This is a genomic window from Weissella cibaria, from assembly GCF_004521965.1.
Taxonomy (GTDB): Bacteria; Bacillota; Bacilli; order Lactobacillales; family Lactobacillaceae; genus Weissella; species Weissella cibaria_A.
In genome coordinates this window covers 1-57671 of the sequence record NZ_SDGK01000032.1, presented here as the reverse complement: position 1 = coordinate 57671, position 57671 = coordinate 1, and the positions used below count along the sequence as shown (strand labels likewise).

The window sequence follows — 57671 nt, the reverse complement described above, 5'->3', positions numbered from 1 at the left end:
AACTTATGCAACGCCCAGGCCGCGAGCAATACAATAGGCACATTGATAAAGAACATCTAACGCCATGACACATACTGGACGATCAAACCACCAATGATTGGCCCAGCCATCGGTCCCAGTGTTATCGGCAACCCAACAATTGACATCACACGGCCCATTTTATCGCCACCGAAGATATCGACAAGCAGCGTAAACATGACCGGCATTAATAGCCCAACCGCAAATCCTTGGACCAGAAATAAACTGACTTGCCTGAAAAACGATCAAGTAACCAACTTGAAAAATGGACCGTAGCGCCCATGGCCAGGATAAACCCTGTCACCGTCCATTGCACCAAGCACTAGTACCCACGATATCCGGATAGCCATGCGGGGGAGTTCTGTTGCATTTGTCATGTATAAAACCTCATTATAATAAATTCTTAAGTCATCGACCGAATTTTGTTTCCTTGTCAACAAAAAGAACATAAAAAATAAGTCACGGTCCTCATCAGAACCGTGACTCTTAATCCTTATCTTGTTGTAATCGTTCATCAAAGTGGTCTGTTAGCGTCTACGCAAAGGCCAACATTTGGTTTAATTCGGTGTCAGAAAGCGTTGCAAAAATGGCTTCATCCCGCGCATAAATATCATTATGCAAGGTTTCGTGACGCCGGTTAAGTTCCTCACCGGATTCCGTTAGGCGAAAATAGCGTTCTTTCTTATTAGCTGGCTTTTGAAACGCTGCCACCAAGTCCTTCTCAACTAGCTTGTTCATCAATTTTGTCACACCGCCACGCGTCATCCCCGTCGATTCCGCTAATTCCATTACATTGGCCTGATCCAATTGTCCAACCAACACCACGATTTCAACCTCAGCATGTTTATAATCTTGAAACTGCGTCGTTACCGCACGTCGATTCAATTGTATAAATTTTTTAACAACGTCCATATAGGCTGTCATAAATAACTCTTCTCGATTTGTCATCCCAATTACCTAAATCCCATTATACAAAATTGTTTCCGTCTAAACAAAAACTGCTCATCGCAATCATGCAATGAGCAGTTTTTATTTTTTATTACAACCCGAAGATGACCAACAAGATGGCGGCCATAACGAAGTTAACAACCATGAACAACTTCATAAACGTTACTGATGAATCTGGTTCGATTTGACGGAAGACACGATAACCAATCAAATTGGCCATTGACGCAACAACCGTTCCCAATCCACCGATATTAGAACCGATGAACAATTCACGTGCATGATCAGTAAACGTTGAAATCAAAATCGTCGATGGCACATTTGAGATAAATTGACTCAAGAAGAATGTGCCAAACAGTACGTGACTCTTCGTATCAAACAACGTCCCGATTAAGTTACGTACCGCTTCGATATGTGCCAAGTTATTCGTGGCAATAAAGAAGAATAAGAACGTTGCGAGTAGACCATAATCGACCAACTTTAACATATCATGACGGTAAATCAGAAAAGCAATCAAAATAAGCGGAATAACAACATTGAAGGGAGTCCAACCAAAGATGGTGGCAACCAAAATCAATCCCGTAATGCCCAAGAAAACCAATCGACCATTATCAACCTTATTCGCTGGTCGCAAATTGATATCCAACGGCGTGGCACGAACAAACCGTGTGATGATAAACATCAAAATCAATGAAACGATCGTCAAACTAGCCGACCACTTGAAGAATTCACCCACGGAAACGTGGTAGAACCCATACATGTACAAATTCTGAGACTTTCCAAATGGGAATAGGATGGCACCCGAGTTAGCTGCCATGATAATCAATGTTGATCCAATGACTTTCAATCTTGCTGATAAATCCTTGGCCAAACGTAGATAAATTGGCATCAATGTTAGAATCGCAATGTCGTTTGACAAAATCATCGCCCCGAAGAACGACAAGAATGTCACACTAGTCATCAACGTGCGGGCATGGTGGCTACGACTAACCAGCCAAACTGACACAGCGTGCAATACGCCAGCCCGTTCCAACAAGCCAACCCAAATCATCATCGTTGCCAAACTGAAAATGGTATGCCAATTAACAGCCCCAAAATCAGGTGTGTTAAAAAATGACGTGACGACCGCTAGCACCAGACTAGCCGTAAACATCACGTCCCCTTTCAAGTACGTAAAGATACGATTAATCATGCTTGCGGCTCTCTTCCTCTAAAACCTGTCCATTAGCGTTTGCTAGTCGAATAATTTCATAAGCTTTTGCAGCCATTAATGACGTCAACCCAGCGGAAAGAATCATCGCTGGGACGAGTGCGACTGCCATGCGTCCTGTCGTTAGTTGACTATCTGCATGTTCGTGATGTGTCATGACACAATCTCCTCCAAGTAAAAAACTCAACTTATCTATTATCAAGAAATTTTAACCATTTAGCAAACATTGAAATGTAACATAAACCCCCGTAAAACAATCGTTTTACGGGGGTAACAGTTTAAACTCGTACAAGTTCTTATTTAATTGGCTCTTCGTCCCCATACGAACGAACGTAATAACCTTTAAGTGCGTGAAACGTTCAGGATTTTAGCGTAACATTCTTTACAATTCAAATCGTTTTACTGACCTTAACTACCAACTATTCGCATTAACCAATCTGCACCATAGAGCATCGCTAAACTATATGCAAAAATTGACACTGGTTTACCAAGCACGATTATTAGTGTAAATTCACGCCACGTCATTTTCGTTAAACTCGTTAACAAAACTAGCGTATCGTCTGGCGCAATCGGTGAAAAAATCAATAACGCGAAAGTGATATGCCAACCTTTTGAATCTAATTTATGCATGTATTTTTGCAAGGTCTGCTCACTAACAAAAACATCAATAATCCGATGACCAAAGCGACGTCCAAGCCAGAATAACGCGAGTGATCCGAGCACAATTCCGATATAGTTGTATAAGAATCCCCACCATGGGCCAAACATCACCACCCCAGCGGCCAGCGAAACGCCACCTGGTAAAATCGGAATAACCACTTGGATAATTTGAATTAAGATAAAGATTAACGGCGCCCAAATGCCATATCCCTTTAACAAATTAATCAAGACTTTCGAATCGCTAAAAGCCCCCATTTGATAAAGTTTGAATACTGCCCATATCGTTAGTAATATCCCAAAAATTGAGACGCCTTTTAAAATCAGTTTGACATGATACAATTTCATTTCTGATTCCCCCAGACTTAAATTAAACCATGTTTTGGCGCATTTTTCACGGATTTACTAAAGCATTCGCCAATCACAAGATGTTTTCACATTATTTAATTTGAAATATGCGGTATACTGCTCACAAAGCTATTAATTACTATATGAAATGAAGCTTAATGGGGGAATAAATTATGTTAGCCGTCCTAAATTTTAAAAACTTAGTTGACTTTGAAGAACAGTTGCAATTTCTCGAAGATTTGAGCCATGCTGACGTCCAGGTCGATCTTAAAATTTCACCAACTTTGCCTGTGCCCAATGATTTTGAGGATTTTGAAATCATCAGTCAAAACTTGACCATTAAAGAGCGCACGGTCGGCGAAATATCGCCTAGCGTGCTCCACCACCTGCACATTTCAACCAGTTTCATCGGCCACTTGGAACGTCGTAAGTCTTTGAACGAAGGCCTTCTAATTGTACGCAAACGTCTGGAAAATGCGTTGGAAAATGATATCAAGCCAATTATTTCAGTTGGTCAATACAGTAATTTAGAATTGGTCACTGAAGAGCTTGATATCTTGTTGAAAGATCAACCAATTACGAAGCCAATTATTATTGCTTACGAATCACTTGCATCAACCGAAATGGGGCGTGCACTATACTCAATTGATGAAATTCGCGACGTTCACAATAAAATTCGTGAATTCATGACGACGCATTACCCAGCCATTGATTACCAATTAATTTTAGGTGGTCACATGGACGAATTTGGTTCACCAATTGCCAACGCGATTGGCTACGATGGTGTTTTGATTGGTGATCGTTACCACACACTCGCTTCGTTCCAACCCGTTTTGAATGTACTTAACAACTTAAGTCGGTGAACAAAATAAAAACAGGATGTCGTAGCATCCTGTTTTTATTTTTAGAGAGAGTATTGGGTAAGAAAAAGTCCCTAATGATTCAGCGTAGTCGTCTATTGCAGATAAACGACCGCAAATCGTCAAACACCCGCCTTGAGCATGTTACCCCAGATGATAACCATGGTTGTCCAAAACACCCCAAGTCGTTTTTTGTTCCCTATAAAGTGAAACGCGTTTGTGTTTAACGTTTTCCCGTCGTCAGACAACCACGCCGCTTCTCTTTCTCTTACACGTATTATTTCTATTACATTTATTATCATAAGAGCTAGTTACTTTTCGTGCATACAGTTTTTTACCCTTTTTAAAAAACAAACAAATGCTACCCAACAGCCTTCACAACGGTTAAACGTTTTAACATCACGCCATTTTACAATCATTTACTCATGCGCAGTACTGCACTAGCCACTGTTTTTCCTCGTTAAAATATACTAAAAATGCGGTGCGAGAACCTCGTCGCACCGCATTCTATTTTCTAATTTTTGGCTATCGCACTTCGTATCTTAATTTAATACCGCACGTCTTTTCAAACTTATCAGCTTTCACGATATTCATACGACGTCGTAATTGCTCAAATTCTAATGACATGGGCATTGACGTCCAAATAAAGGTGTTTTCAGCCGGAATCTTTGAATTATTAATATTCGAAATCAAAATATCCATATCATCATCAATGTATTCTGATATTTCAATATTCATAGCTCGCATTCCTAAAATCAAATCCGTCAAAATCGACTCCAACCCAATCTGATAGTTGATATCCAACGCCACCTTAATCTTTGGGAATACCTGATCCATATCAAAAATTGACGCAAAACCTGTATATAATACTTCAAAGAATGCGCCACGAGCTAACGTAATATCAAGATTACGCCGTTCAGCAACATCATCAATAACATCCAAAGCCAATTCTGCCATCAGTGGGAACTGCTCATACGCTGCATCAAATCGCACACGATTACGACTTTCATCCGGTGTTGGGCTTGTTACCGCCGCCATTAATTCAAAGAACACTTCAAAAAAAATCCTGTTCAAACGTGGTTAGATGCGTATTGAATAATTTATTATAATGCGTATCAACAATTTGAATAAACGCTGCCAGCATACTCATAAACAGCGACGTCATGTTTTCACGTCGCTTCATTTCAACACCGACACCAATACTGAAAAATCCCATAACAACATAGTGTCCCTCACGACGGGCATCTTCAGCCGTTAACGTCGGGAAATGTCGTTTCACCAGTTGTTCAACATACTGGGTCAACTGACGCTGTTGCTCATGCAATTGATCATTAGGCAACAAACAGGCATCTACATCATCATTCGAAATAACATGACCATGTTGCAATCGACCTAATCAAATCGCAATCGTAAACCGAATCGCAATGCGCTTGGTCTTACGTAAGCGCTCATTATCAGGTTTAATATAACGAATCACTTCATCCAAGATACGATTAATCAGTTGCTCATCACTGTTTTCAAATGGAAACGCGCGGTCTGCAAAATATAGTTGAAAAATGCGGAAATACATTGTGCGGACTTCCGATTCATTACCAGCCAACGTATAGTCAGGTGTAATCACAACACCATGTCCTGCGAAATAATCGTCTAGTTCAAGTTTTGCATTATGCGTTGTCGATACAGTTGTGAGATTACGCACTGCAAAATCATCATATGAATACATGGTTTCATCAAACAATTCTTTCATTAATAGCCATGGAATTAACTTTCGCAAATAATTAAGGCGGAACATCGTAGCATCATAATTGCGTTCACGGTTTAACACCAACCTCTTTTCATCGTCAGACAATGTCACGAACGGCTTAAGATCCGGATAAAAAGTTGCCAAATCCGCCACTAAGTCACGAATTGTCGTTAACGCAATATATTTTGAACAATCAAACGCCTCTTGGACCATCTTAATCGATAATCGTAACTCCGGTCGTTGCATCAAATATTCTAACAGTGCAACTTTTTGGCGGTCTTTTTTCTCAATCATCCACTGCATGTTCCAACACTCACTTTCTCACTACCGAGACTCCCCACTGTCTCATACTCAATTCTCATTACCATCATAATAACCGATTTTCCAAAAAATAACGTTGTCGTAACAGGAAAGCCACAGGTGTCCATTATATCGGCCAATAACAAAATGATACCGCGGGACCGACGTAAAATTGCGAAGAAAAACCCTCGTCGCAATATGCGATGAAGGCTATCTTTGTTTCACGTGAAACCTTATTAATGATTTGTTTGTAAGACGTAAACGAACCCAATGAATATTACCGCAAGGGCATACATGATTGGGTGAACCTTCTTACCACGGCCAGTTACCAACATCAAGAATGGGTAAACAATAAAGCCAATGGCGATTCCATCAGAAATTGAGTAAGCCAATGGCATCCCAATCACCGTCAAGAAGGCTGATGCTGCAATCGGGAAATCTTCCCAGTTAACAGCTGCAAGGTTAGCAGCCATCAACACACCAACAACGATCAACGCTGGTGCTGTCACGTGTGACGTCACCACGACTAGCAATGGTGAGAAGAACAACGCCAATAGGAAGAAAATCCCGGTAAATACTGACGTTAAGCCACTGCGTCCACCAACTGCGATTCCAGTTGACGATTCAACGAAAGCGGTTGTTGGTGATGTACCAAGCAAGGCACCACCCAACATACCAATTGAATCGGCCATCAACGCCTTACCAGCACGTGGCAATTCGTTGTTCACCAAGAATCCACCTGAGCGGGCAATTCCAACCAATGAACCGGCTGTATCAAAGAATGCAACCAACAAGAACGTTAGAATAACCGGCACCATTTGGAACGTAAAGACATCCTGCAAGCCAAAGATTGCTTGACCAAACGTTGGCTTCAAGCTTGGCACACCAGCTACCAATGCTGATGGGGCATGAATCAAGCCCGTTAACAAACCTGCCACTGACGTGATAGCAATTCCAATGAAAATTGCGCCAGGAATCTTACGTGCAAACAAAGCAAAACTGACCAAGACACCAAAAATCGTCAACATTACTTGCGGATTACTCCAGTCACCCCAACCAATGATTGTTGACTTGTTAGCAGAAATAATCCCACCATCAACCATACCAATCATCGCGATGAACAGACCAATTCCACCAGCAATCGCCGCCTTCAAATCTGCCGGAATGGCATTAATGATGGTTTCGCGAATTCGGAGTACCGTCAAAATCCAGAAAATAACACCAGCCACAAACACCCCAGCCAATGCCGTTTGCCATCTAACGCCCATTCCGATTACCACACTGTAAGCAAAGAAGGCGTTCACACCCAAACCAGGTGCAATGGCGAAAGGATAGCGCGCAACTGCGCCCATAAAGATCGTTGCAATCGCCGCAATCAATCCAGTTGCCGTGAAGACAGCCCCTTTATCCATCCCCGCTGCACCCAAAACAGATGGGTTAACGAATAAGATGTAGGACATCGAGACAAATGTCGTTAGGCCGGCCACAAATTCCGTCCGTAACGATGTCCCTAACTCAGACAACTTGAAGTAGCGTTCAATCATGAAGCATAACTCCTTTTTTATATGCAATTTTTCCTAAAAAACAACTTAACTATTATCGCACGTTAACCGGTTCAATACAAAGGTTTCATTAACATTAATAAAAAAGAGGCCAAAAACGACCACTAAAAACGAACATTATCTCGATTTTTCCGAACAATTAATTTTTAAATTGATCCGTTGGAATTAATGCAAAGATAAATCCAACAATATTAAATATGATGGCCAAGATTGCCCAAATAACCAGATGCTTTACCCCGGTATCGCGAACTCGGCGCACAATCAATGCCAAATCTGCAAGATAATTGCCAAACCAAATAGCACCACGAGAATCACGATTGGTGTTAATAATCGTTGAAATCCAGTAATCTGATCGGGTTGAACGCCCTGAAAAATAAACATAATTGTAACATTGTACAGCAGAAATCGGGTACTGAAAAATCCTCATTAGCATATATTTGTATATGGCATCTTGCTACAATGATATTAGAGGGTTATGACTATGTATAACGAAAATGGACAAAAACGAACTTTAACAAGCTGGGAAACGGCTCGTTTTTTTATCGTCGGGTTACTATTTAATGCGGTCGGCAACGGCTTAACCGTGGCTACAAACATGGGTTCAGCGCCATGGACCGCCTCCGCAGCCAATCTATCAAACGCCACAGGTTGGTCAATCAGCTTATTTTTATTCTCTTATGGTTTTATCGCGGCTATTTTAAGTTGTCTGCTCCTAAAATCTATCGATTGGCCTCGTGTGCTTGGTAACCTCACCTTTCTCTTGGCCTTTAGTGTCATTATTGGTCTGGTCTCATCATTCTTTACAGCGCACGGGGTTGGACAACTCCCAATGCTCTGGCGACTAATTATCGACATCATTGCCATTATTTTCGTTGGGTGTGGCGTTTCAATCACCCAACGTTTGCAGTTTATTTTGCATCCCCTCGATGATCTAACAAACCTAACTCGGTTCATGTTCTTTAAAGGGAACGCAGGCGTTGCACAAATCGTAAACTTCGCCATTCCCATGGTAATTTCCTTTGCCATGTGGGCCATTACTGGTAACATCGTTGCCATAAACATTGGAACTTTGGTCTCGTTTTTCTTCCAAGGCCTTGTTATTTCTATTGCCGACCAGCGCGTCATCGGGCACCTCGATCACAAACTATCATTGGCTAACCAGTGATTCACTTACAAATAATCATTGACACTATGGCATTTGGCCTTATGATTAGTATCAACAAATCAAACCGGCGATTTGTTTGACGACAAATTGCCGGTTTTCCTGACCCATCAGCTATGGAGAAAAATCTATGACACAACGATTTCGACTAAACACATCCAGCTTACAAGATTTCACATTAAACGTCTTAAACGGGAATAGCTTAGGTATTGTTATCGCGCTCATTCCCGCTGCTTTAACCAGTCAATTACTGACTTTCTTCGGTCAACATCCCTGGGTGACAACCGTTACGATGATGACCAACGTTGCCCAAAGCATGTTGCCTATTATCTCGGCCTTCGCCGTTGGCGCATTCTTACGACTCGGCACCCTGGAATCCGCCGCGATTGCGCTAGCCAGTGTCGTTTCCGGTGGCGTGGTTCATAGCAACAGCAACGGTCTCTATACATTAGCTGGTTCCGGCGCAATTCTAAACGTCATGTTGGTGACCTATCTATCAGCGGGCTTAGTACTATTACTCCAAGATAAACTGGGCCAGTTAAAATTAATTTTTTTGCCCACCATCGTGCTTTTAATTGGCGGGAGTATTGGCCTCGTTACCTTACCTTGGATGCTAACTATTCAAGGGTTTATCGGATCACTAACTGCCAGTGCGACACATTTTTCACCCCTTCCCATGGGTATCATCTTAGGGATGGCTTTCGCTGCCCTAATCGTGTCGCCCCTATCATCGGTTGGCATTGCCACGGCGATCAATCTTGCAGGCATCGGGGCTGGTGCCGCCAATGCAGGGATTGTTGCTGGTGCATTAACGTTAGCTTGGATGAGCGCTACAGTTAATCCAATTGGTGGTACCATCGCCCATGTGATTGGCTCACCCAAAATCCAAATGGCCAATCTCTTAAAGAAGCCATTGCTATTCGTTCCTGTCATCCTAGCTGCTGGTATTACTGGTGGCGTCGCAACACTGGCGCACATCCAAGGCACGCCCTTCTCCGCGGGTTTCGGGGCTTCAGGTTTAATCGGACCACTAACCGCTTGGCAAGTTTCCGGCCATGACGGTTTAATTTGGCGCATTAGCTTAACCTACTTGATAGCGCCCGTACTAACCGCCTGGCTAATGACCGTCATTTTTGTTAAAAAAACACGCCTGATTACACCAGCAACCGATTTAAAAATTCCGCTCTAATGCACCACAGTTAAAAACCGCAAATACGCTGATTCAAAGTTGCGTATTTGCGGTTTTTAAACGCGTTCCGAAAGGCTGCTCCCGATGATCACGTTGTTTATGCCCAAATCGGTTTAGGCCTTGGTACCAAGGTCCATGGCAGATACATCACCATCCACAGCACACCCAATAACATGATAATCACGCTAATATACAACGCCCCATGACCAAACATATGCTGCAATGGTTCAAGTGGCGAACCCGGTGCTGCTGTATTTAAAAAGAAAAAATTCGTCTGCAGACGCGCATTGACCCACAAAACAAACGGCATCCCAAATTGTCAAACTGTACAAAATGGCCTGGATTGTTTTATCTGGCTTGATAGCATCAATTGCAACCATCATCAACCCAAACTCACGTATATGAAATGGCAACAGATTAGGGTCCTACTGTCCGGTTGTGGCTAAATAAATATCCTTAAATAATTCCATCGTCCAAATCGCCAACGCAATCCCCCAACGTTGATGGCGCCGTCCGGCCAACGTCAAGCGTTGATAGCGATGCACCAAATGATAAATGTCAATCGCCAGTACGCCTAATACTGCGAGATGCGTTCCCGAAAATTGGCCAAATCCAATACCAGCTGGTACATCTGGCTGATACGTCAAATAATAGTTAAACATCCATAATTCCCCATGAATAAGTATGAGAATTGAATAATACCGTTCATGCTTAATTTACGCTATCATTAATAAATAACAATTGAGATTCGGGGAAGAAAACATGAAGACCTATGCAATCGTTGGCAATCAGTTCGAAGGCCTTTACACCAAGCCTTGGTCTGAGGTACAACGCTATACACATACCAAACCAACACCAAAGTATAAGGGATTTGCCACGCGTGCCGAGGCACAAGCGTGGTTTGATGATCAAACCGGGGCGTCGGGCAATACGGCGCGCCAATACGTAACCGCCTATGATGGTCAGTTCAACGCCGAGCCAAGTCGTTACTACATCTTTACCGATGGCGGTAGTCGGAATACTGGTAACGTAGCGGGTGGTCACGTCCGTCCCACCGACAAGGCAGCCTGGGCCATCGCAATTTATCGTGGTGATGATATGCAAACGCCGGTATTTACTGACAGCGGTGCCTTTTTCGGGCGAACAAACAACGAGATGGAAATTCTTGGTTTGATTAACGCCTTACTTCAAATGACCAAGGTCAGCGAGCCGGTAACTATTGTGAGTGATTCAAAGTACGTTTTAGATACGGTAACCGACTGGATGTACAACTGGCAATCAAACGGTTGGCGCAAATCTAGCGGTGAAATCGCAAACCTAACTGCTTGGCAACAAGTCTACGAATTGGTTCAGCAAGTTCAAGACCGCTTGGCATTTATTTGGGTTAAGGGGCACGCAACGAGTGCGGGAAACATCCGCGTCGATCAGTTGCTGAATGACGCCATGGATCAGCTGAAAAAGTAATCAAAAACAACCTGTCTGACTAAAAGCAGACCGGTTGTTTTTTGATTTAAAACGCTGGAAACCCTTGTTATTACTGTTTTGTGATTTTATTTACTAGTATCTTTAGAAAATTCAAACCTTTTGTAGTGAATGTTCTCACAATACGGAATAACGCCCCCTAAAAGGCTGCTAACGTTCGCTGCGCAAGTTCGGTCTCATCCCCACATGCCATCACCAACACCGGTAACTGTAACGTCATTTTGAGATCTTCTGCCACCACATCCTGCTCGTTACCCAGCGATACGCCAATGCCAGTTAATGCGTACAATGCGCCATATAGGCGGGTCATACGCTGCATTCGTAAAAGTAACGCATCCTTAGTTTCAGGCACCTCAAACACCCCATGTTCGCGACAACCGCCTTCTTCATAAACCGCACAGATGACTGAATCTGGTGCCACATTAAACGTTAAAACTGCCATATATGCCCCCAATCTTAACTTTCATATGCGAACAAAATGTAAATCTTACTAACATCATCTTAACATTTATGTATAACCAGTTTGTGAAGTTCACAAACTCAGCCTATGAAACTTATGGTACGAATTAACACTATATACAAAAATGCGTTTCAATATGCATATGGGTGCGCTGCCAAAGCTAATATTTCCGCATCATTTAGTCCGTCACCAAACACGACCAACAATTGATCAGCGGTAACGTCGTAATAATCTGCCAGCACTTTAATACCATTGGCTCTATTCACATCTGGTGCCACCATATCAACCGACCCATAACCAGACGTTGTCACGTGGGCGGCTGACCCCAATGCTTGTTGCGCGGCTTGAATAAAATGATTAGTCTGATAATCTGCATAGTCAATCGTTACTTTTAAAATCAGTTCATCAATTTCCGCCAGGCTATCAATCATCGTAACATGTGCAAACATCATCAACACTAGTGATTGATGAGCTAAGTTCAACCGACCTTGATCACGCAATATATATACGCCGTGACGCCCAGTAAACAGGGCACCTTGCCGAGGATCGAAGGGCAAGTGGGCCACAACTTGCATTATGGTTGCGACCTCTGGCACTTCAAGCCCCGACACCTTCAACGTTTTACCATCCGCAGTCTTAACAATCGCACCGTTATCAGCCACTAAATTATAACGCCCTGCAAAGCGTTTAAAATGTTTATCAATTTGTTCTTCAGTGCGACCACTATCCACGATAAATCGCGCATCCTGTGCCGCTAATAATTGTAAAATGCGATCAAAATGGGCCTCATTAAAACGCTTCACGTCCGTTAAAAAGTCCCATCTAAATCAGTCGCGACCAAACTAATTTCTGCCATTGTCATTTACTCCCCAATCCAGTGCACTGTTTTACCTTTAATTGTACTTAATTTGGGCCTAGTTTTTCGCAAATAATCCCTAAATTTAGACACGTAACATGTTAAAATATATCTAGTGTACTTTATATCACACGTGTACTTATACAATTGAATACGAGGATTTTGTCATGAAATGGTTTAAGAAAATCCGATATTTGTATTTAGCAATTTGGGCAATTATTGCGGTCGTCGCAGTGCTCTTTTTGCCAAATATGTCGGATTTGGCGCAAACAAAGGGGCAAATCTCCTTACCTGCGTCATCACAGACTTCGAAATCTGCTGACCTAAGTAACATCTACAACGGGGGAAGCGATCAAACTTACGATTTGACCGCAGTTTATACGTCATCAGATGGGAAGAAAATCAGCAAGGCAGAGAAAAAGGATCTTAAGGATACCCTTGAGAACTTGAAATTACGTGAGGAGCAATATGGCATCACTAATCTGACGTCATTTGCGACAAGCAAGTCCGTTGCTAACCGTCTAAACTCGAAGGACGGTATGACAACGCTGGTTCAAATCAGTGTCGACAAGTCACAAGGTAACGTCAAGGAAGTGGCCAATTCCCTGACTGATGCGCTATCAACTGATGGGTTGAAGCTTCGTTTGACTGGTGAGGATTTGATCACGTATGACTTCGCAAGTACAACTCAGACTGGTGTGAAGCGTACTGAAATCATTGCCATTATCTTTATTTTGGTTGTGTTGATTTTGGTATTCCGCTCACCAATCGTGCCAATCGCCTCATTATTGACGGTCGGCATTAGCTACTTGGTCTCATTGAGCGTTGTCGGAAATTTGGTGCAAAGCTTCAATTTTCCATTCTCAACGTTCACCCAAGTATTCTTGGTTGTAGTGCTATTTGGAATTGGAACTGACTACAATATCCTGATGTACTCACGTTTCCGTGAGCAATTGGGTATCGATGACGATCCAGTTACCGCCGCTTTAGTTGCTCGCAAGACAGCTGGTCGTACGATTTTCTACAGTGGTACAGCCGTATTGATTGGATTCGCCGCCCTTGGTTTGGCAAACTTCCAACTTTACAAGGCAACTAGCGCCGTCGCTCTTGGTGTGTTGGTCATGTTATTCGTGATGAGCACATTGAATCCAGCCATCATGTCGTTACTTGGTAAGACTTTGTTCTGGCCAAGCAAGAAGTTCAACGAACCTGAGACCAGCAAGCTTTGGACTAAGTTTTCATCGTTTGCGGTTGGAAAGCCAATTCTAACGATTTTGGCTGTCTTGTTGGTGACAGTGCCATTAGCAGTGACAAACAATAAGCCATTGAACTTTAACGACTTGTGGGAAGTTTCTGACGTATATGACTCAAAGTCAGCCGTCCAAACGATTGAAGATCACTATCCAGCCGGTTATGCATCACCTGCAACTGTGTACATTCACTCAAAGAAGGCGATGAACAACAACAAAGCTTTGGCGATTATTGATAACCTAACTGGTCAAATCAATAACTTGAATGGGGTGGCCAGCGTTGCCGGTCCGACCCGTCCAACGGCTGAAAAGATCACGTCACTTTACACGGCATCACAAAGCGCTAGCTTGTCAGACAAGCTAGACGATGCCAAGACTGGGACGAAGACCATCAGCAAGTCTTTGACAGATGCTTCAAGTCAACTTAACAGCACTGATCAATTAGCATCAGCCGCTGCGCCATTGACTTCAAGTACCAACGATTTGGCGAATGGCGCTTCAGAATTGCAGGGTGTTTTGTCAACTTTGACAAGCGGTATGCAATCAGGTCAATCTAGCGCTGCTGAATTGTCAACTAACTTGTCAAACGCGGTTGCAGTTGTGAACGGCTTGGCAACGACGCTTGATACCTTAAATACGTCAGTCCCAACTTTGACGGCTAACTTACGTCAAACAGCTGACACATTGGGCGCTGCGCAATCAGCTTTGGCCACTGCCAACCAAGGCTTCACGTCAATTCGTGACACCTTGAATGGTGACGCCTCTGTTAACCAAAACGGTAAAGTACAATCAGCCATTCAAACGGCTGAATCAAATATTGATTCACTAACGGCTAGTTCACAGTCATTGGCCAACGCCAGTGCGATGAACAACGATATGGTCACATCAGCTGAATCACTGAGCAGTAGTTTGTCACAAATCGCTGACAGCGTTCACCAATTGCAAGCTGCTTTGACCCAAATGCAAGCCGGTGCCGGCACACTAAGCTCAAGCTTGGACAGCGGTTCATCTGCTGCCGGTGAGGTATCAACCAAGTCAGGTGCTTTGACATCTGGTTTGTCATCATTGCAATCAGGTCAACAACAATTGAGCCAAGGCATTAGCGATTTGCAAAGCCAATCAAAGGAATTGCAAAGTGGCTTGTCTGAAGGTTCAGCTGGCTTGAACAAAATCGGTAAGGGGTTGGGCACAGCCACAACTTACTTGTCTGATTTGAGTAACACCGGAACCTCAGTCTTCTATGTACCAACTGAGGTCTTGAAGGGTAAGACGTTCAAGAGTGCTTTGACGAGTTATATGTCAGCTGATCATAAGACGTTGCAATTACAAGTAATTATGAATGAAAACCCATTCTCACGTCGTGCAATGCCAGTTTCAAAGAACATCCAAAAGGTTGCTACCAACGCGCTTCGCGGCACGAAGTTAGCTGGCTCAGAGGTTGCGATTGCTGGTACGGCTGCTCGTAACGATGATTTGAAGAAGATTTCTCAAGCTGACTTCATCCGTACTGCAGCCATCATGTTGGCCGGTATCTTGTTAGTGTTGATTATCATCACCCGTTCACTCATCAAGCCAATCTTGATTGTGCTTGGTCTATTACTTTCATACGGTGCCGCTTTGCACCTTGGTCAACTGTTGATTGCCCAAGTAATGGACACGAATGAATTGTCATGGAATGTGCCATTCTTTAGTTTCATCATGTTAGTTGCCTTGGGAGTTGATTACTCAATCTTCCTCATGATGCGCTACCGTGAAGCTGAAGGAAACGCCTCAACGCGAATGGTCACAGCGGCCGGTGTTATCGGCGCTGTGGTACTATCAGCCGCATTGATTTTGGCTGGTACGTTCGCAGCCTTGATTCCATCAGGGGTCTTATCGTTAATCGAAGTTGCTACGGTCGTTATCATCGGATTGGCGTTCTTGAGTTTGATCGTCATGCCATTGTTCTTGCCTGCCGGGGTTGCCTTGGCAAACAAGCTATTGGTTAAGGCCGTTGAAAACGAGAGTTAATCAGGTTTAAACATAAAAAACGCATTCGCGCTAAGCGGATGCGTTTTTTTGCATATTAGTTTGTTATTGCTGCAAGGTATCTAGCGCAAGATATCAATTAAGTTCTTATTCGCTGCTTGCTTAGCTGGTAACAGGCCAAACACAATTCCAACGGCTGTGGAAACACCAAATGCTAACGAGACCGAAGCAGGGGTGACAATCGCTCTGAACGGCATCGCCATCGATGCAACAGCTGCCACACTAGTACCAATAACTAGGCCAATGACACCACCCGAAACCGTTAAAATAATCGCTTCTAGCAGGAATTGCATCATGATATTTTTAGGCGTGGCCCCTAACGCCAAGCGCACACCAATTTCTTGTGTTCGTTCAGAAACTGAAATGTACATCATATTCATCACGCCAATCCCAGCAATGAACAATGAAATGCCCGCAATTGCTGCCACAAAATAGGTGATTCCTGAAATCGATTTGCTAATTCCCTTCAGCAACTTGCCCATATCAATATACTCATAGCTACCATCACGATGATGACTCCCTAATTTTTTCAGTTGATGCAAGGCCTGTTTAGCACCCAGACTTACCTGAGCACCAGACTTAAAAGTTAGCTTAATACCATTACCTTGCTTCCCATTACTCGAGTTAAGATACAGGGTCTTCGGCAACCGTGCATCGGCAACTTTATTATGATAAACCCCAATAACCGTATACGTTGTTTGCTGGACCGTAACCGAAGTCCCGACGGCATTCGCAGCCGTCGTATACATCTTGGTTGCTAACTTATCCGACATCAACATAACTGGATTCTTCACTTCAAAATCGTAAGTCGTCAAATTTTGACCCGCAACAATTGGTTGTTTAACGGGCTTGTTAACCAAATCCGCCGTCATCGCTTGCTGGCTATCATTAATAATCGCGGTCATGCCAATTTTCTTCGTTTGTTGCAAAATTTCAACCTTCGCAACGCCCTTGAGATTAGCGTCCATCAACATAGTGACATCCCGATTGTCAAAGCCCGGTTCATTTAAAAACATATCGCGTGAATTGTAGTAAATCTCCGCCGTTTGTTGCCCGGTTTGGGTCGTATCTAAATCCCGTAGCATCTGTTTTTTAACACCCGCACCTAGTGACATAATCGTGACGACTGACGCAATGCCAATGATAATCCCGATAGTGGTTAAAAAACTCCGCTTCGGATTAGCAATCAAGGCATGCCATGATGCCTTCACTAATTCAGAAAATCTCATGATGACACCTCCGAATCTGCAATAATGCGACCATCTAGAATTTCAACCGTCCGCTTCGTTGCTGCGGCCACATTAGGATCGTGTGTGACTAAGATAATCGTTGTGCCTTGGTCGTTCAACTCTTTAAAGAGTTGCATAATTTCGGCTGAGGTCCGACTATCTAATGCACCTGTTGGCTCGTCCGCAATCAGAAAACTTGGATTGGCAACCAACGCACGCGCAATTGACACACGCTGTTGTTGCCCACCAGATAGGGCGGTGGGGAGCTTATCACCTACGTCAGGCAGCCCAACCCGTGTTAACTGTTCATCAATCCGGGCCTGCACTTGGCGTCGTTTTTCACCGGCATAAAGTAAGGGGAGGGCAATGTTATCGCTCACCGACATCGTCCGAATCAGCTTGAAATTTTGAAAAATAAACCCCACGCTGGCATTACGGAAAGGCGTTAATTCCGCTCGTTTTAATGTTTGAATTTGTGTGTCATTAAATTGATACTCACCTTCAAATTGATCATCTAAAAAGCCAATAATGTTAATTAACGTCGACTTACCTGATCCTGATTGGCCAATAATTGAGACATATTCACCAGCATCAATCGCCAAATTAATATCATGCAAGACATGAAATTGATTGCCACCTTGACGATACGACTTATTGATATTTTTTAAATTAATCACTAATCGCCACCTGTGCCGCATCTTTTAACTTATTATCCGGGTTCATAATAATGCGTTCCTTAGCTTGTAGGCCGGCCGTGACAACTAAATAACCATCCCGCTTTTCAGTTGTCACTGGCGTCTTACGGGCCTTACCCGCAACATAGCGATATACATGGCCGTGTTTAACAGCCGCCATTGGTACCCGAATCCCATCTTGCGGCACTGTGATTGTCAGTGATTGGCCATTCATAAATTGCGTCGCATCCAAGTTTTCCGTTGTAAATGCGTATCGCGCCATGTTTTTACTGCTTTCTTTCGCCGGATTGGTCGATAAGAAATTAAGGGTGGTTTTTGCTTCGTGTTTCGTTGCTAAAGCCTTAATGGCAACATCGCGGTGATCTTTGACTTTGTCGTAGTCGTACTCACTAACCAAACCAGTTGCTTGTAGTCCCGAACCGGTAATGGCCAATTGTACTTTACCGCTCTGATCATAACTTACTGAAATTCGTCCATCGTAAGGGGCCGTCACCTGACCGTACTGACTATTTTGTCCACGCTGTAATACTTGCTGACTCGTTTGCACATCCGCCTGTGCATCAGCTAAATTGCTTTTTGCATCACGCAATTGCGAGTCCAAGTCTGCCCGTGTTGGATCATCTGCAGGCAACTGTTGCAGTTGCTGTGTCAATTGATTAATTGTGTTTTGCGCACTTGTCGCTACCCGATTGCCCTTATCAAGGGTTGCTTGTTGCTCAGCCAAGTCCATTGATTTATCCAAAAAAGTCGTTAGCAACACCTGACCAGCGGTGACGGTATCACCATTGGCAACGTTCAATTGTTGCACTTTCCCCTCAGGAATCGTTAATTGTTGCTGAGCAACTGGTGCCACCTTACCAGCCACCGTAAAGGTTGACTGTTTCACCGTTGCCACCTGATAGGTTGGCGTCCCGGCCTCTTTTGTTGCCTGATGATCAGTCACATACAAGACTGTTCCACCGATGACTGCGGCCCCTAATGGTACCAACACCATCCCTAATTTAACGCGCTTACGCATATCACATATCCCCCAAAAATATTTCTTATCACCTAAATACAATATCATACATCGTATAATATGCGAAGGTTTTCTGTCATATTTTTGAATTTTTTGTGTTCTTAATGTCAAAAACAATCGTTTTAGATGTTATTTGTAACAAAAAACCGCCATGCAATTTAGCACAGCGGTTGATAAGTAAATTTACCCGATGATAACTTCCTCGGTCGGATATTGAAAACTGGTTGGCTTTTCGCGAATATTCATCACGGAAAACATCACCGTGTACAAGCCGACACGACCAATGAACATGACCATCATAATGACAATTTTCCCCAACGTTGTTAAATGGGGCGTTAATCCCAGTGAAAAACCGGTTGTTGAAAAGGCTGAAATAACCTCAAACACAATATATTCTAAGCCTTCGCCCTTCGGAATCGTTTCGGTAATACTCAAGAAGAGCGACACGCCAATGACAAACACAATAGATATCACTGCTAACATCATGGCCTTAATGACCACTTTTTGACTGAAGCGCCGACCACCAAAATTGACTTGCTCCTGGCCACGTAGCGCTGCCATTGATTGCAACCATAAAATTCCCAGCGTCGTTGTTTTAATACCACCAGAAGTTGATCCTGGCGTTCCACCAACGAACATGAGCAACATGATAATCATCAGACCAGCGGCCGTTAAATCACGTAATGGCACAACTTCCAGACCCGCAGTTCTTGGCACAACAGCTAAAAACAGAGTGTCCATGATGCGATGCCAAAGTGATGTTGACCCAGCTAATGGCGTCAGCACTTTTTCTGTGAATAAGAAGAAAACAAACGCTAAGCCGGTTAACCAGGCTGACACGTGCAAGGCCACCCGGGTGTGCAAACTCAAGCGACGCTGCTTGCGATAAAGTAATAAATCACGCCAAACCAGGAACCCCAGCGACCCAGCCGAAATCAGCAACATCCAAACAACCAGAATATACGGATCATTCCGTAAAAAGAAGACTGGTTCGTCAAAGAATGTAAAACCCGCATTTCCAAATGCTGAAATTGACGACGCGATGCTTAGGAAGATACCGTGGCTGACGCCGAAGCGGGGAATGAAGTCCGGCATCATCAGAATCGCACCGATTAATTGAATGATCGCTGATAGTGAGAAGACATACGATAACACACTTTTCACATCGGCTAAACTGCCTAGGTTTAGGGCTTGTTGGGCCATGAGTCGTGCTTTTAAATCCAAGCGTTGCCCTGTAATAGCAAACAACAGCACCGCAAACGTCATAAAGCCAAGGGCGCCAATTTCAATCATCACCAAAAGAATAATATGGCCAAACAATGACCACGTCGATGCTGTATCCAACACCGACAAACCTGTAATCGCTGTTGCCGAAACGGCGGTGAACAAGGCGTCCATATAATGAACCGTTACCCCAGCTTTCTGCGATATTGGTAACATCAAAATGCCCGCGCCAGCGATAATAATGACTAGAAATCCAAGTGTCAAAATTTGCGGCGGGGTCATTTTGCTAAGTAATTTTCTCATAAGTTAAGTATCCCCCAACTTTCTTTATTATACAGGAGTTTAGGCTTAGTTTTGCACAGAATTTTGTGGATAAAAATGATAAAAATAAACTGTTTTACCCACATCCTGTGGAAAACCTGTGGATAAGAGCCTGATTTGTGCAACGAAACCCGCTATCCACGGGGGAAAACTCACTGTGGATAACTTATGTGTAAATGCTTGCTACATGCAAAACGCCCATATAAGGGCATTTTCAATCGAACGTTAAGTTTAACCTTAATCAACAACGGGTTTTTATAGCTAACAGAATGTTATTTCGCGTTATCGTTCGCTTTTAGGAGGTTTATACACCCTTAAAAGGGACCTTCATTCACAAAAAAAAGGTAATCACGAATGTTACAAACTTACATGTTATCAATTTTTGTATCTTTAGTTTTCAACAAATTCCGGGGTGTGCAAAACTTTTTTTAGTCCGCAGCGTTCTGTGGATTTTTTGACATGTTTTTGTGACTAAATGCCGATATTGCAACGTTTTAACAGTTTTACACACTAAAACACCCATTCTGTGGATAAATGTGGATAAATTTCCCGAGAAATCACTCTAAACTTTGATATAATAAGCTTTGTTAGATATCCACAGCCCGTTTTTAACATGTGGATAAGCCAAAAGTTGCGATTTGTTCAAGCAGTTATCCACACCTGTTTAAAACTTCGATGAAATCACTAATTTGATTAAGGAAAGGCAAAGACCATGAACGTAAAAATCATTGGCGTTGGCAAGCTAAAGGAAAAATATTTGAAAGATGGTATTGCAGAATACGCCAAGCGTTTGCAAAAGTTTGCAAAATTTGAAGTAATCGAGGTCCCTGATGAGAAGGCGCCTGAACAACTTTCGCAAGCTCAAATGGATCAGGTAATGGCCAAAGAAGGAGAACGTATTCTTAGCAAAATTAAAGATAAGGAATATGTTTTTGCCCTCGCCATTAAGGGGAAGGAACGCAGTAGTGAAGAACTTGCGGCTGAAATTGATAAATTAGCACTGCGTGGCGATTCAGATTTAACCTTTGTTATCGGTGGTTCGCTTGGCCTAGCACCAGAAGTCAATGCTCGTGCTAATACGCAAATTAGTTTTGGACGCTTTACTTTGCCACACCAATTGATGCGCTTGGTTTTGACTGAACAAATTTATCGTGCCTTCATGATTAATCAGGGATCTCCTTATCACAAATAAAGCATTTAATCGTTATTTGTATTGATATTATATTTTGATCCGGCGACTTATATCGTTTAACCAAAAGGAATCTTACAAAATGACATTAAATTTTATGAAAGCTTCACGTGAAACATGATTTATTATGTATTGAAAACGCTTATAAAAAGTATTTTAACTACAGCTTGTGGGAAAACTACAATTCCCGCATGCTTTTTTATTTTTTGCCCCTGTTTCACAGGAAACTAAAAACTGAAAAATATATTGGCTTTTTTTGTGCCATCTCGTCAGAAAAGACTAAAATGATGTTATACGGTTTTTAACCAAAGAGGGGGGGCGTTACTATGCAGTACTTATTAATGGGTATTATCGCGGGTAGTCTAACACCGTTTCAAACGGCCGTTAATTCCAAGCTACGTCAATATGTCATTTCACCATTTCTATCATCATTAATTTCATTTCTCATCGGAACCATCTTCTTAACCATTGTCATTTTGGCTAGTGGTGGGCAGTTACTCTTAACCAGTCACCAAGTTGCAACTATTCCTTGGTGGGCTTACCTCGGCGGAGTTTTGGGAATGATTGGTTTAACCACCAACATTCTGCTATTCCCCATCTTAGGCAGTGTTCAAACCGTCATTATGCCCATCATGGGACAAATCCTCATGGGTATGGTCATTGATAATTTTGGTCTCTTTGGGGCTGATCACCACGCCTTATCAGTCATGCGATTGGCCGGGGTGATGCTCCTAATCATTGGCGTGTTAGTCGTTGTGGTATTACCCGGTTATCTGAGTCGCGATAAACTGGCAGAAAACGATCATGCACCCGTCAAGTTACGCTGGTTATGGCAATTAACCGGCGTCATCGTCGGGACCATGCTGGCTGTACAAGCTGCCATTAACGGCCGTTTCGGTGGGATGTTAGCCTCACCATTACATGCCGCTTGGGTATCATTTATTATCGGCTCAATCCTGCTATTCATTGTTAGTTTAGCCCACCGAAGCTTGCCTAACATGGCCAACTTGGCCCGCAATAAGACACCTTGGTGGATTTGGTTGGGTGGTTTTCTAGGTGCCACCTACATTTTCTCAAACGCCTTCTTGGTACCTAAGATTGGGACCGGTACGGTTGTGGTTTTGGCTCTATTAGGTCAGGTTATTGGTAGTCTGAGCATTGATCAATTCGGCTTGCTTGGGGCCTTTAAAAACAAAATTACCCCAATCAAAATCATTGGCTTAGTCATTATGATTTCGGGGGTTGTCCTCATTGAAATGATGTAACTTAAATCGCTACTAGCTCAACCACAGCACATGGGTTGAGCTAGTAGCTTTTTTGATATAATTAACACACTATTAGAAAATAAGAGGATTATGACATGAACAACATCCAAACTGACCTGCTCATTATTGGCGGGAGTGACGCTGGTATCTCGGCTGCTTTACGTGCCCGTGAGCTCAACAAGGACATCCGAATTACGATGGTCCTTGCTGACGAATTCCCAAACCTTTCAATCTGTGGTATTCCATACGCGGTCAGCAAGGACGTTTCTGCTTGGCAAAATTTGGCGCATCGAACGGTCAAAGACTTAGAGACGTACCAAATTGATTTTTACATGAACACTTGGGCAACTGCCATTAATCCAACTGGCCACACGGTCACTGCCACACGTGGTGGGGAAACAATCACGTTTGCTTACCAACATTTAATGGTGGGGACAGGTGCAGTACCAAAGGAATTGCCACTTACCGGCGCAGACGACGGTATCCACGTCCTACACACCATGGGCGATTTCTTTGACATCGAAGCTCAATTGGTGCAACACCGGCCAAAACGTGCGGCCATCATTGGTGCGGGGTACGTGGGCATCGAGATGGCGGAAGCCCTCACACAACGTGATGTCACTGTCTCGTTATTTCAACGGGGGCCCGAAGTACTGTCGACCATCGACGCCGATCTTGCAACATCAATTAATGACGCTTTGACGCAAAACGGCGTGCAGGTTTTCACCAACACTACCGTTACCGAAATAGTCCAAACACCAACTAGTTACCGTTTAATCGGTGGGGCTACCGACGAAACTTTTGATTTTGTCCTGGTTGTTGTCGGTGTACGACCAAATAGTACATTGCTTGAGAAAGCCGGTGCTGAAGTCACAACTAATCATGCCGTGATTGTGAACGACCGCATGCAAACTAACTTACCCGATATTTATGCGGCGGGTGATTTAGTCCAAACGAAACACCACCTCCTTGGTGATACCTATTTGCCACTTGGGACGACGGCCCACAAGCAAGGGCGCGTTGCTGGCGCGAATATCGTGGGACGTCAAACCCGATTTGCGGGGATTCTTGGATCACAAGTATTGCGTGCTTTCGACGTGATTGCTGCCCGAACTGGTTTGTTGCCTACTGAAGCCATGGCGGCCGGTTTTGACCCAATCACAACAACTGTGGTAGTGGATGATCACAAAGGGTATTATCCCGGTGCTGAAAAAATTACAATTCGCATCACCGCTGATCGCCAGACACATCGCCTATTAGGCGCGCAATTGGTTGGTAAATACGGCAGTGAAGTTGCCAAACGAGCCGATATTTTTGCGACTGCCATTTATAACGACATGACCGTGGAAGCCTTCAGCGACCTCGATTTAACTTACTCACCAGTCGTTGGCGCTCCATGGGACGCGGTACAAGCTGCCGTCCAACAACTTGAAGTCCAATTAGATACCTAATCACAATAAAACGTGTGAGATTAATTCCTATCTCACGCGTTTTATTATCATGATGCCTTTTTCTGATGATTCTTGTTAACAACATGACTACCAATTAACGCTGAAGCGCCGGTCATGAAGCCTGACAAAATTGCCAAAATAATGAAGCTAGGCATCGTTAACCCATTTTTAAATACCATGATACCAATGAACCATGCTAAATAGATGATGTCTGTTAATAATCCCCGCTTAATTGGGACTAAATATAGAAACGCTGCCAGCACAACGGCCAGACAATCACAGTCCCAGCAATATTAATAATTCTTGCGTCCCTGTCATTTTTCTACTCATCACTATTACCACACTTCTAACAAAATTGTAGCAAACTAGTGCGTACCCGAAGAAAGGAATTCGAAAAATTTACTTTTTGTCGGTTTGCGCGCATACTAGTCGTACAATCTAATACTTATTGGGGTAAAGAATTATGCGCGAAGCAAAAAATGTTTTTGTTGGTTTTGGTAAAGCAGGTAAAACGCTCGCTTTCAAGCTGGCATCGGCTGGCGAATCAGTTATTTTGATTGAACAATCAGAACTAATGTACGGTGGAACTTGTATTAACGTCGGCTGCATTCCATCTAAACTACTTTATACACTATCAGATGCTGGCGCGGGCGAACCGGGCTTAGAAAAGTATCGCAACGCTATCCTGACGAAGAAATCACGCATCGGTACGTTGCGCGGTAAGAACCTACATAAGGTTGCTGATTTGGAATATGCCACTGTGCTGACTGGCCAAGCGCACTTTGAAAACGATCACACGATTACCGTTACTTATCAAAATGGGCTTCGTGAGGAAGTACGTGGCGAACGCATCTTTATCAATACGGGGGCCACACCAAGCGTTCCTGACACGCCGGGATTAGCAACGAGTCGCTACGTTGTCAAAACAGATGCTTTAATGGATCAAGAAGTGTTACCAAAAGAACTGGTCATTATTGGTGGTGGCTATATTGCGGCTGAATTTGCGACAACCTATGCCCAATTTGGCGCCCACGTTACGATGCTAATCCGAAGCCCAAACTTCATGTCCTTCATGGAACGTGAAGCCGCAGCAGCCATTCATGAGTCGTTAACTGACTTAGGGGTTGATATTCAGTTGCATGCGACTGTAACCGAAGTAACCGACGGGGAAATTGCGGCAACGTTGTCCGTTAACCAAGATGGCCAGGTAACCTCGGTCAACGCCGACACCATCTTAATCGCCACGGGACGTCATGCTAACATCGACGGACTTGGTCTAGAAAATACCCATGTTTTGACCAATGAGCGTGGGATTTTGGTTGATGATCAGTTACGCACAGCTGCGCCAAATGTTTGGGCCTTGGGCGACGTACGCGGTGGTGCCCAGCACACGTATATTTCGCTTGATGACTCACGCATTATTATGAATCAACTCCGCGGGGATGGGCATGCAACCCTCGCACAACAAGCTGTGACACCTTCTGTTGTGTTCACGAATCCACCAATGGCCACAATCGGCCTTAATCAAGAAGAAGCCGATGCACAAGGCATTCACTATCGCATGAGTAAAATGGCTGTAGCTGCCTTACCAAAGACATATATCGCCGGTAATACACGTGGTTACATGAAAGCCTTGGTTGACGAAAATGACCACATTATTGGGGCCACATTATTCGCCATCGAGGCCCATGAAATGATTAACCTCATCTCAATGGCCATGCATAGTAATTTGCCTTACCAAACAATTCGTGATCAAATCTTCGCTCATCCAACCATGAGCGAAGGGTTGAACGATTTGTTTGAAGGCATCCCTGAAAAATAACATTATTTGTGTCCCTTATACTTCGAAGTATAGTGGTACTAAAGGCGTTATATCTGGGGCAACCTTTCAAAACACGTTAAAAAACGCAAAGCTACCAATGTTGGTGGCTTTGCGTTTTTTTAGGACTGAGGCGGAAACTGCGATCTCAGTTTTATTTTGTATTCATTTTATTTTCCAAACGACCCATCCACCAACCTAACCAGGTTCCAAGTGCCAACAGCACGACGGAAATCGTAATATGGATAATGGTGAAGTCCTTAAAGTCGGTTGGTACAATCATAACCGTTGACGCCACGACAATCCCAAAAATTACGTGGAACAACTTCGCATACGCAATCTGGAAAATATAAGCCATAAACTTTGACAGCAGGGCGATAATCAAAACTAAGCCAATCATAATGGGGACCAAGACACTCAAATCACCATGTTTAATCCCATCACTCATGCCTTTATATAAGCCAAAATAAATTAAGAAATTCGATGGGCTCAGGCCGGGTACAATTAACCCTAATCCAATTAAAGCACCCGCTAGGATCCACGCACCGAAACTTGCTTCAATTTTTGAAAACAAAGGCGCACCAAACAACAAAAATGCCAACATCGCGGCAAAGGCAATAACCGTAATCACTACGTCAACCGGCGTTCGGCCTTCTTTGGCCGCATCGCGCCACAATGACGGCAAAGTACCGACAATCGCTCCGACGAAAAACCAGAGCGCCACACTTTCATGTTCCCCAAGTACGAAGCTAATTGCAAAGGACAACAAGAAAATGCCAAGCAAGGCACCAATACCAACGGGCATGAAGTATAACACATTCTCTTTGAATCGCTTAAACGGATTCGCTAAGAACGTAATGATGCGCTCATATAACCCAAACACCGCAGCCAGTGCGCCACCGCTAATGCCGGGCAAGATAAATCCCGAGCCAATTAAGGCGCCTTTAACAGCACGGAAGATCCAATCTCCTGGTTGTTTTTGCATGGTTAGTCCTCGTCTATTCTTCAGAAAATTCGCTTTAATACTGTCATTTTACCTGAGTCACTAAAACAGGACAACGGCCTCTAAGGTTTCGACAACAAATAGTAATCATGTTGCGAACGTGCTACCATTAATGGCAATACTACTGACCGAGGTGAACCGCTATGATGGCCTATACACGCAAATCACGTCTAACTGATTTAGACGCCATTCTTAAAATTACTGACCAAGCCGTCACATTCCTGGCTAGTCAAAATTCACCGCAATGGCAGGGAGGCGATGGGCCAACGCGTGCAGAATTTGAAACAGCAATTAACGATGGTATCGCGTACGTGTTAATTTATAACCAGCAAGTTGCCGGTGTCGCCAAGTTAATTCCTGGTGCTGAAGCAGCATACGAAGCCATCGACGGGCGATGGCTTGGCGACGCGTCCGCTTATATGACGATTCACCGGGTCGCCGTCGATGGCGAAATTCGTGGCCAAGGTTTGGCCCAACAATTACTCCATGATTTAATTGTGCTCGCTCGCGAACGTGACTTTACAGATATTCGTATTGACACCCATGAATTGAACACAATTATGCAACACGTCGTCGCTAAATTAGGCTTCACCTATCAGGGGATGGTCATGATACCCGTTGCTCATGGAGAACGTAAAGCCTATCAATTAATTCTCGACTAACCCTTTTCATACTGTATTCCTCGGAAGGTGTGCTATTATTTTTGCAAAGAAACCGAGGTGATTCATAATGAAGAACGTGTTGGTACTAGGCGCTACCGGAAATGTTGCGCAATATTTTATTGATAGTTTTGCTAATGTGGCGCCTGATGACATGCAATTAACATTGTGGGCCCGTAATTCACGTCGCTTACCCCGTTCTCAGCATAAGGCTTATCAAGTCTACGAAGGGGACATGTACGATGCGACAACATTGGTACCAGCCATCGCTGATGCTGATATCATCGTTAGCTTCATCGGCTCATCACCAATGCCAACGTATGCCCAAGCGCTAATCGATGCCATTAACATGAGTGGTCACACGATCGACCGTGTCATTTGGCTCGGCGCTGGTGGCATGATGGGCGAAACCATTGGCGGTGAAGGCCGCATTGCCCGTTCGATGCCCGGCTACTTCAATCAACAACTACGCGGTGGTGAAATGTTGATGGGGGCTGACTTTGATACGACCATTGTCAGTCCTGTGATGTTCCACGGTGGGCCAGCCGGCAAGCCAATTATTTTTGATAGTCATGAAACGACACCTGCGCAAACTGTTTCACGTGAAACGATTGCGCTAGTCTACTTAGAAGCCTTGTTACAAGACAAGTGGCGTAATCAAATGATTACAGTTGGTGATCGTAAATAAAAAATGAGAGTGAGACGAAAGGCGCTTTGGACCCGATGATAACATTGTTTGACCCGCTTATGCCATGGAGCGTAGCGTAGAGGTATGAGCGGGTCAAATGGCGTTATATTAAGGGTTCAGCCTCTCGGAACACGTTTAAAAACCGCCAATCCTCCGATTTTAAATCGGGAGATTGGCGGCTTTTTGCGGCTGAGACAGAGACTTCTGTCCCAGACACATTTTAATTGTTAAATGTCTTGTTTATGCTTCGTCAAAAATGAGTAACCACCAACCATAACAATAAAGAAAATGATTGTCGCAATCACAGATACCTGCGTCGCCTTATCCAACACCAAGATCACCAATACGGCCAAGAAAAAGGCAATCGTTAAGTAACTGGTTGCTGGGAACCATGGCATCTTGTATGGATTTTCGATTGATGCCTCAGTTGACTTGTACTTGATGTGCGCAACCATAATCAAAATCCAAACAAAGATAAAACTAATCGTTGCCACACCAGTAATCAACGTAAAGATTTGTGATGGGAAGAAGTAGTTTAACAACACCACTGCCAAGAAAATCAATGACGACGCCAACATACCAGTGACTGGCACCATGTTCTTTGAAACCTTCGCCAACGACTTTGGCGCTTGGTTGTTTTTCGCCAATACATACAACGTCCGTGACGTTGAGAAGATTGCTGAATTAGCGGCTGACAACGCTGAGGTTAGCACTACAAAATTCACAATATCAGCGGCAAACTTAATGCCCATCCCTGCAAATACTTGCACGAAAGGTGATTGGGCCGTATTGATATCATTCCAAGGATAGATTGCCATAATAATCGCAACCGCACCAACGTAAAACAACCCGATTCGAACAGGTACTGAGTTAATGGCCTTTGGTAGATCACGCTCTGGGTCTTCCGTTTCACCAGCCGTTAGTCCCACCATTTCAATACCCGTGAAGGCAAAAATAACCATCGGAAAGGCCATTATGAATCCGCCAAAGCCGGTTGCGAAGAAACCACCGTGGTCCACCAAATTGGCGAATGAAGCTGTGTGCCCACCAGTATGGAAGCCAGTTGCAATCAAACCTAATCCAGCAACAATCAAAGCTAAGATGGCGATCACCTTAATGGATGCGAAGCCTGACTCCAATTCACCAAACCAGCGCACATTCACCAAATTCAGCCCGACTAGAAGTAACACCACAATCAATGGTGTGACCCACTGCGGAATGAAGGGGAACCAATAGCGCAGATAAATACCGGTCGCTGTTAAATCAGCCATTGCCAAACTTGCCCAACTCAGCCAGTAGGCCCAGCCAATGGCAAATTCCCACTTGTAACCTAAATATTCGCGGACAAAATCAATAAATGAGCGCATTTTCGTATTCGATAATAACAACTCACCAACCGCGCGCATCATGAGATAAGCAAAAATACCAGTTATGGCATATGCCAAAATCAGTGATGGCCCAGCCGCCTTGATGGCCGACCCAGCCCCCAGGAACAATCCTGTTCCAATCGCACCACCGATGGCAATCATCTGAATGTGCCGCGACTTCAACCCACGTGATAACTCACGTTGCTCGTTTCCGTTTTCCATATTAAAAACCTCACTGCATGGGTACAAAAAAGTCCCCATGCCAAATTAAATTTGACATAGGGACGTTAAATAACGCGGTTCCACCCTAATTCTTAGTTAATCATCCTAACCAAGCAACTTAATTACGGGTAATTTTTGTTTCTCCAAAAGTTCCACGTTCGATAACAATGTACTTGTTTGCACCAACCACAAGCTCTCTAAAACATTGCACAATCGAACACCTCTTTCTTCACCGAGACGCCAATTAGTAACTTAACTATAAAGACTTCTAAAAAATTAGTCAAGCGTTGTGACCTACTTGGTCTTTTCAACCAGTGATTCAAAATGCTTCACATCAACACTCTCACCAACAACCGTTAGCACGTCCCCGATTTGAATCATTTCACTAGACTCTGGTGCCACATTAACCTGACCTTGCGACTTAATTGCAATCACGTTAAGGCCATAAGTTTTGCGAATATTTAATTCTGAAATGGTTTTATTCGCAAATTTCAAATTCGCAATCTTAATTTCACCCAAGGAGTGCTTATCACCCAAATCAATATAATTAATCAAATTGGGCGTCATGATTTGTTCCGCTAATCGTTGGGCCATTTCATGTTCAGGCCGCACCACCTGATCCGCACCAACCTTTGCCAATACGCGGGCGTGCAAATTATTTTCTGCCTTAGCAACCACATGTCGTACACCCATGTCCTTCAACAAAATCGTTGTCAAAATTGACGCTTGTTGATTGTGACCGATTGCCACAATGACGTGATCAAAGCTTGGTAAATCCAAATCTCGCAAAGCATCCTCATCTTGTGCATCTGCAATCACAGCGTGTGTCGCCTTATCCATGTAATTTTCAACCAAGACAGGGTTACTATCGATAACCAATACATCCTGACCAGCCGCAATGAGCGATTCTAATAGCGAACTACCAAAACGGCCCAAGCCAATCACGGCAAATGTTTGCTTCATTATATTGTCTCCATTTTTTATTAATCTTTATATCATGCCTTAGACACCCTAAATCAGGTGTTTTGATCATCGTGCGGTCTCAAATTGCCGACGTGACCATTCGACTTTATTTTACCACTTCATCACAAACTACCTAAAAATCGGAAGTAAACTTGCATTAAGTCCGATTAAATGCATACAATATGCATATGTTAAATTGTACACTTTGTGTGAACTTATAAGAATTTAGAGAGAACTAGAGTTGGTAATTAAATTTGGGAGATTGTTACCACTCATGAGTACTATTTCGCGCGTTGCTGCGCTTTTTTCAACAGCTGCATTGGGTAGCATGCTGTTAACAACATCTGTTTCAAGCATTACAACGATTGTCGCTGCCGCTGAAACAAATCAAACACAACAAACTAACGCTCTGACCTTAGCTGATGGTACCTATGATACGACCGTTGCCGTCTACAAGACTGGCACGCAAGAAGATTCAGCTATGATGTCATACGTCGAGAGCAAAGGATCAATGACCATCAAAAACGGATCAGTGACCCTTGATATTGCCATGAAGGGGCAGTCACAGATGGATATGATGACCGGCTTTACAGTTGCCGGCCACGCAGCCACAAAGTCTGGTACCCATTGGACCGTGACTTTACCCGTCAGCGAATGGTCAGCCCCATTTGCAACCAGCATGGTGATTGACGTGCCAGCTATTTCTTGGCATGAAGAGCCTTCTGCTGATTTAATGGTGACACCCATCGTCCCGGAAAATCCGACTGATACGAATGCTATCGATAGCGATGCCATTCTGTCAGTCGACGTACCAATGGCCGCTGGCGATAGCATGGATCGCTTTTTTTACCCCACTGCTAAACTAGCTGTCAAAGGGGATACAACTGACGTCACCCTTTCATTCAAGGATAGCGTTAGCAATATGCTCAGCCTGATTCCTGAAGTGACTTTTGATGGCATCACACAACCTTTAAATGGTAAAAATGACATCACGTTCAACATTCCAACAAAGGACTTAAAGCCTGCCAACGGCAAGACCGTCACATTAGCATCTTTCACTAGTGTACCAATGAGTCCGACGAAAGGATATAAATCAGATTTAACTTTTGATTTAACTAACGTACTACCAGCTAAAGACTTAATAACTGGGTCTTACAAATTAGCTGTTTCAGCTGAAGGTGGGATGGATAAATGGTTTGATACAAATTTCCAGACTGACCTCGGCTGGTTGACATCAAAAGTGACCGTTGCCTACCAAAAGTCTAAGCAGGGTATGCTCAGCATGATTCCAACGGTGACATTTGATAACATCACCAAGCCGGTCAATGGTGAACGCTTCGTCACTTTTGAAATTCCAACCAAAGATTTGTCACCAGATGATACGAACGTTACTAAAATTGCGTCGTTTACGAGTGTACCAATGAGTCCAAGCAAGGGTTATCAATCAAACTTGTCATTTGATATGACATCGGCCCTTGGGTCGTCTTCTGAAACACAACCAGAGACGTCTGCTCAACCGGAGCAACCAACGGATCCAGAGACACCATCCGTGCCAACTACGCCGGAAACACCATGTAACCCTGCGACGCCACAACCCGATCAAAAACAATTAGCAAATGGTACCTATACCGTCCCATTCGCTAACTACAAGACCGGTACAAACAATGCGTCAGCAATGAATAACTACTTGAATACTCCGGCCACTGTGACCGTTAACGGTAAATTAGCACACATTGATATCGCAACCAGCAGCCAAGCTATCATGGATATGATGTCAGACTACAAGTTCAACGGCGAAGCTGCTAAGTGTCAAGGTACGCACTGGCTAGTCACGTTACCACCTGAGGCCTTGTACAAGCCGATCACGACAAATATGACGATTTCAATGAATGGTCAAGTGATTGAAAAGCCAACGGCCGACATGGTTTTTGACACTAGTAATGCAGTTGTAACTCGTGACAAGGGTGGCTCTGATAATAACGGCAGTTCTGGTAAGCCAGAAACCGATAACGATGAATCAACATCAAATTCAACAGAAAAGCCCGCCGAAAATGCGGTCGTGCATGCATTGAAAATTTTGCGTGCCGATAATGATGAAGCTTCAATTGCCACCCAATACTTTCACACGACCATTAAATTAGCTAAAAATGATGACGGCTCATACTACGGTTATCTAAAGACCCACACGCCAAAGTTGATGGGTAAAAATCCAATTCGCTTTACTGATAAGAAGCATGATGTTTCCTTAGTAGAGACGAAATTGGTTAACAATTACTATGAATCAACTTACCGGATGAAGTTACAAAAGTCTGAATTGACAAAGCCGATTGCCACAAAGATTCACGTGCAATTTACAGAGCCAATTCCTTATAACGAAAACTATGAGATTCGTTTGGTTATCGGTAAAGTATTGAGTGATAAGGAAAATGATCTGCCAACTGGCGCAGATAAAAACGGCACACCTAGTGGCACTGAATCGAACACGAACCAGTCAGATGTTTCACATGAAACAACGCTGACTGATGTAAATGATCGTACACATGCTACGACACCAACAACAAGCATGGGGGTAACCGGTGTTGGTACAACAATGCCATCCCCAATTGCTAACGTGCCAGGCACAGCCGCTGCGACAACACTGGCAACAACGCAAACTACACAAACAACGGTCACGCCAACCACTGCAACGTCATTGCCTGTCGCAGTGGCTGCCCAAACAGCTACGCAACCAGCTGCAACTACTGATAAGCCAGCTAAGTCGACTAACAAAGATAAGCATGCCTCAAATTCAAGCCAGGCTAAAACCGCTCAGAACACACCAACTACCAAGCAAGCTAATACGCACGATGACCAACAACCGTCATCAATTAAACGAGCTGCTTTGATTGGTGCTGGCGTTGCATTAACGGCTGCAATCGGCTTCATTGGGACAACCATGGCAGTCAATTTCTTCAAGATTCGGTAGGCGTAATATCATGACCATCAAATCATTTTTGTTAATCCTGATTAGCGGTATTACTCTTCTAACTGTTGAACCAACCGTATTTGGTGATACGTATAACACACCCATGCAAGTCTTAGAAAACGGGACAAATAGTGCATCATACGCCTCAGCTTACTTTGCTAATTTAGCAACGGTAACACCAAACGGTAATCAATATACTGTGACATCAACAGTCACAACTGACACATCGCTCGGTGATTATCCTGTTCAAATGTTGAGCATTGACGGTAGCGGGGTAACGACCTCACGCAGTCAAAGTGGCAATAAACAAACGATTACGTATAGTTTTGTCACGTCAGATTTGAAAGCACGCCACAACGCCAACATTAAGGTCGATGTCGATAGCATTAATTATCACCATAATTATACAGTTGGTTTGGTACTCGACACAGCCAACGTACCAGCTCCAGCACCGGCCGCGTCAGCAACATCCGCTGATTCAACTTCAGCGTCGACTTCGATTGCGGCTGTTACAAGCAGTCAAACGCCAACAACCAGTCACGTTGTAGCGACATCAAGTAGCCATGAGACCCGTGGAGCAACTAGTTCTACCGCACAAACAACAACGGCTGAATCTGTGACAACGAATGCAGCTGCCGAAACATCAGCGTCAAGCACGTCAGCATCTACCAGTGCGATAATCACAGCCGGTAAGACTGAATCTGAGGCGCATGCGACGACTTCATCATCTGCGAAAAAACCAACTAAAGCTTCCAAAAAGAGCGCCCCTGCACAACAAAAATCAGCAGATCAAACCACTGATCAGACTGCAACTTTACCCGTTGGCCTAATTATTGGGGCAGGGCTGGCAATTGGTATTTTAGGTGCCTTGGCTACCATCTTTTTGAAGAGGCATTAAGCAATGCAGAAAAAACAACAAGCCTTACTTGGTATCTTATTAGTGATTTTAATTGGGTTAACAGCAGGCTGGTATTGGCTATCAACCCAATCCGCCCACTCAACAACACCTCACACGCAACAACGTGTGATTGTCACAACCAATGCGCAGGCTCATATTTTTAATCAATTAGCCATCCCCTTAGTTGGGGTGCCTACACCTGGTGATAACCAAACTTTGCCAAAGCGTTATGCAAAATTACCCCAAGTCGGTAATCACGTTGCTCCTAATTTGGAACGCATCGCTAGTCTAAAACCAGATATGGTGTACTTAGACCAAGCCTTAGTGTCTGACTATGAACAAAAACTCAAAAGTGACGATGTTCAAACAACGGCCTTGAATTTTTCAGATTTAGACGCCTTACGCGAGAGTATCAAAACCATTGGGAATAGTTTTAATCGTCAACAACAAGAACGCCAACTAAATGCCACGCTGACCTTAAAGGCTGTCTATCCGAACCATCGGCCCAAAGTGGTTTTGTTAATGGGGATGCCAGGCGGATCTTTCCTAGCTGGGACGAAGCATAGTTATGTCGGCGATTTAATTAACCGTGCTGGTGGAACTGTCATCGGGGCAGGAAATGGTGGTTATACCACCATGAACGTTGAACAGATTGCTGCGGCACAGCCGGATGTCATCATCACGATGGCCCATGCCATGCCAAAGCAAGTCTTTCAAAGTTTCGATGAACTGTTTACTCAGCCAGCCTGGCAAGCCTTACCGGCAGTTAAACAACACCAGGTTTATCAAGCATCCGAGCCCACGTTTGGGATGACAGCTAATTTAAATGCACCAGCGGCCCTTAAGCAATTAAAGGCGTGGTTGCAAACGAATTAGAAAGTCGGTAAAAGATTATGAAACAGCTTTATAACTGGATTTTAAGTGGGGTACTACTAATCAGTACCGTCATTGCAATGCTCATTGGTAGCACAACCATTGCGATTCATGATTTATGTCAAGGTAATGCCCAAGCCTGGCATATGTTGCTCACCTATCGCCTGCCACGCATTATCATTGCAGTCGTCGGTGGTGCGATTCTAGGAGGCAGCGGCTTGCTCTTACAAATTGTCTTACGCAATCGCCTGATTGATGCATCAATTCTGGGAATCGTGAATGGTACCCAATTCCTGACAATTGGCAGTTTAGTTTTGTTGCCAGCTTGTCTAAATTGGCACGTCGGGTTAGGCGCCTTTGGTGGGATTTTAATTATGATTGGTTGGCGGCTATTCATCCCCCAAAATCGTCCCTGCTTGCAAATGGTGTTAATTGGCATTGCGACTGCGATGACATTTCAAGCCTTAACCAATATCACCAGCGAAGGATTCGGGTTACCGTTGCCGTCGTTAAGCACCGCTACTTGGGCTGACGTGATGCAATTACTCATCATCGTCGTGATTGGCCTAATGCTATTAATTCTAGCCTGGCCAAATCTAAAGTTTTACGCCTTATCGGCCCAACAAGTCCGTTTGTTAGGATTTAATGAACCACGCACAATGTGGTTCATCCTCATTGCCGTCGGTATTTGGACCGGGGCCTTAACCGCTTTACTTGATGTGGTCTTCTTTTTGGGGGCCATTTTGCCACAAATCGCTCGGTTAATGGCACCACGTGCAAAATCCCAGCAATTACTATCAACAACCATGTTGTGGGGCAGTTTACTCTTAATCAATGCTGACACGGTCGCTAGATCCATCTTAGCGCCCAAAGAGTTGGCCACAAGTGCTGTTTTACTAGCAATTAGCGGACCGTTATTTGCCGTCATGCTTTTGAAAGGAAGTCACCATGCTACAACTTAAAGACGTCGACGTATACCGTGGCGACCAGCAAGTCCTCTCAAAAGTGACAGCTGATTTATTACCACGACAAATTACTAGTCTCATTGGGCCAAATGGTTCTGGTAAGTCAACGCTACTCCAGCTGCTTGCCAAAGCATTAGACCCTCGTCGCGGTGTGATTACTGGTCGGCCCTTAAGCATTGCATTATTAGCGCAACGAAATGAGCTCCATGAGCCCTTGACCGTACGTGAATTATTAACGATGACTACAGACGTTATCGACGATACGGTTGTTGCATTGCTTCAACTAACAGCTTTACTTGAAACACCAATGCCTGAGCTTTCTGGTGGCCAACAGCAACTTGCTTGGCTAGGATTCGTCTTACAGCAACAACCTGAACTGGTTATTTTAGACGAGCCAACAACCTACCTAGACTTGCAATACCAGCACTTATTCTTAGAAACGCTACGCCAGTTACAACAACAACGTAAATTTACTATGATTATGGTGTTACACGATTTAACGCAAGCCTTCGCTTATAGTGATCAAATTTGGTTGCTAAACGACCGTGGCCAGCTAAAATGTGGGGCTGTCGCTGATATGGCCGATGTCGATCAATTATCAACGACCTTCAAAACTCCCTTAACTGACGTTATTGTGAGCCAACAGCATTTGATTGTGCACGCCTGACAGCTCAGAAGATTGACCGTAAAACTAAAAAACCGCCTGACAATACGCTGTCAGGCGGTTTTTTGGCGATGGATTACTTCTCAAAGTAAGTCTTCCATTGCGTATTAATATTAGCACGCTTGGTTGCTTCGCCCCAGAATGGCACCTTCACAACACCTAGCACCTTATCCTTGTTCACAAAGCCCCAGTAACGTGAATCATTTGAAACGGTACGGTGGTCTCCCAAAACGAAATACTCGCCCTTAGGCACCTTAACCGTCCTCTCACGTTGCCACCCCATGTGATCACCAAGTTCCGTTAAACTTGACCAGTTACCCACATTGTTGACCGTGTTAGTGGCTGTTTGCTCAGACTCTGGAATGAAATCCTGGTCAACAGCCTTGCCATTAACCTTAATCACACCATTTTCAGCACTAACCGTATCACCAGGCATACCGATAACACGCTTTACGTAATCCTTGTGACCATCCACTTCTGGATCTTCACCATAAGCATCAAACACAATGACACTACCACGGTGAATCTTTTCAGGCTTCAGAACGAAAACACGCTCGTTGTTGGTCAAATTTGGTTCCATAGATGTTCCGTCGACACGTACTAGTGTGAACCAATACGTCTTAATCAACAAGGCAATAATTAATCCGATCGCAATCGGAATTACCCAAGACATAATCTCGCGAAAAGCTTTCATGGGTGGTCTCCTTACATCATTTTTATTATTCTCAGTTTAGCATACCTAAAATAAAAAAGCCCCGCAAAGTGGCAGGGCTTTAGGAAACATTCAGATAATAGACCGCTTCACAACCAAAAAAATCACCATATGGCGATTTTTTTGATGATTAACGCTTGTGTGAACGCTTCGCCTTACGAATCGCACGTTCACGCTCACGCTCTGCTTGCTTCTTTGCTTCACGTTCGCGACGAATTTCAAAAGGATTTTGAATTGTCCACGTTTGCGCAACTTGGAAGGCATTTGAAACCACCCAGTACAATGACAAAGCTGATGGGACATTAATCGCAAAAATGAAAATCATAATTGGCATAATGTACGTCATTGACGTTGTCATCCCGTTCTTTTCAGGTTGTCCCAACATTACCAAGTATGATGAGGCAAATGTAAACAACGCTGCTAAGATTGGCAAAATGAACAAATGGTCATGTTGACCTAATTGTGCCCACAAGAATGTCCCGGTTTCCAGTTGCTTCGTCGTACGAATAGCCGTATACAACGCAATCAAGATTGGCATTTGAACAATCAAAGGTAACAAGCTGGCAAATGGGTTAACACCCGCTTCCTTATAAAGGGCGCTTTGCTCTGCTTGCATCGCAGCCATTGATTCCGTATCACGATTTGGATACTTCGCTTGAATAGCCTTTAAAGCAGGGGCAACTTCCTGCATCTTACGCATTGAACGCGTTTGATAAACCATCAATGGCAAAATCAACAAACGAATCAACAACGTAAAGACAATAATTCCCAAACCATAGTTATTTCCAAACCAGGCTGAGACACCCAAAATTGAGCGTGAGAAGTTGGCGATGATGATTCCATGCCAGAATCCGGTACCGGATACATGTCCCTTAAACATCACGCCAGCAATAATCATGATAATTAAGGCAATGACAGCTGTAACGGTAGACCGCGTTGAAAATACTTTCTTAGCTGACTGCATCGTTTTTCTCCATATAATAGGTTGTTTTTAATTTTCGTCCTGGTCGACAAACAAATTTGCCAACTTGAAGACGTGTTCCAAGTTCTTTTTAATGATCGCCATGTCTTGGTCATGAGCTGATGGGCGGGCAATCACCAGAATGTCGACATCTTGACGCAGATTTGGCTTAAATTCCAAAACACTTTGTCGAATGCGACGCTTCACCCATACACGCTCGTGGCCACGCAGCCCAACTTTCTTTGAAACCGAAATTCCCAAGCGGAAGTGGGTTGGTTGTTCACGTTCCATCGTGTAAACAATAAACATTTTGTTTGCGACCGAGTGATGTTGCTCGAATACCAATTGGAAATCGGCTTCTTTCTTAACACGGTAACTCTTACGCATATGTTTGCTCCAGACTTTTTTAGACAATAGAAAACGCGTGATTCAGCCAAAATGGCCGAACCACGCGCGATCGTTATCAGTAATCCTAATAGAAGGCCTGACCTAATTAGGCTGACAATACCTTGCGGCCCTTTTGGCGGCGACGTGCAAGCACCTTGCGACCGTTGCTAGTGCTCATGCGCTTACGGAAGCCGTGTACACGCTCGCGGTGACGCTTCTTAGGTTGGTATGTACGCTTCATGTGAATACACCTCCCATTCGTAGTTAGATTTGGCCTGCGGTTGGCAAGGCCAAACCACAATTCGTATTTAAGTTTATCACGTAAGATTCCGGTTGGCAACCCTTCTAAAGCACTTAATTCTTTTTTAACAAAAATTAAGTGTAACTGAACTTCCTGATAGTATAGCACAACGCGAATTCGTCATGTTCAATTCTTAAGCCCTTAACTTTTTCTTTGAAAAAATCAAACAATCATCACCTATGAGCTATCCAGAAAGTAACGGAGCGTTATGTTTATAAAGTTCAGGCATGTAACAGAGTGTTAGTTTAGTTTTCCCCAATATCCACATTTTTTCCACAATCTACACAGGGGCTAGTAACTTTTCCTAGCTATCCCTGTGCATATGTGGATAACCGATCAAATATTTGATGTATCAACTCTAGCTTATTAACAAAGACTTGTAAATATCTAGTTTTACCCCTAACTTATCCACAGACATCCACAAACAGCGTAAAAATCAAATTCACATCAAGTTGATAACTAAATTTTGGATATTAACAGGCTGTGGATATCACATAACGTTATTAAAATTCGCGAAAACCCTTGATACATCAGCGATATTTGCTGTGGAAAACTTATCCACACCCTGCTACAATGGAATCTGTTGAATTGCGCTTCTTAAGAAATTTAAGACTAGCGAACGTATTGTGGATAACGTCCACCCAAAGATTCAGATACTTCTACTTTTTAAGGAGGTCGTCCCGATGGATCCAGTCCAGCTTTGGAACGCCATTAAAGAAGAGCTACGCGAGTCCATCTCAACTGGCTTCTCCTTTGCTAATTACGTCGATACGTTGACGCCTTTACAAGTTTTAGAGAACAAAAACAATACGGTCACCTTACATTTATCGACCAACCATGAACAAGTGGCTGACGAATGGCTAAACCCAAGTAGTTCTTACTATCTCGCTTTCATGCAAGCAGCTATGACAGCAACGATGAAGCTGTATGGTCAACCAACGTTTATCGTGCCCTCGGTGACTTATATCTCACCACAACCAACTTCATTATTTGAGGTACCGGCCACTGATGCCGCTCCTGAACAACCAAACACTACCGGCACTTCACCAGTAGCGGCTGATTTTGTTACGCAATCAATTTTGAATCCTGAATTCCGTTTCGAAACTTTTGTGTCTTCTGATGAGAACCGCGAAGCATATGCTGTTGCGCAAGCGGTTGCTGATAACCCTGGTACCCAATGGAATCCACTATTAATCTATGGTGGCGTGGGACTTGGTAAGACACACTTGATGCAGGCAATTGGGAATAAAGTTTTAGAAAACAATCCCAACGCCAAAGTTAAGTTCATTACGACTGAAGATTTCATCAACGACTTCACGGAAGCTTTGCGTCGTGGTCAAAAGGAGACTGAAGCATTTAAGCGCGAATATCGCTCGACAGATCTCTTGCTAGTTGACGACGTCCAATTCTTGGCTGGTAAAGAAAAGATTCAAGAAGAATTCTTTAATACTTTCAATGCCATTACGCGAGAAAATCACCAAATCGTCCTGACATCAGATAAGTTGCCAAAAGAAATTCCTGGCCTAGAAATGCGTTTGGTCACGCGTTTCGGGCAAGGTTATTCAGCAAACATTACAAAGCCTGACTTACCAACACGTGTAGCCATCCTACGTAATAAGTCAGATCAAGAAAACCTCAATATTCCGAATGATGTGATTGACGAAATCGCCGCGGCTGTTGATACAAACGTCCGTGATTTGGAAGGGGTTTTCAATCAAGTTGCTGGTAAGCTACGATTCGCATCGCAACCGGTCACAGTTGATACTGCTCGCGACATTCTTGAGACAATGAACTTCAAGCGTCAACGCGCCATCACGATTCCTATTATCCAAGATACGGTTGCAAAGTTCTTCGACGTAACCGTGCAAGACCTTAATGGTAAGAAGCGTAATAAGGAGATCGTGGTACCACGCCAAATCGCCATGTATTTGGCGCGTGAACTCACACAAGACTCTCTGCCACAAATTGGCCGAGCTTTCGGTGGTAAGGATCACACAACCGTAATGCATTCAACTGAAAAAATCGATAACGCGATTGAAAATGATGTCCTATTGGCCGAGCAAGTTCAAAAAATTCGTGAAGAGTTGAGCAATTAGTTTGAATAGGTATTGTGAATTATTCACGAATTTCTCGAAAGTTTTCCACAGGGTTGTATACATATACCAATCCTTGATGTAATGGTATAGCTGAGGGTTTTACACATTGTACACACCCCTTATTACTATTATTATTTTTTTATTAATAAATCAGTCAGTAAGCGATGCATGCGCATGCATGCCGAGCAAAAAAGGTTGAGGAGATAATCATGCAATTTACAATTAATCGAGCTGTTTTCATCAAAGCCATGAATAATGTCAGCCGTGCAATTTCATCACGTACATCAATGCCAATTTTGACAGGTGTTAAATTGGTCCTTGATAACAATGGCTTAACATTGACCGGTTCAGATACAGATATCTCAATCGAAACAGTTATTCCAGTAACCGATGATCAAGCAACGTTGCAAGTATCTGAACCAGGTGCCTTGGTTTTGCCAGCCGCCTTCTTCTCAAATATTGTTAAGCGTTTGCCGGGCGAAACATTCACCCTATCAAACACAACTGGTTTCCAAGCTAAAATCACTTCTGAAAGTTCAGAATTTGATATTAATGGTCAAGATGCTAATAACTACCCACACTTACCAGAAATTGAAGTTCGCAACAATTTGACGTTGCCAGCTGAAACGTTGACTGAAGTGATCGGTCAAACCGTCATTGCTGTTTCAAAGCAACTTAGTCAACCAATCTTGACTGGTGTGCACTTTATTTTGGTGGGTGGTAATTTAACAGCGGTCGCAACTGACCGTCACCGTTTAGCCCAGCGAACAGTTGCATTTGGTGATTCAGATGTTAGCGCCGACATCATCGTGCCAGGTCCTTCATTGAACCAATTGCAAGCAATGTTGGACGAAGTCGAAACGGTAGATGTTCGTGTGGCTGAAAACCAAGTTATTTTCCAACTTGGCGCTAACACAACGTTCTACTCACGTTTGTTGGAAGGAAACTACCCTGATGCTTCACGGTTGATTCCAACTGAAAAGCGGACGACTTTGACGATTAATGCTCGTGACTTGCTCCAAACAATTGAGCGTGCCGCCTTGCTTAGTCACGAAGGACGTTCAAACGTTATTCAATTTACGGTTAGCGACGAAAAGTCATTGATTTCATCAAATTCACCTGAAGTTGGACGCGTTGAAGAACAAATTTTTGCGGCCGAGACGGCTGGTGATGAATTAACGATTTCATTTAACCCTGATTACATGCGTGAAGCATTGAAGTCATTTGGAGATGAACAAATCCAAATTGGATTTAAGACTGCGTTGGATCCATTTACTTTGGTACCAACCAATAATGAAACAAACTTTATTCAATTGATTACACCAGTGCGTACTTACTAATTACCACAGTGCGTAATTTATAGGCTAAAAGGCCGAAAATTGCTGTTTAAGGAAAAAAACAGTAATTTTCGGCTTTTTTGTTTCATGTGTCGCCAAAAGCCTCAGAAAGGCTCTGACGCCTTGATTACATTGAATAAAGTAAAAAAATAGCGTATAATAAGACTACTTATGGAAACATTTCTCAGTTGGGATTAACCCCGACAGAAAGGATATTGAAGTGGCTAACGAAGTGCACATTCAAACGCCCTACATTACGCTAGGACAATTATTGAAGGAAAAAAATATCATTTCTACTGGTGGCCAAGCGAAGTGGTACCTACGCGAAAATACGGTTTTAGTTAACCAAGAACCCGATGATCGCCGTGGACGCAAGCTTTACCCAGGTGACGTGGTCGCAGTGCCATCTGGTAAGCGATTTGTCATTAACGGGATGGGCGCTGAAGCAGACTAATGGAACTGCTTGAGCTAAAACTAAATAACTTTCGGAATTATCAAGATTTAACGGTGACCTTTTCACCAGGCGTCAATGTCTTTTTGGGACCGAACGCACAGGGTAAGACGAACTTACTCGAGGCAATCTATGTTTTAGCTTTAGCGCGCTCACATCGAACAACTTCTGATAAAGAGTTGATTGGTTGGGAAGGCAAAGAAGCCATGGTCTCGGGCGTGGTGCGCCGCCAATATGGGAAAGTGCCGTTGTCGCTTGCTTTTACGAGTAAAGGTAAGAAGGCACGAATGAACCATTTGGATCAGGCGAAATTAGGCACATACATTGGACAATTAAATGTTATTTTATTCGCACCTGAGGATTTAGCCTTGGTAAAAGGTGCGCCGACGATTCGACGGAATTTCATTGATCGCGAATTTAGTCAGATGAGTTCAAAGTATCTTTATATTGCTAACCAATATAAGGGCGTCTTGAAACAGCGTAATCAATATCTGAAACAACTGCAGTCGAAGCAGGCGAAAGATATGCTGTATCTGGAAGTTTTGACGGATCAGCTAACGAGTTTCGCTAGTGAACTAATTGTGCGACGGATACAGTTAATTAAGAAGCTCGGTGAGGCTGCAGCACCGATTCATGCTGATATTACACAAGGAGGCGAAACATTACGGATTGCGTATGTTTCGCAACTTAATGAAGAAGAATTAGGGGATGAACAGGTCATTAAAGAAGCGATGACGCAGCGTTTTGAACGGTTACAATCGCGGGAAGTAATGATGGGTACCACCCTGTTAGGTCCGCATCGTGATGACTTACAGTTTGATGTTAATGGGCATGACGTGGCGACATTTGGGTCGCAAGGACAGCAACGGACAACCGCATTGGCTGTGAAGTTAGCTGAAATTGATTTGATGAAGCAAGAGACTGGCGAATATCCAATTTTATTGCTAGACGATGTTTTGTCAGAACTAGATACCAATCGCCAAACGCACTTGCTAACGGCGATGCAAAATAAGGTACAGACCTTTATTACGACGCCGTCACTAAGTGATGTGGCCCGTCAATTAATTAATGAACCAAAAGTCTTTAACGTTCGAGCAGGGCAACTTGTCGAAACGGACAATTTGGACAGTGCTAGTGAAGAAAACTAGTGATAGTTAAGGAGGAACTCATGGCTGAAGAAGATGTAACACAAATGCATACACAAGCTGATGATTACGATGCCAGTCAAATCCAAGTTTTGGAGGGATTGGAGGCCGTTCGTAAGCGACCAGGTATGTATATTGGAACCACGACGAGTCAAGGACTACACCACTTGGTGTGGGAAATTGTCGATAACGGAATTGATGAAGCGTTAGCGGGGTTCGCTGACCACATCACGGTGACAATTGAAAAGGACGACTCAATCACAGTTACTGACAACGGCCGTGGGATTCCAGTTGATATTCAAGAAAAGACTGGTAAGCCAGCTTTGGAAACAGTCTTTACGGTGTTGCATGCCGGTGGAAAGTTCGGCGGTGGCGGTTATAAGGTTTCTGGTGGATTGCACGGAGTTGGTGCATCAGTTGTTAACGCGCTATCAACCGAACTTGATGCTGTTGTTGTTCGTGACGGTAAGGGGTACGCAATGGACTTCGAGCGTGGTCACGTGAAGACGTCAATGCACAACGTGGCAGTTGATGATGCACCTGTTTCACGTGGAACAATCGTGCACTTCCTACCAGATCCAGATATTTTCCGTGAAACGACGGTTTATGATTATAAGATTTTGATGAATCGTGTGCGTGAATTGGCTTTCTTGAACAAAGGTTTGCGAATTTCAATTGCAGATAATCGTCCAGATGAGCCAATTTCTAAATCATTTCACTACGAAGGTGGAATTAAGGAATATGTTGATTTCTTGAACACGAACAAGGATGTCATTTTTTATGAGCCGATTTATGTTGAAGGCATGGATAACGGTATTGAAGTGGAAGTGTCATTGCAATACACGGATGACTATCATAGTAATATGCTGTCATTTACCAACAACATTCACACCTATGAAGGTGGAACCCATGAAACGGGATTCAAGTCTGCGTTGACGCGTGTTATCAACGACTATGCGCGTAAGAATAACTTGTTGAAGGAAAGTGACGATGCATTGTCTGGGGATGATGTGCGTGAAGGATTGACGGCCATCGTGTCGGTTAAGCACCCAGATCCACAATTTGAAGGACAAACGAAGACCAAGTTAGGTAACTCAGATGCCCGTACGGCTGTTGACCGTATGTTCTCAGAAACATTTAGTCGTTTTATGTTGGAAAACCCAACCGTTGCGAAGCAAATTGTTGAAAAGGGAATCTTGGCCGGCAAGGCTCGTCTTGCTGCCAAGCGTGCGCGTGAGGCGACACGTAAGAAGTCTGGTTTGGAAATCGCTAACTTGCCAGGTAAGTTGGCTGATAACACATCAAAGGATCCTGAAATTTCTGAATTGTTTATCGTTGAGGGTGATTCAGCCGGCGGTTCAGCTAAGCAAGGACGTGAACGTTTGACGCAAGCTATTTTACCAATTCGTGGAAAGATTTTGAATGTTGAAAAGGCTTCGTTGGACAAGATTTTGGCTAATGAAGAAATTCGTTCGCTCTTTACAGCGATGGGAACTGGCTTTGGTAACGAATTTGACGTCACAAAGGCGAAGTACCACAAGTTAATCATTATGACCGATGCCGATGTCGATGGTGCGCACATTCGTACATTGTTGTTGACGTTGATTTATCGTTACATGCGTCCATTGTTGGAAGCAGGCTACATTTACATTGCCCAGCCACCGCTATATCAAGTGCGTCAGGGTAAGTTTGTGCAGTACTTGGACTCTGATGAAGAATTAGAAGCTTTGTTGCCAACGTTGCCCGCCTCACCAAAGCCAGTTATCCAACGATACAAGGGACTTGGTGAGATGGACGCAGAGCAATTGTGGGAGACCACGATGGATCCGTCAGTTCGTCGTTTGTTACGTGTTGAAATGGATGACGCCGTGGACGCCGACATGGTCTTCTCAATGTTGATGGGAGATAAGGTTGAGCCACGTCGTGAATTCATTGAAGAAAACGCTCAATACGCGGAGTTGGACGTCTAGTTTTAATTTGAACTAGATAGAAAGAAAGGAATAGTAATGGCTGAAGAAGAACAAAATAACAGCCGCATTAAACCTGCCAAGCTTGGCGAGCAAATGCGAACATCTTTCTTGGACTATGCGATGTCAGTTATCGTGGCACGTGCGTTGCCCGATGTACGTGATGGTTTAAAGCCGGTGCACCGTCGTATTTTGTACGGTATGAATGAACTGGGTGTGACGCCAGATAAGCAACACAAGAAGTCTGCCCGTATTGTCGGTGACGTTATGGGTAAGTATCACCCACACGGTGACTCTGCCATCTACGAATCAATGGTGCGCATGGCGCAGGACTTTAGTTATCGTTACATGTTGGTTGATGGACACGGAAACTTTGGTTCTATTGATGGTGACCCAGCTGCGGCCATGCGTTATACCGAAGCCCGTTTGAGTAAGATTGCAACGGAAATGTTGCGTGATATCAACAAGGATACGATTGATTTTGCGGATAACTATGATGGTACTGATCGTGAACCAGTTGTTTTGCCAGCCCGTTTCCCTAACTTGTTAGTTAACGGAGCCAACGGAATTGCCGTTGGTATGGCAACAAATATTCCGCCACACAATTTGGGTGAAGTTATTTCAGCCATTCACATGTTGATGAACAACCCGGATGTCACAACAGCTGAGTTGATGGAAGCGGTCCCTGGACCTGACTTCCCAACAGGGGCGATTGTGATGGGGAAGTCTGGTATTCGTAAGGCTTATGAAACCGGAAAGGGTGTTGTGACGGTCCGGGCGAAGGTCGAAATTGAGACGGAAAAGTCTGGTAAGGAACGCATCATTGTGACTGAGTTGCCATACATGGTCAACAAGGCTAAGTTAATTGAACGTATTGCTGAACTTGGCCGTGAAAAGCGGATCGAAGGTATTACGGCGGTTAACGATGAGTCCGACCAAACTGGTTACCGAATCGCTATTGATATTCGTCGTGATGTTTCAGCATCAGTTGTGTTGAATAACTTGTACAAGAATACGTTAATGCAAACCGGCTTTAGCTTTAACATGTTGGCCGTGCAAGATGGTCGACCAAAGTTGCTAGGTTTGAAGGCTATGCTGGTTGCTTACCTTGAGCACCAACAAATTGTCGTGCGTCGTCGTACGGAATTTGAATTGCGTAAGGCTGAAGCACGTGCGCATATCTTGGAAGGTTTGCGTATTGCTTTGGATCACATTGATGCCATCATTAGCATCATTCGTGGTTCAGAAACGTCAGAAATTGCCAAGAACCGTTTGATGACGGATTATGCTTTATCAGATAAGCAAGCGCAAGCCATTTTGGACATGCGTTTAGTTCGTTTGACCGGTTTGGAACGTGGCAAGATTGAAGATGAATATCAAGGTTTGATGACCGCAATTGCTGATTACAAGGATATCTTGGCTAAGCCAGAACGTATTGATGAAATCATCTATACTGAATTGCTTGAAATTCAAGAAAAGTACGGCGACGACCGTCGTACAGAATTGCAAATCGGGGATGTCACGAGCATTGAAGACGAGGATTTGATTGAGGAAGAAGATATTATTGTGTCATTGACGAGCGCTGGCTACATCAAGCGAATGGCACAAACTGAATTCCGATCACAAAACCGTGGTGGTCGTGGTGTGCAAGGAATGGGCGTTAATGATGATGACTTTATCGATCAATTGATTGGTACTTCAACGCACGATACGTTATTGTTCTTTACCAATGCTGGTAAGGTTTACAAGATGAAGGGATACGAAATTCCTGAATATGGTCGTTCTGCTAAGGGGATCCCAGTTGTTAACTTGTTGGGAATCGAAGCGGGCGAGAGTGTGCAAACCGTGATTAACGTACGTGGTGAAGCTTCTGAAAGTGAAGACTTCCTCTTCTTTACAACCCGTTACGGTAAGGTGAAGAAGACGCCGGTTTCAGACTTTAGTAACATTCGAACACACGGTTTAAAGGCCATTACGTTGAATAGTGACGATGAGTTGATTAACGTTATGATTACTGATGGGACTGAGAACTTGTTGATTGGTACTCATGGTGGTTACGCGGTATCATTTAATGCCGATGCGGTTCGCTCAATGGGGCGTTCAGCAGCTGGTGTGCGTGGTATTACACTGCGTGATGATGACTTTGTTATCGGCGCTGAAATCTTAAAGGATGACGCATCTGTACTGGTTATCACTGAAAAGGGATACGGTAAGCAAACCCCAGTTGATAAATACCCTATTAAGGGTCGTGGTGGTAAGGGAATCAAGACGGCCCAAATCACCGAGAAGAACGGTCCACTAGCCGGTTTGGCGGTTGTAGATGGTTCAGAAGACATTATGTTAACAACCAACAAGGGTGTAATGATTCGCTTTACGGTTGATTCATTGTCAGAAACTGGTCGTGCGACACAAGGTGTTCGTGTTATTCGCCTAGATGATGATGCAATTGTTGCAACATTTGCAAAGGTTGAACATGAAGAGGATGCACCGGAGTTAGTGGAAGACGCTGCCGATACAGCTGATGACGCAACGCCGGTCGTAAATGATACAGAATTACCAGCAGCGCCAGTTGATGGTGAGCAACCAGTCGAAGTAGCTGAATTGCTTGCTCGGGCTGAAGATGATTCAGAAGAATAATAAACAGTAAAAAGGACAACATCGTGAGGTGCTGTCCTTTTTGCATTTATAATACATATATATTGATATATTATGTATGAACGGTCGGCGTGCTTTGAAAATAATTCAGCATTAAATTTATGTATTTGCAATTTATTATAATTGTAAATATATATGTATAGATGATAAAAATATTGTTTTTCTTTAAATTAGGAGCTGTGTAAGAGATTTGTATCAATAGCGGGACAGCATTTTCTGTATAAATCCCCAATAAATACATGGTAGGGAGTATAATCTAGAAAGGTTATATGAGAAAAGTTAATTATAAGTAAGAGGTTATCATGGGTAAAAATCGAGTGCCTGTTGGGGCAATTCGCGAAGCGATGATTTATTTCATCAAGGAACGTAACATTTCAGTACCAGTCGTTTTGAAGACGGTTGATATTTCACGTTCACGACTTTACGACTATTTACAAGGCAACGGTAAAGTGTCAGCGACAACTTTGGTTAATTTGTTGGTGACGATTGGCGTATCATTTGATGAGTTGATGTTGCATGTTTATATGAAGCACCCTGAGTTGCTGGATCCAGCAATCAAGGAATTGGGCTTGGATGCACATTCACACACGATGACGCCAACGGAAGACACGGTTTACCGGATGTTGTCAATGTATGACGAGACGCGCGATGTGCGTTTGTTGGTTAACTTGGTGCGTGCAATTAACTCACAAGTGGCCGACGAAGTTGAAAAGTATCGTTTGATTGAAATGGTACGACCAACAATTATCAAGTTGTTGGCTGCTCGTGAATTTTACACGGCCAATGACTTGTTGATGTTTGCGAATATTATTCGTCATGAGCCATACAACTCCGCCAAGATGGTCGTTAAGCAGATGTCTGATCAAGCACAACGTATGGCGAAGCTTGAAGGCTATGGCTTGATGGAATTAGATAATTTTTCATCGACTGAGGTTCGTAATGTGGCTTTGTTGCACTTCCAATTGTTGATTATGGCATTGGAAAATAAGGATGGCGAAACCGTTAAGAATACGTTGATGTTCTTGCGTGATTATCGTTTGCCAGCTTTGAGCACGTACTTTAGTTTCGTTAAGAAGATGGCTGAAGTTGTTGAACTTGCATTGGATGAAAAGAATGAGGAAGCAGAACAGTTGTGGCACCGCGCAATGGATGCGGCGCAATTCATGATTGATGAACGCTTCTGGCCAATTTATTCATTTATTGCCCGTCGTTCGTTTGAGGAGTTCCTGGTACCAGTAAACTCATACAAGCGTCACATGACAGAGCAAAATCAATAACCGATAAAATAAAGCTTCCAGCATTGCATGTTGCAACGTTGGGAGCTTTTTTAGTTACGTCAGTTTAATTTAGGGTTAGCACCATATTACGGTGTTCAATGCCTGCGTCCATGAAAACGTCACCTTCAGCCTTAAAACCAAGCTTCTCGTAGAAACCTAAGGCGGAGACTTGGGCGCCTAAATCGATTTTGTGGACACCAGCTTCTTTGGCATCCTCGATGATTGTCTGCATAATTTTAGTAGCGTAACCATGGCCACGCGCGTCTGATAATGTGGCCACGCGTTGGATGTGCCAAGTTTCACCATGATCATTGACTAAGACGCGGGCAGTAGTCATGGCCTTGCTAGCTGTGAAGCCGACGTAGTGTGTCGTTCGGTCATCAAGATCATCAATCTCTAGTGCAAGGGGCACACCTTGTTCGCTGACAAATACGGTTTGACGAATTGCCAGAGCTTCGCGGCTAAGTTCGCCAGCGCCGTATTCTTTGCTGACGATGAGTTCGTTTGTTGACATGCGCGTTTACCTCATTCTTTTATCAATGGTCTTATTTTAACTTAAATTGGTAAAACGCCAAGGCCCTAAGGTATGAATTTTAAAATTACGCTATAATAGACCGGATACATAAATTAGACGCGATCAACGCTGACGTAAGCACCGGGCATAATAATGACTGGGAACACATTAAAATACGTAAGAAAAGGGTGATTAAACTATGAGGCATTATGGCCGATTTAGCTGGATTAACACACGCTTAGGGTTTGTATTGCTCTTGGTCGTGTTAATCTGGGCAAAAACGTTACTGGCGGATTTCGTGGACTTTAACTTGTTCTCGGGATCGACACCAGTACAATACGTGACACTGTTGATTAATCCATTGACGGTGTCATCCTTATTAATTGGATTGGCGTTCTACTTCCGTTCGGCAAAGCTTTTCTACCCAATTGCAACGATTATGTACATCGTTAACATTGTACTGTTGCAATTAAACGTGACCTATTATCGTGAATTTACAGATTTTATGTCTGTCGCGACGATGTTGGGTTATGACAAAGTTAACCAAGGATTGAGCGCATCTGGGTTTGCGTTAACCAATTTACACGATATTTTGTTCTGGATTGATATTCCAATTTTTATTGGGTTATTCATCTTTAAAAAAATTAGGATACAACGTGAAGGCACAACAAAATTTATGAGTTTTGCGATGACGACGTTTTCAGTCTTTGCCTTCATGGTAACGTTGGTTTTGGGTGAAGCGGATCGACCACAGCTTATTACACGCCAATTTGATAGTAATTTATTGGTGAAATATTTGGGGATGGATGCTTACACGGTGTTCGATGGTTTGAAGCAACATGGCGTATCTGAGCTGCGCAAGTCAGCGAAGAAAACAGATATCCAAAAAGTATTGAGTTATGTTGATAAACATTATACGGATGCGGATGCTAAATATGCTGGTATTGCCAAGGGCAAGAATGTGTTTGTTATTCACTTGGAGTCGTTCCAACAATTTTCAATGAACATGAAAATCAATGGGCAAGAAGTGACGCCAAATCTGAACCAAATATATAATTCTGATGCAACGATTGCATTTGATAATTTCTTTAACCAAGTTGGTCAAGGTAAGACATCCGATGCTGAAAATATGCTAGAAACATCAACGTTTGGTTTGCCACAAGGTTCATTGTTTGCCACGCAGGGAAATGACCAGACATTCCAAGCAATGCCGGCCATTTTGAAGCAAACTGAGGGGTACTCGTCAGCTGTTTTCCATGGTAACAATGCTAGTTTCTGGAACCGTAGTAACGTGTACAAGAATATGGGCTACCAATACTTCTTTGACGCCAGCTACTATGACACGTCTGGTGATAAGGCGATGGGGTATGGGTTGAAGGATAAGTTGTTGTTTAATGATTCCATTCAATATCTGGAACGGATGCAACAACCGTTCTATGCCAAGTACATTACTGTAACGAACCACTTCCCATATAGTTTGGATGATCAGGACAAGGATCCAAACTTTACCACGACGAATACGGATTCAGATATTGTGAACGGCTACTTTGAAACGAACCACTACTTGGATCAATCAATTGGTGAGTTCTTCGATTATCTGAAGAAGTCAGGTTTGTACAACAAATCAATTATTGTGTTATATGGGGATCACTACGGTATTTCAAATTCAGAAAACAAGTATTTAGCCTCAGTACTGGGTAAGAATGCCGATAACTGGAATGATAACGACAATGTGCAACTACAACGCGTACCATTTATGATTAATATTCCAGGATGGCACGGCGGTGGTGTTAATCATACGTATGGTGGTGAGATTGATGTCATGCCAACCTTGCTACACTTGTTAGGTGTTGATTCAAAGAAGTACGTGATGATGGGGCAAGATCTTCTGAGTGGTAAGAGCAATCAGGTTGTGGCCTTCCGGGATAAGAACTTTGTGACACCGAAGTATAGTTATATCAACGAAACGATTTATGATAATAAGACTGATCAGGCGATTACTAAGCCAACTAAATCGGTTTTAAAAGAGATTGATGCAGCTAAGCAGCAGGTTAAGGAACAGTTGTTGATTTCAGATGATATTAATCAAAAAGACTTGCTTCGTTTCTATACGCCAAGTAGCTTTAAGTCAGTTGATGCTTCAAAGTATAACTACTCAAACGGGTTGGCAAAGCTAGAAAACCTTGAGAACCAAGCGGGTGTTGAATCGAAGAGCCTGTGGTCTGAGAATGGTGGTAAGACCACGCAGTCATTGTATAGCACTGACGCACCAGAAAAGGACGAACCACGTTCTGATACATCACGTATTAAGCAGGTTAATCCGGATGGTGGCGATACGACTGACGGTGGCGATGATACACCAAATCCATAATAAGTAAAAATGTCTTTGATGTGCGGATGCAATTGTCCGCCACCAAGGACATTTTCTTTTTTTGACGAACTACCTTGACATTTATGTTAAATAACCTGACAATGATAGTCTATTAAACGTAAAAGGAGAGGCACCATGTCATTTATTTCAAAACACCATTTTCATAAAAATGCGTTGAAGTCAGAAGTTTTTCAGTTCCGCATTGGTGAGTTAGCCACAATGACGGGTGTGTCAACGCGCCAATTACGTTACTGGGAAAGTAAAGGCATCATTTCATCACTAAGTCGTGAAGGTGAGCAGGATGCTCGGGTGTATAACTATAAAACTTATGTCGCAGTTGCAGCCATTAAGGGCTTTTTGGATGATGGCTATACCTTAAAAGCGGCGGTTGAAAAGACCCATGAGCTTGAACAATCGTGGCGGGTGTTGCATGAAGTTATGAGTCAGGCTGTTAAGGGTGTCATCGAACTTGACGGTAAGAATGTTGTTGATTTAGGTTATTTTGACGATGAGCAGCAGCAACGTTTATTTGCAATGATTTATGATGACAATAAGGTGCACTATATCGTGCGTCGAACAGACGAAAATTAAAGGAAAACGGTTTTGGTGGCTAGCCAAGACCGTTTTTGTCTTTTCTCAGCTTGAATAACTGGTAAACTATAAGAGGCAAAGCGGTATTGTGTACCGTAATAAACGGAAAAGGAAGTTGTAGAACATGGCGAATTGGCAGGGATTCTACAAGTTGTCGTGGCAACAACGCTTGCAACGTACGATTGAAAATAAAAATTTAACGGCTGATCAGGCGGCGTTAATAACGCAGCACTATGACATGGTTGGCGAACAACAGGTTGAAAATTACCTCTATAATTTCGGCGTGCCCACAGGTTTGCTACTGGAATTGCCAGTTGATGGCCGTTTAGTGACGGTACCGATGAGCACGGAAGAACCTAGTGTTATTGCGGCTGCTAATAATGGTTCACGGATGATGCGGGCTGGCGCTGGTGTTCAGACGGTTATTGAAAGTCGGCTTGTTCGTGGCCAAATCATTTTGGATAATGTTGCCAATGTTGCGGCCTTGCAAACTTATGTTGAGACACATTTAACGCAATTGTTGCAGGTGGCCAATGATGCGCACCCCTCGATGGCAAAACGTGGTGGCGGCGCGAAAGCTTTAACGGTCGAAGTGCTTGATACACAGACAGCGATTGTTAATGTCTTAGTTGATCCGAAAGCGGCGATGGGGGCTAATGTGGTTAATACTATGTCGGAAGCGATTGCTAGCGTATTACGACAAGCAGGGTATGAGGTGTTAATGGCAATTCTCTCCAACTTTGCGACTGAGTCACTAGTTAAGGCGAAGGTAGCCGTACCGGTAACGGCTTTGGCAACTAAGCAGGGAATGTCAGGTACCGAGGTTGCGGCTAAAATTGCGGCTGCTAGTCGGATTGAAACACTGTCACCTTACCGAGCAGTCACGTCTAACAAGGGGATGTTGAACGGAATTGAGGCGGCGGTCCTAGCCAGCGGCAACGATACACGCGCGGTTAATGCGGCCTTGCATGCATACGCCGCGCAAGGTGGTCAGTATCGTGGTTTGACGCGTTGGACTGTTCGAGGTGAAGAGTTGCTTGGTGAGACAACCTTGCCACTAATTCTTGGCGTTGTTGGTGGTTCCATTGGGATTGTGCCAGCTGTTAAGTTCAACCATGCGTTGATGGATAATCCAACGGTTAATGAGTTGACCAGTACAATTGCTGCTGTCGGGTTGGCCCAAAACCTAGCAGCCATTCGTGCGTTGGTGTCGACTGGTATTCAAGCCGGCCACATGGCGTTGCAGGCCAAGTCATTGGCGCTCCAAGTGGGTGCGACGCCAGCAGAAGTGCCAGCGTTGACGGCCGCGTTACAACAAGCGGGTAAATTTAATGAAGCTACGGCCCGTGAATTATTAGCAAAATTACGATAAATAGACGGAAAAGAGAACAGATATGCAATTTTCAGCAGATACAGTACAACTAGTCGACCAAGTTAACCGTGTTTACCCCGGTTCAGTTGTTTTGCGTGGTAGCGGAGAGGCAACAGGTGTTTTGACGCACGATCAAGTGACGACGGACATGTTGGGTACGCGCTTGATGGTTGAAGTAACGGATGCTACGGCACCAGATTATTCAGCAACAAAAGAATTGTTGATGATGATGCTAACGTTGAGTGGTTACCCACAAGTTTACTTCCAATTGAAGTCAGACAATGTTGAGTTAACGGACCAACTAATGGTTATGGCGACGTACCTGTACCAACCAGCCATGCGTACAATCATTTATAAGGAACAAGCCAAGCATGGCTTGTTGACTGATGATGTTGTGGCAGCCTTTGCAAAGGGTGTGATGACAACGCTAACGAAGGAAGCAGACGGGGACCGTTCTGAAGCCGCCTTGCGTGTGTTGACATTGTTGGATGCGCAAGTCTTTATGAATGCAGTTACTGGTGAGACAGCGGTCTACACGGATACGTTTGCCGAAGCTTTCCCAGAGGCATGGGCAGCTGCTCAAAAGATTGTTGGCACTATGAAGATTGATGGTATTAAGGATCCATTTACCGTTCATCGGGCGGTTGTGGCGGCCTTCAAGCATTTTGATGAACAAATGGCAGCGTGGGATTTGCCAGAATTGCATGCTAACGAATTTGCGACGTTGACGCCCGTTTTGTCTGAGCGTCAGTTGCGATTGCCTTTGACGCAAGTATACGATATTAAGCACACAGATATGATTGATCGTAATACAGAGAAAACCGCTTACGTTGGGTTGAATAAGACGGATGAGCAAAATAGTTTTGTTATTTCTGCCCCAGAAGAGAATCAACCAACGTTCTTCAAGGAACTTTATAAGACGCCTGTTCGTGAAGTGCTTGAACAGATTGGTCAACCGTTCGTCGTGCGCCAAGCAGACTAAGGAGGCAAATAATAATGTTACTATCAGCAGAACAGCAACGATTGTTTGACGATGCCCAGAAAATTGTGTTTTTAACAGGTGCTGGCGTTTCAACGGCGTCGGGGATTCCCGACTATCGTTCTAAAGGCGGTATTTATGATGATAGTGGCGTTGTTGAACGGCCAGAATATTTGTTGAGTACTGACGCGTTAAACCGTGAGCCTGAGAAGATGTATCAGTTTATGAAGGAAAACATGTATTTTCCGGATGCCAAGCCAAACATCATTCACCAAAAGATGGCGGCACTAACGCACCAAGGCCGGGCACGCATTATTACGCAAAATGTGGACAGCTTACACAACCAAGCTGGTGCGGAGAATGTTATCGAGTTCCATGGTTCGTTGTATAACATTTATGCAGTGACTGATGGTGCCTCTGCAACGATTGAGGCGTATATGCAAGATATGCGTCGGGAAGACGGTGCATTACTTCGGCCAGGGATTACATTATATGGAGAAATCCCCTTTCACGTAACAAAAGCCGCGCAATGGGTGCATGAGGCTGACCTGATTGTCATCGTCGGGACGAGTTTTGTAGTGTATCCATTCGCTGGTTTATTGCAGTATGCACAAGCTCAAGTGCCAATTATTGCGGTAAACTTGGAGTCTATCCCAGCGCCAGCTAATGTTGTGCAGGTGATTGGAGATGCGCAAATTTACTTTGATGAATTACGGGTATAAATTATTGAAAAAGCTTTCGTTATTGGTGGATAACGAAAGCTTTTTTGTCACCCAAAATTTTGTGTGGATTAATTTTGAAGAAAGTGTTGACGAATTGTGTTTATATCTGTAATATAGATTGAGTTGTTTCGCAGGGAACAGCGACAAGAAAAAAGAAATCGCATGAGACGTTAATAAATTGATTTAAACAAGTTGTTGACATTGTTTGAGATTCTTGTTATGATATAAAAGTTGTCAAGTGAGACAACGACGTAGGTCATTGAAAACTGAATATCGTTTCGATG

Annotated in this window: 57 protein-coding genes (1 of these 57 running past the window's edge); 28 read left to right on the top strand and 29 right to left on the bottom strand. The window is 43.7% G+C overall.

What is annotated here, in order from left to right:
- From EST42_RS11095 to EST42_RS05190, 7 genes are all read right to left on the bottom strand, one after another.
- Positions 1-56 carry the 5' end (the start) of a hypothetical protein gene (locus EST42_RS11095; RefSeq protein WP_245150399.1) on the bottom strand. It extends 217 nt beyond the left edge of the window, so only the first 56 of its 273 coding nucleotides appear in the window; its start codon is at positions 54-56; its stop codon lies off the left edge, out of view.
- Complete coding sequence (locus tag EST42_RS11090) at positions 57-206, bottom strand: MFS transporter (RefSeq protein WP_245150398.1); 150 nt, start codon at positions 204-206, stop codon at positions 57-59. It lies immediately after the preceding gene.
- Between the two features lie 57 nt (positions 207-263).
- Positions 264-395, bottom strand: a complete 132-nt coding sequence (locus EST42_RS11395; RefSeq protein WP_280633874.1) for a hypothetical protein — start codon at positions 393-395, stop codon at positions 264-266.
- A 157-nt stretch (positions 396-552) separates the two neighbouring features.
- Positions 553-942, bottom strand: a complete 390-nt coding sequence (locus EST42_RS05205) for a MarR family winged helix-turn-helix transcriptional regulator (protein WP_245150397.1) — start codon at positions 940-942, stop codon at positions 553-555.
- Positions 943-1057: 115 nt separating this feature from the next.
- A complete protein-coding gene (locus EST42_RS05200; protein ID WP_134644516.1) occupies positions 1058-2155 on the bottom strand; it encodes an SLC13 family permease in 1098 nt (365 codons plus the stop codon).
- Positions 2148-2330, bottom strand: a complete 183-nt coding sequence (locus EST42_RS05195; RefSeq protein WP_134644515.1) for a hypothetical protein — start codon at positions 2328-2330, stop codon at positions 2148-2150. Before EST42_RS05195 ends, EST42_RS05200 begins: the two co-directional genes overlap by 8 nt.
- A 251-nt stretch (positions 2331-2581) precedes the next feature.
- Entirely contained in the window at positions 2582-3178 is a 597-nt protein-coding gene (locus EST42_RS05190) for a TVP38/TMEM64 family protein (RefSeq protein ID WP_134644514.1), read from the bottom strand.
- Positions 3179-3351: 173 nt separating this feature from the next.
- On the opposite strand from EST42_RS05190, the gene EST42_RS05185 reads away from it, so the two are divergent.
- Entirely contained in the window at positions 3352-4041 is a 690-nt protein-coding gene (locus EST42_RS05185; protein ID WP_134644513.1) for a triose-phosphate isomerase, read from the top strand.
- 522 nt (positions 4042-4563) lie between these two features.
- Here the strand turns inward: EST42_RS05185 and EST42_RS11085 are convergent.
- The 5 genes from EST42_RS11085 to EST42_RS05170 form a co-directional block, all read right to left on the bottom strand.
- Entirely contained in the window at positions 4564-5091 is a 528-nt protein-coding gene (locus EST42_RS11085) for a hypothetical protein (protein WP_245150396.1), read from the bottom strand.
- A 1-nt stretch (position 5092) separates the two neighbouring features.
- The gene (locus EST42_RS11080; protein WP_245150395.1) at positions 5093-5377 is read right to left on the bottom strand and encodes a hypothetical protein; all 285 of its coding nucleotides are present in this window, start codon (positions 5375-5377) and stop codon (positions 5093-5095) included.
- 57 nt (positions 5378-5434) lie between these two features.
- On the bottom strand, positions 5435-6085 hold the full coding sequence (locus EST42_RS11075; RefSeq protein ID WP_245150394.1) for a hypothetical protein: 651 nt from the start codon (positions 6083-6085) through the stop codon (positions 5435-5437).
- A gap of 233 nt (positions 6086-6318) precedes the next feature.
- On the bottom strand, positions 6319-7626 hold the full coding sequence (locus EST42_RS05175; protein ID WP_134644512.1) for an NCS2 family permease: 1308 nt from the start codon (positions 7624-7626) through the stop codon (positions 6319-6321).
- Between the two features lie 157 nt (positions 7627-7783).
- Complete coding sequence (locus EST42_RS05170; protein ID WP_245150393.1) at positions 7784-8071, bottom strand: DUF805 domain-containing protein; 288 nt, start codon at positions 8069-8071, stop codon at positions 7784-7786.
- Positions 8072-8125: 54 nt separating this feature from the next.
- Here EST42_RS05170 and EST42_RS05165 point away from each other — a divergent pair, with 54 nt between their 5' ends.
- Entirely contained in the window at positions 8126-8809 is a 684-nt protein-coding gene (locus EST42_RS05165) for a DUF6198 family protein (RefSeq protein ID WP_134644511.1), read from the top strand.
- Positions 8810-8936: 127 nt separating this feature from the next.
- Positions 8937-9995, top strand: coding sequence for a PTS sugar transporter subunit IIC (locus EST42_RS05160; protein WP_134644510.1), 1059 nt, complete (start codon positions 8937-8939; stop codon positions 9993-9995).
- 97 nt (positions 9996-10092) lie between these two features.
- On the opposite strand, the gene EST42_RS11070 is transcribed toward EST42_RS05160, so the two are convergent.
- The gene (locus tag EST42_RS11070; RefSeq protein ID WP_245150392.1) at positions 10093-10305 is read right to left on the bottom strand and encodes a TMEM164 family acyltransferase; all 213 of its coding nucleotides are present in this window, start codon (positions 10303-10305) and stop codon (positions 10093-10095) included.
- A gap of 115 nt (positions 10306-10420) precedes the next feature.
- Positions 10421-10657 carry a hypothetical protein gene (locus EST42_RS11065; protein WP_245150391.1) on the bottom strand — a complete coding sequence of 79 codons (237 nt, stop codon included), beginning with the start codon at positions 10655-10657 and terminating at the stop codon, positions 10421-10423.
- A 100-nt stretch (positions 10658-10757) separates the two neighbouring features.
- Between EST42_RS11065 and EST42_RS05150 the strand changes: the two genes are divergently transcribed.
- A complete protein-coding gene (locus EST42_RS05150) occupies positions 10758-11459 on the top strand; it encodes a ribonuclease H family protein (RefSeq protein ID WP_134644509.1) in 702 nt (233 codons plus the stop codon).
- 157 nt (positions 11460-11616) lie between these two features.
- On the opposite strand, the gene EST42_RS05145 is transcribed toward EST42_RS05150, so the two are convergent.
- Both EST42_RS05145 and EST42_RS05140 read right to left on the bottom strand, forming a co-directional pair.
- Positions 11617-11919, bottom strand: coding sequence for a hypothetical protein (locus EST42_RS05145; RefSeq protein ID WP_134644508.1), 303 nt, complete (start codon positions 11917-11919; stop codon positions 11617-11619).
- A 149-nt stretch (positions 11920-12068) separates the two neighbouring features.
- Positions 12069-12740 carry an HAD hydrolase family protein gene (locus tag EST42_RS05140; RefSeq protein ID WP_245150390.1) on the bottom strand — a complete coding sequence of 224 codons (672 nt, stop codon included), beginning with the start codon at positions 12738-12740 and terminating at the stop codon, positions 12069-12071.
- A gap of 220 nt (positions 12741-12960) precedes the next feature.
- On the opposite strand from EST42_RS05140, the gene EST42_RS05135 reads away from it, so the two are divergent.
- Positions 12961-16053 (top strand): MMPL family transporter, encoded by a 3093-nt coding sequence (locus EST42_RS05135; protein ID WP_134644507.1) that lies wholly within the window; start codon positions 12961-12963, stop codon positions 16051-16053.
- Positions 16054-16133: 80 nt separating this feature from the next.
- Here EST42_RS05135 and EST42_RS05130 read toward each other — a convergent pair whose 3' ends face one another.
- The 4 genes from EST42_RS05130 to EST42_RS05115 form a co-directional block, all read right to left on the bottom strand.
- Entirely contained in the window at positions 16134-17300 is a 1167-nt protein-coding gene (locus EST42_RS05130) for an ABC transporter permease (RefSeq protein WP_134644506.1), read from the bottom strand.
- Positions 17297-17977, bottom strand: a complete 681-nt coding sequence (locus EST42_RS05125) for an ABC transporter ATP-binding protein (protein WP_134644505.1) — start codon at positions 17975-17977, stop codon at positions 17297-17299. The genes EST42_RS05130 and EST42_RS05125 overlap by 4 nt, the downstream gene beginning before the upstream one ends.
- Complete coding sequence (locus tag EST42_RS05120; RefSeq protein WP_134644504.1) at positions 17970-19013, bottom strand: efflux RND transporter periplasmic adaptor subunit; 1044 nt, start codon at positions 19011-19013, stop codon at positions 17970-17972. Before EST42_RS05120 ends, EST42_RS05125 begins: the two co-directional genes overlap by 8 nt.
- Positions 19014-19196: 183 nt before the next feature.
- Entirely contained in the window at positions 19197-20540 is a 1344-nt protein-coding gene (locus EST42_RS05115) for a TrkH family potassium uptake protein (protein WP_134644503.1), read from the bottom strand.
- A gap of 730 nt (positions 20541-21270) precedes the next feature.
- Between EST42_RS05115 and rlmH the strand changes: the two genes are divergently transcribed.
- The 3 genes from rlmH to EST42_RS05100 all read left to right on the top strand — a co-directional run bounded on the left by rlmH (position 21271) and on the right by EST42_RS05100 (position 24463).
- Positions 21271-21750, top strand: a complete 480-nt coding sequence (gene rlmH, locus EST42_RS05110) for a 23S rRNA (pseudouridine(1915)-N(3))-methyltransferase RlmH (RefSeq protein WP_134644502.1) — start codon at positions 21271-21273, stop codon at positions 21748-21750.
- A gap of 323 nt (positions 21751-22073) precedes the next feature.
- A complete protein-coding gene (locus EST42_RS05105; protein WP_134644501.1) occupies positions 22074-23012 on the top strand; it encodes a DMT family transporter in 939 nt (312 codons plus the stop codon).
- 95 nt (positions 23013-23107) lie between these two features.
- Complete coding sequence (locus EST42_RS05100) at positions 23108-24463, top strand: FAD-dependent oxidoreductase (protein WP_134644500.1); 1356 nt, start codon at positions 23108-23110, stop codon at positions 24461-24463.
- Between the two features lie 47 nt (positions 24464-24510).
- On the opposite strand, the gene EST42_RS05095 is transcribed toward EST42_RS05100, so the two are convergent.
- Positions 24511-24726 (bottom strand): hypothetical protein, encoded by a 216-nt coding sequence (locus EST42_RS05095; RefSeq protein WP_245150389.1) that lies wholly within the window; start codon positions 24724-24726, stop codon positions 24511-24513.
- Positions 24727-24926: 200 nt separating this feature from the next.
- On the opposite strand from EST42_RS05095, the gene EST42_RS05090 reads away from it, so the two are divergent.
- A complete protein-coding gene (locus EST42_RS05090) occupies positions 24927-26285 on the top strand; it encodes an FAD-dependent oxidoreductase (RefSeq protein ID WP_134644499.1) in 1359 nt (452 codons plus the stop codon).
- Positions 26286-26436: 151 nt separating this feature from the next.
- Here the strand turns inward: EST42_RS05090 and EST42_RS05085 are convergent, their stop codons facing one another.
- The gene (locus EST42_RS05085) at positions 26437-27267 is read right to left on the bottom strand and encodes a DUF368 domain-containing protein (RefSeq protein ID WP_134644498.1); all 831 of its coding nucleotides are present in this window, start codon (positions 27265-27267) and stop codon (positions 26437-26439) included.
- A gap of 161 nt (positions 27268-27428) precedes the next feature.
- Between EST42_RS05085 and EST42_RS05080 the strand changes: the two genes are divergently transcribed.
- The gene (locus EST42_RS05080) at positions 27429-27947 is read left to right on the top strand and encodes a GNAT family N-acetyltransferase (RefSeq protein ID WP_134644497.1); all 519 of its coding nucleotides are present in this window, start codon (positions 27429-27431) and stop codon (positions 27945-27947) included.
- Between the two features lie 67 nt (positions 27948-28014).
- The gene (locus tag EST42_RS05075) at positions 28015-28632 is read left to right on the top strand and encodes an NAD(P)-dependent oxidoreductase (RefSeq protein WP_134644496.1); all 618 of its coding nucleotides are present in this window, start codon (positions 28015-28017) and stop codon (positions 28630-28632) included.
- Between the two features lie 227 nt (positions 28633-28859).
- Here EST42_RS05075 and EST42_RS05070 read toward each other — a convergent pair whose 3' ends face one another.
- Both EST42_RS05070 and EST42_RS05065 read right to left on the bottom strand, forming a co-directional pair.
- Complete coding sequence (locus tag EST42_RS05070) at positions 28860-30221, bottom strand: amino acid permease (protein WP_134644495.1); 1362 nt, start codon at positions 30219-30221, stop codon at positions 28860-28862.
- Positions 30222-30515: 294 nt separating this feature from the next.
- The gene (locus tag EST42_RS05065) at positions 30516-31184 is read right to left on the bottom strand and encodes a potassium channel family protein (protein ID WP_134644494.1); all 669 of its coding nucleotides are present in this window, start codon (positions 31182-31184) and stop codon (positions 30516-30518) included.
- Positions 31185-31458: 274 nt separating this feature from the next.
- Between EST42_RS05065 and EST42_RS05060 the strand changes: the two genes are divergently transcribed.
- The 5 genes from EST42_RS05060 to EST42_RS05040 are packed head-to-tail and all read left to right on the top strand — an operon-like array spanning position 31459 to position 37552.
- A complete protein-coding gene (locus EST42_RS05060) occupies positions 31459-34149 on the top strand; it encodes an NEAT domain-containing protein (protein WP_134644493.1) in 2691 nt (896 codons plus the stop codon).
- A 10-nt stretch (positions 34150-34159) separates the two neighbouring features.
- The gene (locus EST42_RS05055) at positions 34160-35047 is read left to right on the top strand and encodes an NEAT domain-containing protein (protein WP_134644492.1); all 888 of its coding nucleotides are present in this window, start codon (positions 34160-34162) and stop codon (positions 35045-35047) included.
- A gap of 3 nt (positions 35048-35050) precedes the next feature.
- On the top strand, positions 35051-35923 hold the full coding sequence (locus EST42_RS05050) for an ABC transporter substrate-binding protein (protein ID WP_134644491.1): 873 nt from the start codon (positions 35051-35053) through the stop codon (positions 35921-35923).
- Positions 35924-35940: 17 nt separating this feature from the next.
- Positions 35941-36882, top strand: coding sequence for a FecCD family ABC transporter permease (locus EST42_RS05045; RefSeq protein ID WP_134644490.1), 942 nt, complete (start codon positions 35941-35943; stop codon positions 36880-36882).
- Positions 36869-37552, top strand: a complete 684-nt coding sequence (locus EST42_RS05040) for an ABC transporter ATP-binding protein (protein WP_134644489.1) — start codon at positions 36869-36871, stop codon at positions 37550-37552. The genes EST42_RS05045 and EST42_RS05040 overlap by 14 nt, the downstream gene beginning before the upstream one ends.
- A gap of 73 nt (positions 37553-37625) precedes the next feature.
- On the opposite strand, the gene lepB is transcribed toward EST42_RS05040, so the two are convergent.
- The 4 genes from lepB to rpmH all read right to left on the bottom strand — a co-directional run bounded on the left by lepB (position 37626) and on the right by rpmH (position 39850).
- The gene (lepB, locus tag EST42_RS05035) at positions 37626-38243 is read right to left on the bottom strand and encodes a signal peptidase I (RefSeq protein WP_134644488.1); all 618 of its coding nucleotides are present in this window, start codon (positions 38241-38243) and stop codon (positions 37626-37628) included.
- A 148-nt stretch (positions 38244-38391) separates the two neighbouring features.
- Positions 38392-39225 carry a YidC/Oxa1 family membrane protein insertase gene (locus EST42_RS05030; RefSeq protein WP_063083874.1) on the bottom strand — a complete coding sequence of 278 codons (834 nt, stop codon included), beginning with the start codon at positions 39223-39225 and terminating at the stop codon, positions 38392-38394.
- A 27-nt stretch (positions 39226-39252) separates the two neighbouring features.
- Positions 39253-39609: a ribonuclease P protein component gene (rnpA, locus tag EST42_RS05025; protein ID WP_043709390.1), complete on the bottom strand. Its 357-nt coding sequence runs from the start codon at positions 39607-39609 to the stop codon at positions 39253-39255.
- A gap of 106 nt (positions 39610-39715) precedes the next feature.
- The gene (gene rpmH / locus EST42_RS05020; protein WP_002828338.1) at positions 39716-39850 is read right to left on the bottom strand and encodes a 50S ribosomal protein L34; all 135 of its coding nucleotides are present in this window, start codon (positions 39848-39850) and stop codon (positions 39716-39718) included.
- Between the two features lie 743 nt (positions 39851-40593).
- On the opposite strand from rpmH, the gene dnaA reads away from it, so the two are divergent.
- From dnaA to EST42_RS04985, 7 genes are all read left to right on the top strand, one after another.
- Positions 40594-42006 carry a chromosomal replication initiator protein DnaA gene (dnaA, locus tag EST42_RS05015; RefSeq protein ID WP_134644487.1) on the top strand — a complete coding sequence of 471 codons (1413 nt, stop codon included), beginning with the start codon at positions 40594-40596 and terminating at the stop codon, positions 42004-42006.
- A gap of 209 nt (positions 42007-42215) precedes the next feature.
- Positions 42216-43346: a DNA polymerase III subunit beta gene (gene dnaN, locus EST42_RS05010; RefSeq protein WP_134644486.1), complete on the top strand. Its 1131-nt coding sequence runs from the start codon at positions 42216-42218 to the stop codon at positions 43344-43346.
- Positions 43347-43563: 217 nt separating this feature from the next.
- Positions 43564-43797, top strand: a complete 234-nt coding sequence (gene yaaA, locus EST42_RS05005; RefSeq protein WP_134644485.1) for a S4 domain-containing protein YaaA — start codon at positions 43564-43566, stop codon at positions 43795-43797.
- Positions 43797-44942, top strand: coding sequence for a DNA replication/repair protein RecF (gene recF / locus EST42_RS05000; protein WP_134644484.1), 1146 nt, complete (start codon positions 43797-43799; stop codon positions 44940-44942). Before yaaA ends, recF begins: the two co-directional genes overlap by 1 nt.
- Before the next feature lie 20 nt (positions 44943-44962).
- Positions 44963-46909: a DNA topoisomerase (ATP-hydrolyzing) subunit B gene (gyrB, locus tag EST42_RS04995; protein WP_134644483.1), complete on the top strand. Its 1947-nt coding sequence runs from the start codon at positions 44963-44965 to the stop codon at positions 46907-46909.
- 36 nt (positions 46910-46945) lie between these two features.
- On the top strand, positions 46946-49543 hold the full coding sequence (gene gyrA, locus EST42_RS04990) for a DNA gyrase subunit A (protein ID WP_134644482.1): 2598 nt from the start codon (positions 46946-46948) through the stop codon (positions 49541-49543).
- A 320-nt stretch (positions 49544-49863) separates the two neighbouring features.
- The gene (locus tag EST42_RS04985) at positions 49864-50838 is read left to right on the top strand and encodes an XRE family transcriptional regulator (protein WP_134644481.1); all 975 of its coding nucleotides are present in this window, start codon (positions 49864-49866) and stop codon (positions 50836-50838) included.
- Positions 50839-50902: 64 nt separating this feature from the next.
- On the opposite strand, the gene EST42_RS04980 is transcribed toward EST42_RS04985, so the two are convergent.
- Positions 50903-51352 (bottom strand): GNAT family N-acetyltransferase, encoded by a 450-nt coding sequence (locus EST42_RS04980; RefSeq protein ID WP_134644480.1) that lies wholly within the window; start codon positions 51350-51352, stop codon positions 50903-50905.
- A gap of 199 nt (positions 51353-51551) precedes the next feature.
- On the opposite strand from EST42_RS04980, the gene EST42_RS04975 reads away from it, so the two are divergent.
- The 5 genes from EST42_RS04975 to EST42_RS04955 all read left to right on the top strand — a co-directional run bounded on the left by EST42_RS04975 (position 51552) and on the right by EST42_RS04955 (position 57387).
- Positions 51552-53723 (top strand): LTA synthase family protein, encoded by a 2172-nt coding sequence (locus EST42_RS04975; protein WP_134644479.1) that lies wholly within the window; start codon positions 51552-51554, stop codon positions 53721-53723.
- Positions 53724-53858: 135 nt separating this feature from the next.
- On the top strand, positions 53859-54314 hold the full coding sequence (locus EST42_RS04970) for a MerR family transcriptional regulator (RefSeq protein ID WP_134644478.1): 456 nt from the start codon (positions 53859-53861) through the stop codon (positions 54312-54314).
- 124 nt (positions 54315-54438) lie between these two features.
- A complete protein-coding gene (locus tag EST42_RS04965; protein WP_134644477.1) occupies positions 54439-55686 on the top strand; it encodes a hydroxymethylglutaryl-CoA reductase, degradative in 1248 nt (415 codons plus the stop codon).
- A 22-nt stretch (positions 55687-55708) separates the two neighbouring features.
- Positions 55709-56668: an IpaB/EvcA family protein gene (locus tag EST42_RS04960; protein WP_134644476.1), complete on the top strand. Its 960-nt coding sequence runs from the start codon at positions 55709-55711 to the stop codon at positions 56666-56668.
- 14 nt (positions 56669-56682) lie between these two features.
- A complete protein-coding gene (locus EST42_RS04955; protein ID WP_134644475.1) occupies positions 56683-57387 on the top strand; it encodes an NAD-dependent protein deacylase in 705 nt (234 codons plus the stop codon).
- Positions 57388-57671: the final 284 nt, after the last annotated feature.

Excerpts from the sequence above, each read along its gene's own strand:
- EST42_RS05200 (WP_134644516.1), bottom strand. The coding sequence starts at position 2,155 with ATGATTAATCGTATCTTTACGTACTTGAAAGGGGACGTGATGTTTACG.
- EST42_RS04980 (WP_134644480.1), bottom strand. The coding sequence starts at position 51,352 with ATGTCAACAAACGAACTCATCGTCAGCAAAGAATACGGCGCTGGCGAA.
- EST42_RS05105 (WP_134644501.1), top strand. The coding sequence starts at position 22,074 with ATGCAGTACTTATTAATGGGTATTATCGCGGGTAGTCTAACACCGTTT.
- gyrB (WP_134644483.1), top strand. The coding sequence starts at position 44,963 with ATGGCTGAAGAAGATGTAACACAAATGCATACACAAGCTGATGATTAC.
- EST42_RS05130 (WP_134644506.1), bottom strand. The coding sequence starts at position 17,300 with ATGAGATTTTCTGAATTAGTGAAGGCATCATGGCATGCCTTGATTGCT.
- EST42_RS05145 (WP_134644508.1), bottom strand. The coding sequence starts at position 11,919 with ATGGCAGTTTTAACGTTTAATGTGGCACCAGATTCAGTCATCTGTGCG.
- EST42_RS05080 (WP_134644497.1), top strand. The coding sequence starts at position 27,429 with ATGATGGCCTATACACGCAAATCACGTCTAACTGATTTAGACGCCATT.
- EST42_RS11070 (WP_245150392.1), bottom strand. The coding sequence starts at position 10,305 with ATGCCGTTTGTTTTGTGGGTCAATGCGCGTCTGCAGACGAATTTTTTC.
- EST42_RS05175 (WP_134644512.1), bottom strand. The coding sequence starts at position 7,626 with ATGATTGAACGCTACTTCAAGTTGTCTGAGTTAGGGACATCGTTACGG.
- recF (WP_134644484.1), top strand. The coding sequence starts at position 43,797 with ATGGAACTGCTTGAGCTAAAACTAAATAACTTTCGGAATTATCAAGAT.
- rpmH (WP_002828338.1), bottom strand. The coding sequence starts at position 39,850 with ATGAAGCGTACATACCAACCTAAGAAGCGTCACCGCGAGCGTGTACAC.
- EST42_RS05055 (WP_134644492.1), top strand. The coding sequence starts at position 34,160 with ATGACCATCAAATCATTTTTGTTAATCCTGATTAGCGGTATTACTCTT.
- EST42_RS05065 (WP_134644494.1), bottom strand. The coding sequence starts at position 31,184 with ATGAAGCAAACATTTGCCGTGATTGGCTTGGGCCGTTTTGGTAGTTCG.
- EST42_RS05045 (WP_134644490.1), top strand. The coding sequence starts at position 35,941 with ATGAAACAGCTTTATAACTGGATTTTAAGTGGGGTACTACTAATCAGT.
- EST42_RS11090 (WP_245150398.1), bottom strand. The coding sequence starts at position 206 with ATGCCGGTCATGTTTACGCTGCTTGTCGATATCTTCGGTGGCGATAAA.
- EST42_RS05085 (WP_134644498.1), bottom strand. The coding sequence starts at position 27,267 with ATGCAAAAACAACCAGGAGATTGGATCTTCCGTGCTGTTAAAGGCGCC.
- rnpA (WP_043709390.1), bottom strand. The coding sequence starts at position 39,609 with ATGCGTAAGAGTTACCGTGTTAAGAAAGAAGCCGATTTCCAATTGGTA.
- EST42_RS05170 (WP_245150393.1), bottom strand. The coding sequence starts at position 8,071 with ATGAGGATTTTTCAGTACCCGATTTCTGCTGTACAATGTTACAATTAT.
- EST42_RS05040 (WP_134644489.1), top strand. The coding sequence starts at position 36,869 with ATGCTACAACTTAAAGACGTCGACGTATACCGTGGCGACCAGCAAGTC.
- EST42_RS11075 (WP_245150394.1), bottom strand. The coding sequence starts at position 6,085 with ATGCAGTGGATGATTGAGAAAAAAGACCGCCAAAAAGTTGCACTGTTA.
- EST42_RS05100 (WP_134644500.1), top strand. The coding sequence starts at position 23,108 with ATGAACAACATCCAAACTGACCTGCTCATTATTGGCGGGAGTGACGCT.
- EST42_RS05050 (WP_134644491.1), top strand. The coding sequence starts at position 35,051 with ATGCAGAAAAAACAACAAGCCTTACTTGGTATCTTATTAGTGATTTTA.
- EST42_RS04955 (WP_134644475.1), top strand. The coding sequence starts at position 56,683 with ATGTTACTATCAGCAGAACAGCAACGATTGTTTGACGATGCCCAGAAA.
- EST42_RS04970 (WP_134644478.1), top strand. The coding sequence starts at position 53,859 with ATGTCATTTATTTCAAAACACCATTTTCATAAAAATGCGTTGAAGTCA.
- EST42_RS05195 (WP_134644515.1), bottom strand. The coding sequence starts at position 2,330 with ATGACACATCACGAACATGCAGATAGTCAACTAACGACAGGACGCATG.
- EST42_RS11395 (WP_280633874.1), bottom strand. The coding sequence starts at position 395 with ATGACAAATGCAACAGAACTCCCCCGCATGGCTATCCGGATATCGTGG.
- EST42_RS05115 (WP_134644503.1), bottom strand. The coding sequence starts at position 20,540 with ATGAGAAAATTACTTAGCAAAATGACCCCGCCGCAAATTTTGACACTT.
- EST42_RS05030 (WP_063083874.1), bottom strand. The coding sequence starts at position 39,225 with ATGCAGTCAGCTAAGAAAGTATTTTCAACGCGGTCTACCGTTACAGCT.
- lepB (WP_134644488.1), bottom strand. The coding sequence starts at position 38,243 with ATGAAAGCTTTTCGCGAGATTATGTCTTGGGTAATTCCGATTGCGATC.
- gyrA (WP_134644482.1), top strand. The coding sequence starts at position 46,946 with ATGGCTGAAGAAGAACAAAATAACAGCCGCATTAAACCTGCCAAGCTT.
- EST42_RS04960 (WP_134644476.1), top strand. The coding sequence starts at position 55,709 with ATGCAATTTTCAGCAGATACAGTACAACTAGTCGACCAAGTTAACCGT.
- EST42_RS05190 (WP_134644514.1), bottom strand. The coding sequence starts at position 3,178 with ATGAAATTGTATCATGTCAAACTGATTTTAAAAGGCGTCTCAATTTTT.
- dnaA (WP_134644487.1), top strand. The coding sequence starts at position 40,594 with ATGGATCCAGTCCAGCTTTGGAACGCCATTAAAGAAGAGCTACGCGAG.
- EST42_RS05060 (WP_134644493.1), top strand. The coding sequence starts at position 31,459 with ATGAGTACTATTTCGCGCGTTGCTGCGCTTTTTTCAACAGCTGCATTG.
- EST42_RS05075 (WP_134644496.1), top strand. The coding sequence starts at position 28,015 with ATGAAGAACGTGTTGGTACTAGGCGCTACCGGAAATGTTGCGCAATAT.
- EST42_RS05185 (WP_134644513.1), top strand. The coding sequence starts at position 3,352 with ATGTTAGCCGTCCTAAATTTTAAAAACTTAGTTGACTTTGAAGAACAG.
- EST42_RS05160 (WP_134644510.1), top strand. The coding sequence starts at position 8,937 with ATGACACAACGATTTCGACTAAACACATCCAGCTTACAAGATTTCACA.
- EST42_RS11065 (WP_245150391.1), bottom strand. The coding sequence starts at position 10,657 with ATGTTTAACTATTATTTGACGTATCAGCCAGATGTACCAGCTGGTATT.
- EST42_RS05205 (WP_245150397.1), bottom strand. The coding sequence starts at position 942 with ATGACAGCCTATATGGACGTTGTTAAAAAATTTATACAATTGAATCGA.
- EST42_RS05070 (WP_134644495.1), bottom strand. The coding sequence starts at position 30,221 with ATGGAAAACGGAAACGAGCAACGTGAGTTATCACGTGGGTTGAAGTCG.
- rlmH (WP_134644502.1), top strand. The coding sequence starts at position 21,271 with ATGAACGTAAAAATCATTGGCGTTGGCAAGCTAAAGGAAAAATATTTG.
- EST42_RS04985 (WP_134644481.1), top strand. The coding sequence starts at position 49,864 with ATGGGTAAAAATCGAGTGCCTGTTGGGGCAATTCGCGAAGCGATGATT.
- EST42_RS05135 (WP_134644507.1), top strand. The coding sequence starts at position 12,961 with ATGAAATGGTTTAAGAAAATCCGATATTTGTATTTAGCAATTTGGGCA.
- EST42_RS05120 (WP_134644504.1), bottom strand. The coding sequence starts at position 19,013 with ATGCGTAAGCGCGTTAAATTAGGGATGGTGTTGGTACCATTAGGGGCC.
- EST42_RS04965 (WP_134644477.1), top strand. The coding sequence starts at position 54,439 with ATGGCGAATTGGCAGGGATTCTACAAGTTGTCGTGGCAACAACGCTTG.
- EST42_RS05150 (WP_134644509.1), top strand. The coding sequence starts at position 10,758 with ATGAAGACCTATGCAATCGTTGGCAATCAGTTCGAAGGCCTTTACACC.
- EST42_RS05090 (WP_134644499.1), top strand. The coding sequence starts at position 24,927 with ATGCGCGAAGCAAAAAATGTTTTTGTTGGTTTTGGTAAAGCAGGTAAA.
- dnaN (WP_134644486.1), top strand. The coding sequence starts at position 42,216 with ATGCAATTTACAATTAATCGAGCTGTTTTCATCAAAGCCATGAATAAT.
- EST42_RS04975 (WP_134644479.1), top strand. The coding sequence starts at position 51,552 with ATGAGGCATTATGGCCGATTTAGCTGGATTAACACACGCTTAGGGTTT.
- EST42_RS05165 (WP_134644511.1), top strand. The coding sequence starts at position 8,126 with ATGTATAACGAAAATGGACAAAAACGAACTTTAACAAGCTGGGAAACG.